Below are 56,682 nucleotides of genomic sequence, written 5' to 3'. Positions count from 1 at the left end.
GTGGCAACGTCTTTGTGACCCACCTCGTGCGGGCCTAAAAAAATCGGGCGCAAATGCGCCAAAGGCGCATTTGATTACAAGGGGTGCTAAAATAAAGCTAAGACTCTAGGTTTATTAAGATTTTTATATGCTAAAGGCGCATTTGACGATGGGGGGATTAGGAGTGATCTTATTTTATATTCCATTTGCTATATTTATTTTGTTTTACATTAACCAAATGACTTTCCGGCTTTGTGAGCAAAAAGAAATTCCTGATGACCGCCAGCCAAAAGTATATCGAACAATTAATATTTTAATTACCATTTTACTTATTTCCTCTTATGTGGAGGTCTTGTTTACGTAAAAATGGAAAAAAGGATGACCGGAGTTTGGTCATCCTTTTTCATTTGTGTAAATTTAATGGTTTACACTTTGTTCTTTTCTTAGAACCAAGCAGCACCAACGATGATTAATAGGATGAATAACACTACGATTAGCGCAAATCCACCTGCGTATCCGTGACTCATAATAACACCTCCATTTTTCTTAATACGCTATTTTATGCGAAATCATTTGTGAACGAATAGGCATTTGTCTTGCCTTTAGGAATTCTTTTTCACATTTACCTAAAGTTCTGAACCTTTGAAGGCAAAAGCCTTTTATTCAGTTCACTATATCCTATTCCCAAAAAGCCTAGCTGACTGTGCGAATGTCCTATATTTTTGGATAACTTTAAAGAAATGTTTTCTTTCTCTTTTAAAAGTATGTTATAGTAATTTTTGTAGCCTTGGACAAACCGCATATAAAAATGGATATAGTAGGAGTGTGTATAATGAAAAAATCAATAATTGCTCTAACGGCGGCAGTAGGTATTTTTGGCTTAAGTGCATGTAACAACGCCGACGATTCAGCAGTGCTTGTCGAAACAAAAGCCGGAAACGTCACAAAAGAAGACTTATATGATGCAATGAAGGATCAAGCGGGTGCTGTTATCCTTAAAGATTTAGTTTATACAAAAGTGTTATCTGAGAAATATGAAGTAACTGATAAAGAATTAGACGCAAAATATGAGGAAATGCAAGCTGCTTTAGGAGCTCAATTTGATGCAATCGTTCAGCAAAATGGTGAGGAGTTTGTGCGTGAACTTTTAAAATCTGACATGCTAAAAGAAAAAGCTGCTATAGATGCCGTTGAAGTGAAAGAAGGCGAAGTGGTTAAAGCAAGCCACATCTTAGCAAAATTTCCTGTTAATCCAGGTGAAGAAGTAACTGAAGAACAAAAGGCAGAAGCAAAAAAGAAAATCGAAGAAGCAAAGGCAAAGCTTGATAGTGGTGAAAAGTTTGAAGATGTAGCGAAGGAATATTCTGATGATGCTACTGCTCAAAATGGTGGGGACCTAGGCTGGTTCGGAAAAGGACGTATGGTTCCTGAATTCGAAGAAACTGCATTTGCTCTTAAAGAAGGCGAAACAAGCGATATTATCGAATCACAATATGGTTATCATATTATTAAAGTAACTGGAACAGTTGCAGACTTCGATAAGAAGGATCAAGAGCAGAAAGATGAAATCCGTAAAGCTTTACTTCAAGCAGACCAAACAGGAACTACTCTTCAAAAAGCTTTAGACAAAGCAGTTAAGGATGCAGATGTAAAAGTGAAGGATAAAGAATTTAAAGATTTATTTAATACTACAAGTGCAGAATAAGAGAAGGGACCGTTTATTGATGAACGGTCCTTTTTACGTACCTTTTTTTACATGGCTTCTGGTTTATTCATTCGTTTTGAGCGTCTTTCTTTTTCGTCGTGCATTCGTTCGATGTAAACATTACCTTCCTGCTCAATAAACGAGTCATCAATCTTCTTTTCCTCTTTCGTTGTTCGAATCACCATATATGCACTAAAAAGAACTCCAAATAACGCCACATATACAAACCACGGTACTGATAACATCTCAATCCACTCCTTGTCCCACTTTTTACTTCTACTATATGATGAAATTTGAATAGATATCACTAGAATTAAAAAAAGGGTGCGCGACTAATGTGTCGAACACCCAGTAAAAAATTTGATTATGCACTTACTGTAAAATTTGTACGTTTTATGATTTGTTGTGCAATTGGATAAATAATAGCCATTGCTATTATACCCATTACCGTTGTTGGAAGGACTACACCTAGGAACAATCCGATAAATGTTCCAGGAAGACCAGCAACGATAAGTGCAACACTCAAGAAAACAATGCCAGAAACTAGAATTCCTACAGCAGTGACTGCACATATCATGACTAATGACTTGGTATACTTTCTAGCAGCAATGAAAATACCATAGAATACGAATGCTGAAATTACCTTATCGAATGGGCTCGCAATTTGGCCACCTGGGAAACCAGTTGTCAATGCTGAAATTACACCAGCGACAAGTGCAACAAGCAATACATATTTCTTTTCTGGAAATAGGATAATTCCTAAAAACATCATGACCAATAATAAGTCAGGCTTCATTCCAAGGTATATCGGTGGCATTACCGCATGTAGAACAGCACCCATTCCAATTAATAATGATAATAGTACTAAAACCTTTGTATTCATTTCTCATCTCTCCTCAGCTTTACTAAGCTATATTTTTTGGATTTTCCAATAGTGCACTCATTGCCTATCGCGAAAATCTTATCTTTCATTATATCAGACTATTAACCTATTTCAAAGTTTTAATTTTCTGATTTAAAGGCCTTCATAAATGAAGCAAGTGCTTCAACAGATTCGTATGGTATCGCATTGTAGATGGATGCACGGCAGCCACCGATTGAGCGATGTCCACTTAAACCAACAAAACCTTTTTCCTTCGCTTGGGCTAAAAACTTTTTCGTAATCTCATCACTCGGAAGTGTGTAGGATACGTTCATAATGGAACGACTGCCTTTTTTGGCATGAGCTTTATAGAAACCATCTGATTCGTCAATTGTTTGGTATAAAAGTGCTGCTTTTTCATTGTTTTTTGCTTCAATTGCAGGCACTCCACCTTGTTCTTTTACCCATTCAAGTACAAGTGATAGCATGTAAATTGAAAAAGTTGGTGGCGTATTATAAAGAGAATCTGATTTAACATGAGTATTGTAATCCAACATGGTTGGTAGATTGCTATTGCCTTGATTTAATAAGGAATCCTTAATGATTGCAACAGTTACTCCAGAAGGACCTAGATTTTTTTGTGCACCTGCATAGATCATCCCAAACTGTTCTACATTGATTTCTCTGCATAAAATGTCACTAGACATATCTGCAATTAATGGAACATTCGTAAAGGCCGGATACTTTTCCCATTGCGTTCCATAAATTGTATTGTTAGATGTAATGTGAACATAAGCAGAGTTGGTAGAATGGTTGTTTATGTCTATTTCAGGGATGTAGTTGTATTTTTCTTCTTTACTAGATGCAATTATATTTGTTTCGCCTAATTTGTTTGCCTCATCAAGTGCTTTTTGAGACCAAGAACCAGTTAATATGTAGTCAGCTGTTTTACCCGGTGTTAAAAAATTCATTGGAATCATTGAAAATTGTAGGCTAGCGCCTCCTTGTAAAAACAACACCTGGTAATCATCTGGAATACGTAATAGGGAACGTAAATCAGAAATGGCTTGTTGATGAACATGGTCATATTCCTTACTGCGATGGCTTAATTCCATAACAGACATGCCGGTTCCTTTGAAATTGAGCAGTTCAGCTTGTGCCCGCTTTAAGACTTCTAGTGGCAAAGCAGAAGGACCAGCATTAAAATTGTAAGCTCGTTGCATTGTTGATTCCTCCAATTTTTTTGTGTCTAGCTACAGGCGCCATCGGCTCTATGGTCTAGCCAATCGCTTCTGAAGGTAGAAGTCACCTTCTGTCAGCGCTCGTCTTATGCTTGACTTGCACAGGACAAGAAAGGCTTCGGGAGCATAATCATCGCACGAAGAAAATGCATAGCATTTTCGAGGAAGTGCTGACATCGACGTTCGCCACAGGACGTGGCGGTAGTTAGTCGATGTTCCCCAATCCGGGCGCCTTGCGCTTTTCTTTTTGCTTTAGTTGAATAAAGCTATCTTATCACGTTTTCGGGAAAAAAAGAGTGGATTTTTTCGAAAAATATCGAAATTACGCAAAAAAAGACAAGACGTGAAGTCTTGCCCGTAACGGTTAATTTTGGATTGCTTTTGATATCGATGAAGCGATATTTTGTAAATCATCACCTGTATATTGATTTTCATGTGACTTCCATACGATGCCAAATCCATCGCCTTTTCCATAACGTGGAATGAGGTGAAGATGGAAGTGGAAGACAGATTGTCCAGCCTGTTCACCATTATTTTGTAAAAGGTTCATCCCGATTGGATTGAATTCTTTTTTGATTGCATTTGCAATGGATGGAACAACTTCAAAGATTTGTTGGGCGGTTTCAGGTGTTAATTCGAATACGTTTTCTTTATGTACTTTTGGGATGACAAGTGTATGGCCTTTTGAAACCTGACTGAGGTCTAAGAAGGCATATACATGTTCATTTTCGAATACTTTAGCACTTGGGATATCTCCTTTGATAATTTTGCAAAAAATACAATCACTCATTTATGTCCATTCCTTTCAAAATTCACTTAATAAATAATATTTTATCATAGGCTTCAAAGATGTAAAAATTTTCATGTCCACAATAATTCGAACGAAGAAACAGGATGCGATCGCAAAGGATGCATCCTGTTCTCGAAGAAGGCTTAAGTTAAAAGGTTTACGGTATCTGCGATAAACACCTCATTTTTTTAGGAATGAAAGTCTTTATCTAATGGAGTGAGTCAAATCCGTGGTTCAAGCGGACCATCCCCTTGTCTTTTATATATAAGTTTTTTTACGACTTATATTTCGACTAGGTAGCCTTTAACAAACACCTCATTTACAAAATAATGTTATTTTGCTATTTGGTCATTTGTTTCGAACTCACTTTTCCCTCACATTTCCCAAAGTAACCATCCCCTTATAACAGGTGTAAAAAGCTGTCGTCTAAAACAAGGATATTGTCTTTAACAAACACCTCATTCCAGGTAGATGATTAACATCAAGGCTTTTTTCTTGCCCTCTTCAAAAATTAGTATGGCTCATTCTCAAACGTTTATACAAACTTTTTAACTATGTAAAATTAGCAAATTTTGATATGATATAAAGAAATATAAATGGTAAGAAGGGAGCTTTACATGGCACTATTAGAGATAAAAAATCTAACAGGTGGATATACACAAAATCCAGTTCTAAAAGATGTTTCCTTCCAAGTCAAACAAAGTGAAATTGTAGGATTAATCGGTTTAAACGGTGCAGGGAAAAGTACGACAATTAAGCATACCATTGGTCTAATGGAGCCGAAAAAAGGGTCCATTCGAATCAATGGAAAAACGATTCAAGAGGATATGGAAGCTTACCGATCTATGTTTAGTTTTATTCCTGAAACACCGATTCTTTATGATGAATTGACCCTCTATGAGCATCTAGAATTAACCGCAATGGCTTATGGGTTAGATAAAAAAGTTTTTGAAGAAAGAGTACAACCCTTATTAAAAGAATTTCGAATGGAAAAAAAGGTGAAGTTCTTTCCTTCCCATTTTTCAAAGGGAATGAAGCAAAAGGTGATGATTATGTGTGCCTTTCTTGTTGAGCCCGACCTTTACATTATTGATGAGCCATTTGTTGGATTAGATCCCCTTGGTATTCAATCCTTATTAGAATTAATGAACAAAATGAAGAATCAAGGAGCAGGTATTTTAATGTCGACCCATATTTTAGCGACAGCTGAAAGATATTGTGATTCCTTTATCATTTTACATAACGGGAAAGTAAAAGCTTCTGGAACATTAGAAGATCTCAGGCAGCAATTTAAAATGAAGAACGCTACACTTGATGATATATATATCAGCCTAACAAAGGAAGAAGAAAATGATTGATATCAAAGAATTATGGAGTAAGCGTCAAATCCAGCATTTTAAGGAAATCAGCCGTTATTTACGTTATATGTTAAATGACCATTTATTGATTGCTCTCCTCTTTTTAGGAGGAGGAGGAGCATACTATTATAATTTTTGGCTGCAGGATGTTCCAAAGGATTTTCCGTATGCCATTATCATTGCGCTTGTTTTAGGACTCATTTTAACAAGTAGTCGTATTCAAACCTTGGTGAAAGAGCCTGACCTTGTTTTCTTATTGCCGGTTGAAAAGAAGCTAAGTCCCTATTTTCAAAAGGCATTTTGGTACAGTCTGTTTTCTCAAATTTATTTATTGTTGATTGTATTTGCGGTGTCAGCACCATTGTATCTTGCAGTTACAGATAAAACCTTTTCGTCTTTAGCAGCGATTTTTATCATTGTATTATTGGCTAAAGCATGGAACCTCCTTATGACATGGTTTACGCAACATTACACGGAAAGCTCGACTTATTACACAGACATCGTGATCAGGCTGTTCTTAAATATCGTTTTGATGTATTTATTATTTTCCGGCGCATCGATTCTTTTTATCGGTAGTATTGCAGTCATCATGATTGGCTTACTCCTTTATTTTCAAAAGGCAGTTGAAAAAAAGGGGCTAAAATGGAATACATTAATCGAGTTAGAATCAAAACGAATGCTGACCTTTTACCGGATCGCGAATTTGTTTACGGATGTTCCGAAACTAAAGGAACGAGTAAAAAAGAGGGCATGGCTTAACTGGGTTACAGGATTTATCTCATACTCTAAGAAGAACACATTCCGCTATCTTTACACACGTACATTTTTACGGACAAGTGACTATTTGGGTATGTATGTAAGGCTAACGATTATTGGAGGATTAATCATTTACTTCGTCCCATTTGAATATGGAAAAGCCTTTGTCATGATATTATTTCTTTACTTAACAGGTTACCAACTCATTACATTATGGAGACACCATAGCTTAAAAATCTGGGTTCGATTATACCCAATAAGCGAGGAAATCAAGTTAGCTTCTTATTTACAGTTTTTATTTCAACTACTTGTCGTTCAATCTGTTATATTTACCGTAATTTTGCTAATAACCGCAAAAACTACGACAACGTTCATATTATTGATAGCAGGACTTGTGTTTGTCTATCTATTTGTATTTATTTATACAAAAAGGAAGGTACGTAAGCTTGACCGAAAGTATGGCTAATAAATGAAACCTTTTCTTTGTTTACACGTAGAAATACTAAACGAAAAGAAGGGTAGAGATGCATGAACGATTCGTATTTGTTGACGGTGGAAGAGGAATTATTTCAATGGCGTAAAAAGCTGATTAAAAAGTCAAATATGCTTCAACGTGTATCGAAAAAAGCACAAACAAAAGTAAATCAACTGATACCTGATAAAGCCCATACAGTCATTACGGAAAGTATTAAAAAAATGGTTCAGGCTACTTTAGTTGGTTCGGAATATACAACTAAGGGAAACTATCCTGAAGGAATGGCATTGCAGGTTAAAGAAAAATTGATTGAAGATAAGTTAACCGTATATAGACGTACTGCCGCGGCAGAAGGAGCTGGAACTGGAGCAGGAGGATTTTTATTATCCTTGGCTGATTTCCCACTGCTTCTCTCAATAAAAATGAAGTTCTTATTTGAAGTGGCCGCCATTCATGGGTTTGATACAAAAAACTATGAGGAACGCCTTTTCGTATTGCAGGTCTTCCAGCTTGCCTTCTCAAGTGATGCGCATAAAAAGAGAACATTAGCAATTATTGAGAATTGGGAGGAAGAAAAGCATAAATTAGTGGAATTGGACTGGCGAGTGTTCCAGCAGGAGTATCGAGATTATATTGATTTCGTGAAAATGCTTCAATTACTTCCAGGCATAGGTGCTGTCGTTGGTGCCTATGCAAATTATAATCTTCTTGATCATTTAGGTGAAACCGCGAAAAATTGTTATCGATTACGAATATTAAAATAAAGAAAACGCAAGGATGATGCTGTGAAGACAGTACAGTATTCCTTGCGTTTTTTGATGATTGATTAGGTTGTGTCTTTGCGGTACATGCTTGAGTCGAAAATATGTAAGTATGTACCGCAAGAAGAGTTTAGCGGTACATGATTGAGTCGAAAATATGTAAGTATGTACCGCAAGAAGAGTTTAGCGGTACATGCTTGAGTCGAAAATCTGTAAGTATGTACCGCAAGAAGGGTTTAGAGGTACATAACTCGAGCCGAAAATCTGTAAGTATGTACCGCAAGAAAGGTTTAGAGGTACATAACTCGAGCCGAAAATCTGTAAGTATGTACCGCAAGAAAGGTTTAGCGGTACATAACTCGAGCCGAAAACAAAAAAGTATGTACCGCAATAGTTGTTAAGCGGTACATACTTAAGCCGGAAGGCATCAGCATTTGTTCTACAATCCCTATTTATACTGTAGCTTCTTCTGATTTTTCAATCGATAAAGTGAAACTTCAATCAGTGGGGGTTCTTCATTCCCCACGGATTGTTAGTTGAACCAATCGGGCTTTTACGGACAGTTTCCCTAACCTTAAAGGTGGGGGATTACTGTCCGTTAATGCGGGATAAATATTTTAAGGTTGCAGTGCCTAATGTTTTTGCCGCAATAAGCATCGCTTTTTCATCAATATCAAATTTAGGATGATGGTGTGGATAAGCATTTGTTTCGTCAACTGGCATCGCTCCTGTAAAGAAAAAGGTTCCAGGCACATGCTGTAAATAATAAGCGAAATCCTCGCCACCCATTTGAGGTGCTGTTTCGTTTACTTTCACAACACCTGGGACATTCTCGGCTGCCTCCACAAGAAAATCAGTTTGTTCTTTATGATTGACAACAGCAGGGTAGCCACGGTGGAATGCATATGTATATGAGGAATCAGATGCGATACAAGTTCCTTTTACAATTCGCTCAATTTCTAGCTCGATTTGAGTTCGAACATCTTCACTAAATGTCCTTACGGTTCCCTCAAGTTTAGCTGAGTCTGCTATCACATTAAATGGATTTTCTGCAACGAATGAGCCAAGTGTTACGACTGCGGATTCAATCGGATCAACTCGTCTGCTCACAATTTGCTGTAAATTCATTACAAGCTGGGATCCGATAACAATTGCATCCTTCGTTGTATGTGGATGTGCCCCGTGCCCGCCAGATCCTTGAACCTTAATCTCAAATCGGTCAGCAGCAGCCATGATTGGACCAACACGGTATTCGATACTTCCTGTTGGTGTTGTTGCCCATAAATGTGTTCCGAAAATGACGTCTACCCCTTCAAGACAGCCATCCTCAATCATGGCAATGGCACCACCCGGTGCGAATTCTTCTGCATGTTGGTGGATAAGGACAACAGTTCCTGCAAGTTGCTCCCTCATTTCATGAAGAGTTTTCGCAAGTACAAGCAATGTGGCAGTATGTCCATCATGGCCACAAGCATGCATAACACCAGGGACTGTTGATTTATAAGGAACATCCTTCTCATCCTGAATCGGAAGTGCATCAAAATCGGCTCTTAGTGCAACAGTGGGTCCTTTCTTGTTACCGTGAATTTTGGCAACAATTCCATTGCCGCCAACATTTGTGCGAACCTCTACACCCATATTTTTATAATAATTTGTGATATATTCTGCTGTTTTATATTCTTTAAATGAAACTTCTGGGTGTTGATGTAAATAACGGCGAATATCAACCATTTCAGAGTACTTATTTTCTAAAGCATCATATAGATTATGTAACATATCCCCAATCTCCCCTCTTTGTACTACACTAAATTATATCATGATTAATTGGTTTTTTATTGTTATTTCCATCAAAAAAAGAGGCCCATTGGCCCCTTAATAGATGGTTTCAAGCAATGCATTTCCGTTTTTCGATATCTTTACCTTAGCGAACTTGGCATCACGCTGTAAATCTAAACCAGTTCCTTCTTTTACAAAATAGCTTTCAATCCCGAGGATAACTTCATTATAGCCATTGTACTTACCGGCAATCAGCACTTCATCTTCGGCGAGTTGATATTTTTTAGGGTCAATAGAGGTGAGGATCTCCTCACGTTGATAAATCCCATCCTTATCTTCTTTTGCGAGGATGTAAACCCGATTTCCAGAATGGACATTTTTAAGTTCATTCACTTCTGCAATTTCATAACGTAAAATAACATAGTCTCCCTGCATGACTGAACGTGGGTCCACAGGTGCCAATTCGAGTGTAATTTCTTTTCCATTTTTCAAAAGTGATTCGTTGCTTCCGATTTGGTAACCCAAAAAGCCTATTTGGAGAAGGAGTATAAGTCCAATCAGACTCCACTGCTTCTTTGTAAAAAACTTCTCATTATTTATTTCTTTAACACCGGACCTTCGATCAAAGAATTGGGTGACCATAAAGAAGACAAGCCCGATAATTAGAAGTGATAGAGATTTGTGTACCAGTGACCAAACAAGATCATAATAAGTTGATATAAATAATGCAATCCAGAAAACAAGTGTCATTCGAAACATAAAAATATCATCATTTCGTGAGAAGAAAAGGACTAATGATGTGGTAATGATAAAAAACACGAGACTATATAAAATTTCTTGCCATAACAAATTATCTAAAAAAGTGAGTGCGTAGAAAAAGAGCAGAGCATAGAAAGAACTAATTCTTTTTAATTTAGCTTCGAATCGAACAAAATAATAGATAATTGCGTTTAGCAGAGCAAAACCTATTATGACAACCTCAGAGTGTGCCCATAGTCCCAATTCATCCAAGATAAGATTCAAGGAACAGCCAATCATTGTTGAGTAGCTAAGGAATCGAATCATTCCATCCTTCATGATAAATGTAACCATGACCGATACGATTAAGAAGAAAATCGTGACCTGCGTCGAAAGGAAAAATGCTTCTAGTAGACCTGAGAAGAAACCGATAAACAGCAACGTATTTCTTACATAGGGTCCAAGCTTTTTCACAAATAAACCTACACTTATAAATAAGATACTCAAAATGACAGTAGGATAATAACTAGAGAAAAGCAGGAAGAGTACTCCTCCGAAGCTAATCGAAAACATGAAAGACCCTATAAGTGTGACAATAACAATTAAGATGCCTTTCATAGCCTGACTAATTGGAGTTTCTGCATGCTTAGACGATAGATGTCTTGCCAGCAGAACTCCACCAATAATAAGGGCAACCGAGACAATTGAGCCTATTATTTGCAATCCAAGATATCCAATTGCATCCCCAAATAAAAACGGGATTTCAACGATTTTTGTACATACGTAAAGGCTAACCATCGTGAATAAGATAATCGAAATATATTTATCAATTTTCTTTGTTACAAGATAGAAATAGGAAATAACAGCAAAAGCAATGTACAGTACATTTGTCCAACCACTATATGGTTCATACAATTCGAAAATACTCATTCCGATTAACATAATATGTGTCATGGTATAGGACATGTAATGAATGACCTTATTCCCGAAATATCGTGTAAATGTAACAATAAAAAGGATTAAATTAACAACAGCAACAACTAAAAATATGAGCCACTCCTGAAAATCTGTGCGAACGATAAAATATGATGAGGGATTCATATAGAACCAATAGGCTAGATGAAAAAGAACAAAGCTTAAAATAGACAAAGGTGCATACCTTGTTGTTATTGCAAGCAGAAACGCAGGTATTAACCAAACAACAAAGAGTACATAACTATCTGCATGAGAGTTGTAAATTTGACCAACTAATGCAACGCATAGCCCGAAGGAAACCGCACCTGCAACCAAGAGCCATTTCCCTAAAAATACTTGATGTGATAGTAGTTTTGTGGAAAGGACCGATAATAAATAAAATAAAAGCATTGCAGCAACAGCAAGAGTAACTTTTTCAAATCGTGTAAAATCTGGCCAATTCGCTGCAAAAAAGTAAAGTACGCCAGATAAAATTAATACAATTGATGCAAAGTAACCAAATGGAATTAGCTTCTTCATTAATATACTCCCCATTTCCTCAAGGAAAAAATATTCTACTAGTACTATATGTTGAGTGGATGAATCATTGTATCGATTATAATATATTTTTCCAACAATGATACCAATAATTAATGAACATTTAGATAAAAGATAAATGTAATTTAGGGAAACCTATTTTTGAGGTGAATTACTTATGGAATTGTTTTCAGCAGAGTTTTTTTCAGCTCTACTTGCAATTGTAGTAATTGATCTCGTCTTAGCGGGCGACAATGCGATTGTAATCGGTTTAGCCGCAAGAAATTTACCAAAGGAACTGCAAAAAAAGGCAATTATCTGGGGAACTGTTGGAGCAATTGTAATTCGTGCGGCGGCAACATTAGCTGTAGTATGGCTCCTTGAGCTTCCGGGATTACACCTTATTGGCGGAATCCTTCTAATATGGATTGCTTTCAAGCTCCTTACAGATGAACAAGATGACCATGAAATAGAAGCCAAAGGCTCCTTTGCGGCAGCTATAAGAACAATTATTGTAGCTGATGCGTTAATGGGACTTGATAACGTTCTAGGAGTCGCGGGTGCTGCCCATGGTAGTTTTGCATTAGTTATCACTGGGTTAGTTATTTCCGTTCCGATCATGGTTTGGGGAAGCACGCTGTTTATCAAATTAATTGATCGTTTTCCAATCATTGTTACAATCGGGGCAGCCATTCTTTCCTGGACAGCAGCAAAAATGATTGTAGGAGAACCGTTCCTACAGGATTTCTTTGATAATCCATGGCTCAAATATACGTTCGAAGCAATAGTGATCATCGCTGTTGTGCTAATTGGAACAAAGATGAAGAAAACAAAAGCACAGTCAATAAAGGAAAAAGAAAAAGCTTCTTAGAAAAGGTGGCCATCAAGGCCGCCTTTTGCAATTAAAATGAAATGCATAAAACTTGGATAATAATGGATACTAAAAATGAATTTTGTACATAACGAGGAAAGGAAGTATTTATATGAAAAGAATGGCAGGAATTGTTTTACTGGTAAGCTTCTTTCTATTAGGAGGAGTCCAAGTAAATGCCGAAATGGAAAAAGATGCAGAGAAGCCAAAAGTAGAGCTTACTGACAAGCAGAAACAAGAGCTTGATGAGCTCTATCTTGAGTTACTTGAAACCAAAAAAGAGATTATTAACAAGTACGTTGAATTTGGTGTTCTTCCAAAAGAGAAAGCCGATAAAAAGCTTAACTTTTTAGATGAACATTATCAGAAAACTAAAGAGCATGGATACATACCGATGCATCATCATAAAAAGCACAAAGAAGATGAAGATAAAAATGACCAAGACTAAGTTGAAAAGCTAGGTAAAACAGTTATTCCTGTTTTGCCTAGCTTTTTCTTTAGGTAAAATAATCAATATCTTATGAGGCGTCATTTTGGTTGGGGCATCTATTTTTAATAATTCAAATAGGAATAGTATAATATTAATATTGAATTATTAAAGGTATTCGAAAAGGAGAGGTGAAAATGCCCATTTCATTTATAAAAACAGAGAAGCAAGAACATTTATATAAGATGGCAAGAGAATTAGCAGACAGATTTAACGAGAGAGCTGAGAAGTATGATGAATCAGGTGAATTTCCTACATTAAATATTGAGGAATTAAAAAAGTCAGGCTATACGAGTCTTTCTTTACCAAAGGAATATGGTGGGGAAGAGGGTCTTTCCTTGTATGATTTTGTATTGCTGCAGGAAACACTGGCTGTAGGGGATGGCTCAACTGCTTTGTCAATTGGATGGCATCTTGGCGCAACGATGGATTTATTCGAGAAAAAGCGTTGGAGCGAAGAAAAACTTTCATTTTATGCACAACAGGTTCTACAAGGAGCATTATACAATCGTGCTGCAACAGAACCTCAAACGGGCAGCCCCACTAGAGGCGGGCAGCCTCAAACTACTGCAAAAAAGGAAGGGAATAAATGGATTCTTTCAGGTAGAAAGTCTTTTACAACCATGGTTCCTATCCTTGATTATATTGGTGTGATTGCTTCTATAGAAGGAACAGATCAGGTTGGTGAGTTTTTGGTCGAACGATCAAAAGCTGGAGTTGAAATAGAAGAAACCTGGAACACCATATCTATGCGGGGGACAGGAAGTCATGATTTAGTTTTATCCAATGTAGAACTTGAAGAAAATGATTTCGTTGAATTATTAACCCCTGATTTAAAAGCAATCCCGAGTGGTTGGATGCTACACATCCCGGCATGTTACTTAGGAATTGCAATTGCAGCTAGAAATTATGCAGTGAAATTTGCAAATGAATACTCGCCAAATAGTATAAAAGGTCCGATAAGAACTATACCAAGTGTCGGGCGTATTGTAGGGGAAATGGAAGCAGAGCTACTACAGGCTCGTCATGTTTTGTACTCGATTGCTGACAAATGGGACCGGACAATTGACCGTAGTCAACTTGGACCAGAATTAGGTCTTGCTAAATATATTGCTACAAACAGTGCCATTTCTGTAGTCGATAAAGCTATGCGAATCGTCGGTGCGAAAAGTCTCCACAAATCAAATCCACTGCAACGATACTATCGTGATGTAAGAGCGGGGCTTCACAATCCTCCAATGGATGATATGACAATTACTAAGCTAGCAGATTTAGCCTTTAAAGAAATGGAATAAGAAGTGGAAGGTAGTCTCAATGTTTTGATTGTGGCTACTTTTTTATTATTTGTATATAAAATATTTAGACTAGAATAATATTTTTATCCTATAAATGGGTAATCAGTTTCTTATAATCCAATCTCGTAAACGTTGACAAACCCTTGTATAATAAGAGTATCTAAGATTTTGATTATTTACGGAACTATGAAAGTGAACTAGATTAGGAGGTAATAAAGAATACGATTAGGAGGTATTTAGTTTTGAAGAATAGTAAAAGGAAACTTTTAGGGATATCCCTTGCATTCATGCTTGGAGCTGGTGGACTTGTTGGTTGTGCAAGCTCTGATGCATCTAAACAAACAGATCCAGATGGGAAAACGAGTTTTACAATAATGGCAAATCTTTATACTCCAGAGGTACCATCTGAAAAAATTGAAAAGCTACTTGAAGAAAAAACAGGTGTTGAATTAACGATTCAATGGACACCAGATACGAGCTACGAAGAAAAGTTAAACACAGCTTTTGCAACAGAAACCTTGGCAGAAGCAGTATTCCTAAAGAACCAAACAACATTTATTCAATTTAAAGAGGCAATTCGCGATGACCAGTTCTGGGAAATCGGACCATATTTAGAAGAATTCCCGAACCTGGGTAAGCTAAATGAACAAATTTTAGAAAACACAGCTGTTGATGGTAAGATTTATGCGTTATACCAAGGCAGACCATTATCCCGACAAGGGCTAATTTATCGTAAAGATTGGGCCGATCATTTAGGCTTAGAAGCGCCAAAATCAATTGACGATGTGTATGAAATGGCAAGAGCGTTTACAGAGGATGACCCAGATGGAAACGGCAAGGTTGACACATTTGGAATTACTGACCGTGCAGATCTTTCTTATGGTGCATTCAAAACAGTAGCATCTTGGTTAGGAACTCCAAACGGCTGGGGTGAAAAAGACGGACAACTTCTTCCGGAATTTATGTTTGATACGTATATCGAAACAATGGATTATATTAAAAAGCTACGTGATAAAGGTTATATCAACCAGGACTTCCCTGTTACAAGCAAAGAAGATCAGCAAGCATTCTTTAAAAATGGAACCGCTGGTATGTACATCGGATCAATGGCCGATGTAGTAAGTATTCATAAGGATGCAGTAACACTGAATCCAGATATCGAGTTTGATGTTCAGAATAAAATCGTCGGGCCAAATGGTGAATATGGGATATGGGCAATCCCAGGCTACGGAAATGTCGTCTTATTCCCTAAAACGGCTGTTAAATCAGAAGAACAATTAAAAGAAATTCTAGGTTTCTTTGACAAACTTGCAACTCCAGAAATTGCGAACTTAATATTCTGGGGAATTGAAGGAGAACATTACACAGTTCAAGAGGAAAGAGCACTTGCCTCAGAAGATACTGATTTAACAACTAGAGAGGTAAAACCTTATCAGTCCCTTGAAATCGGAGAACCTCAGACAAATGGCAGATATGAAGGTGTATTCACATTGCCAGCTAAGGAAAAGGCTGAAGAATTAATTTTAGACAATGAAAATTACTTAATTCATGACCCAACAGTTCCGCTGGATTCTGCAACATTTGCAGAAAGAGGCGAACTCTTGAACCAGAAAATTCATGATGCAACCTATCAATATATTCTCGGTGATCTCGACAAAGCTGGATTCGAAAAAGCAATTTCAGATTGGAAGAAATCAGGTGGCGATGACGTAATTAAAGAATTTAATGAGGCGTATCAAAAACTAAACTAGGTATGATTCTTCTAATAGGGTGAAGGCATATATTTTGTCTTCACCCTTTAAGAAATCCCCTTAGCTAAAGAGTCAAAACGTTTTGTAAATATGATAATCATTTTCTTACAACCATCTTTGAAAGTGCTTTCAAACTCTGTGTTGGAGGGATATGTGAGAATTTGATTATTCACATCATCATACCATGGAGATAAATTTAAGGTGCACCACAAAAAAATAAATAGGGGGAATTACTTTGAAGAAAAGTAAGAAGAAATTTTTAGGCTTATCCCTTGCTTTGATGCTAGGGGTAGGAGGCCTTGCTGCTTGTTCAAATGAAAGCGCTTCAGGCGATAAAAATTCTGACAAGCCGAAAGAACAAAAGGAGGAGAAAGTTAGCTTTACGATTATGGCTAACCTTCATACACCTGAAGTGCCATCTGACAAAATTGAAGTGCTGTTAGAGGAAAAAACAGGTGTTGATCTAAAGATTCAGTGGACTCCGGATACAAGCTATGAGGAAAAACTGAACACGGCATTTGCAACAGAAACTTTACCAGAAGCGGTATTCTTGAAAAACCAAACAACTTTCATTCAATTTAAAGAAGCAATTCGCGACGGACAGTTTTGGGAAATCGGACCATTTTTAGATGAGTTTCCTAACTTAAGCAAATTGAATGAGCAAATTTTAGCAAACACAGCAGTTGACGGAAAAATTTATTCCTTATATCAAGGAAGACCATTATCACGTCAAGGTCTAATTTATAGAAAAGATTGGGCTGATAAATTAGGTCTAGGTACTCCTGAAACGACGGAAGATATTTACGCAATGGCTAAAGCATTTACAGAACAAGATCCAGATGGAAACGGCAAAAATGATACATTTGGACTTACTGATCGCGCTGATTTAGCATATGGTGCTTTTGATACAGTAGCATCTTGGTTTGGAACTCCGAATCAATGGGGTGAAAAAGATGGGGAATTACAACCAAGATTTATGTTTGACGAGTTTTACGACACAATGGATTACTTTAAAGACCTACGAGATAACGGATATATTAACCAAGACTTCCCAGTAACAAGTAAAGAAGATCAACAAGCATTCTTTAAAAATGGTACTGCTGGTATGTATATCGGTTCAATGGCTGACGTGGTGAGCCTTCATAAGGATGCGGTTCAATTAAACCCTGACATTGAATATGATGTGCACAATAACATTCATGGACCGAATAATGATTTTGGCGTATGGGCAATCCCTGGTTATGGAAACGTTGTGTTATTCCCTAAATCAGCTGTAAAAACTGAAGAACAGTTAAAAGGTATTCTTGGTTTCTTTGATAAATTAATGACTCCGGAACTGTCTAACCTCATTTTCTGGGGAATTGAAGGCGAGCACTATGAAGTACAAGATGGCAGAGCGTTAGCATCTGAGGATCAAGATTTGACAAACCGTGATGTGAAGCCATATCAGGCACTTGAAATTGGCGAAATTAAAACAAACGGTAGATATGATGGAGTATTTACATTACCTGCTAAGGAAAAAGCAGAAAACCTCATTATCGATAATGAAAATTACTTGATTCATGACCCAACAGTTGCACTTGACTCATCAACTTTTGCTGAAAAAGGTGAGCTTCTTAACCAAAAAATCACTGATGCAACTTATCAGTATATTTTAGGAGATCTGGATAAAGCAGGCTTTGAAAAAGTCGTTAACGATTGGAAGAAGTCTGGTGGAGACGATGTAATTAAGGAATTTAACGAGTCTTATAAAAAGTCTAAATAATCATCGTGCTCTGAACGTAGAATAAAAGGCTGTCCAATACAGCCTTTTATTTTATTTCATATGATTACCATTTTTTATATTAGGGATGTGTCCTTATGTTCCAAATTGACAAGGCGAGAAGATTAAATCAGCAGGCTGTCATTTCCCTTGTAAACCATGCCATTTACCAATTCGGAAATTCTATGTCTTTAATCTTTCTCAATATCTATTTATGGAGATTAACAAACAGCTTATTTATAAATGCTGTCTTCAATTTAGTGGCGCTACTTGCCCAGGCTTTTACAACATTCTCGATTGGTAAATTCGCAAAACGGAAAGGAAAGCTGCTCTCATATCGATTAGGTATCTTTATTACAGCTTTCTTTTATCTTTTTATTTTAATAGCCCAAGAAGAAATTGTGACATTTTATCTTATTTTTGCAATTATGAAAGGTATTTCCCAGGCCTTATATTGGTTAGGGTATTTCACAATTGTCCATGAAGTTTCAACAGATCAAAACCGTCTTCGGGTTTTAGGATTAAATACGATTGTCATGAATGGTACAAATCTTTCGGGACCAGCTATTGCGGGGTTTATCATCGGTTTATACTCAGGATTCCAAGGTTATATGATTGTCTTCGGTGCAGCTTTCGTCATGTTTGCGATTGCAGCAATTGGAAGCATGAAGCTAAAAAAAGAGGAGAACCATCATACATCCTATTACATGAAGTACCTCCCATTAATTTTAAAAAGGGAACCATTGTTTAAGAAATCTATGGTTGGATGGTTTATTTTAGGGTTCCCGCACGGAATTTTATCGTTTATTCCATCTATTTTATTATATGAAATCTTTCTTAAAGAACAGACAGTGGCTAATTTAAATATCGTTTTCTTGTCATTATCGATTATTTCAAGTTATTTTATTTCAAGGTTTGCGCAGTCTGAAGGGACTGTAAAGTATTTGCTGCTCTCAGCTGCAGGCTTTACTTTATCCACTGTTTTTTTACTTGCAGATTTATCAGCTTTAACGGTCATTTTGTTTATGTCCATTTATTCTATTTTTAAGCCTCTGCAAGGGAATTCATATGAAGCTTTTTACTATAACATGATTGGACAGCTTCCATTAAAATCAAATTTTAGAACAGAAGCAGTTGTTTTGCGAGAAACGATTATTAATTTAGGTAGAGGTTTTGGGATAATCATTTTCTTAACTTTTGTAAATGGCATTGAAGCAGATAGTATTCCATTTGTACTCTTTGGATTAGCGGTAGTACAATGGTTCATTCCATATTTGGTTACAAATAATCAATCATTTTTTACGAAAAATAGAAGTGGACGATATAATCATAATCTAAGATAAGCGGACAAAGTCTCCTAAACTACCACATTCTAGCCGGTATATGAAACTTTGATTATTTACGATATGTAAAAGAATTTAGAAAATACATGTATAAGGTTTTATTCATATCGGTAACATGAACAACTCCTATTGTATTTGCTTTTGAAAAACCTTTAAAAGCGAAAACATAAGCGATTGCAAATAAGAGATGAAAGGGATGATGAAAGTGAAATCAGAAACAGTTATTGAACAAAATAGCCAAACAGATCTAACGACACAAAAGACAGTTGTTAATCATGATTTGCAACGGAGCTTTAAAGCCGAAATAAAAAGGCGGATATTTAAAAATAAACTATTATATTTGATGATCCTTCCAGGCTTACTGTTTTTACTTATTTACAAATATGTTCCAATGCTTGGTCTAGTGATCTCATTTCAAAATTACAAACCATATCAAGGGATTTTAGGAAGTGAATGGGTAGGGTTTGAACACTTTATTCGCTTGTTCTCGGATTCAGATTTTTGGATGATATTACGAAATACACTTGTCCTTTTTGGATTGCATATTTTTATAGCGTTTCCAATCCCGATCGTTCTGGCATTAATGCTAAATGAAGTTAAAAATCTTTTCTTTAAAAGAACAATACAGTCACTGATCTATATTCCACACTTCATGAGCTGGGTAATTATTGTTTCGATCAGCTTTGTTCTATTAACAATGGACGGTGGATTAATCAATGAACTACTAGTAAGTTTGGGCTTAAGTAAAGTTAACTTCCTCATGAACTCCGATTGGTTTAGACCTATTTATATCACACAAGTTGTGTGGCAAAGTGCTGGTTGGGGAACCATCATTTACTTAGCGGCTATTTCTGGGGTAGACCCTGGGTTATATGAAGCAGCGAAAATGGATGGAGCAAGTAAATTACGTCAAATTTGGCATATTACAATACCTGCAATCCGTCCAGTTATCATTGTCTTACTTATCCTAAAAATTGGTGATGTGTTAGAGCTTGGTTTCGAGCATGTATATCTATTACTAAATGCATCCAACCGTAGTGTTGCAGAAATTTTTGATACGTATGTATATGTAACTGGATTATTACAAGGTCAATACAGCTATAGTACAGCAGTTGGCTTATTTAAAGGGCTTGTTGGTTTAATCCTTGTGGTCTTTGCTAACAGAATGGCTAAGAAATTTGGAGAAGAAGGTATCTATTAAGATAAGAAGGGGAGTGAAAGTATGGTTGGAGAAAAACAGATTGGAAGTCGCATCTTTCGTTATGGGAATTACTTATTGCTTATTTTGATAGCACTTACAATGGTGCTGCCATTCATCCATGTTATCGCAGCCTCGTTCACTACGAGTGCAGAGTTAGCGGATAAACGTTTTGTCTTATTTCCAACTGTATTTAGTTTAGATGCCTATAAATATATTTTCTCAACAAATACAATTTTTAGGGCATTATTCGTTTCAATTGGTGTAACACTTATCGGTACATTATGGAGTATGTTCATTACACTACTAACAGCGTATGGGTTATCACGTAAAGACTTAATCGGTAGAAGACAAATCTTGTTCTTATTCGTATTCACCATGTTATTTAGCGGTGGAATGATTCCTACCTTCTTAATTGTTAAAAACACGGGTTTACTTGATAGCTATGCGGCATTAATCGTGCCAGTTACAATCAATGTCTTTAATATGATTATTTTACGAAGTTTCATTATGGGATTACCAGAAGGACTAATCGAGTCAGCGAAAATTGATGGCTGTAACGACTTTGGGGTTTTATTTAGAATTGTTATGCCAATTTCAAAGCCAGCCTTAGCAACTGTATCGTTATTCTATGCAGTAGCCTACTGGAACACATATATGCATGCAATTCTATATATCAATGATGCAGCAAAATGGCCAATCCAAGTTTTATTAAGACAAATTGTTGTACTTGCGAGTGGTCTTAGCTACGATAGCTCTGAATTTACAAATATTCCACCGCCAGATATTACTATTAAGATGGCAGTCATTGTTGTCGCAACAATCCCTGTATTAATGGTATATCCGTTCCTACAAAAATACTTCACAAAGGGAGCTATGCTTGGCTCAATGAAGGAGTAGTTTAATAGGATTATATAAAAAATACAATATGAAGGTGAGCTGCAGATGGATTTAACCAATTCTTTTGAGAAATTAGATTCTCTATTTGATGGTTTTTTTGAATGGCTGGCAGGTCAATATGATCCGACTACAGGCGGTTTCTATTATGCAAGAAGCTCTGTATCTGATAGCTCCTTTACACCTGACATCGAATCAACTGCCCAAGCCTTAAACATTTTATCGCGAAATGAATTACTTACTAAAATGCCCGTAGAATTACGGGCAAAATTTATTTCTTTTTTCAAAGATAAGCAAGACTCAGATACAGGATTTTTCCTAGATGAAAATCCACACATGAAAGATGACGAAGTAATGGTCAGCAGAGCCTTCAATTATTCAGTAAACTCATTATCCCGTTTAGGTGGTTCACCTTTATATCCATCACCTGTTGAACTTAATCAAGCACCACATTACGTAAATACAGAAGAAGAATACGTAAAGAAATGGAAAAGGATTAGTTTAGTGAATAGTTGGCGTGGTTGTGACTTATTAGCATCTTCTTGTATGTATATCGGACAGATGGACCAAGAGAAACAGGAAAAAATGATTCAAATTGCTGCAAAGTACTTAGAAAGCATTCAAGATCCACAAACAGGTCTTTGGGGTGAAGGCAGCATGTATGTCCGAATCTCAGGGACCTTTAAGCTTCATACGTTCTACCATAAGTTCGGGTTACCAATGCCGCGAGTGGAAAAGATGTATCAAAGCATTCTTCACTGTTTACGAACCGAAATAGCCAAGGATATGTGCTACATCAGGAATCCGATTGATTTATTATCCTATATCAATCTAGAAATTCCCAAACACGAACTTGAAGAGATTATACAAATTACGGTTGATAATATCGAAAAACTAAAACGACCAGATGGCGGTTTTTCAAGAGAAATTGGCCATTCACCGACTGCACCAAATGTTGCACAGGTTAAATCTGATGAGTTTTATCCAGATATGCCGGTTGCCGTTCATTTAGGCAAAGGTTTATACGAAGGGGATATGAATGCCGGCACGCAAGCTACCTTGATCAGATTGCAATTGCACAAATTAGCTGGGAAATCAGCAAGCCCGATAAAAGGCTCTGATCAGTTTTATGAACTCGTTGAAAATAGATTACAAGAGAAATAGCAAATAACATTATTCAGCCAAACTGCGACTGAATAATGTTATAGCCTTCGGCGGATGCCACAGATTTTAAAAGGAAACTTTTCGAGCAGTAAGATCAAAGACTAAAAACGCCACATCCTGTGGCAACGTCTTTATGACCCACTTCCTGTGGGCCCAAAGTCTGGGCGCAAATACGCTGAGGCGCATTTGATTTTTTGGAGGGATTAGAATGGCTTTTTTAGACATCACACAATTAGGAGCAATTGGAGACAACAGTACGGATCATACGGAGATTTTTGCTCAGGCAATAAAACAAGCTGCTGAAAATGGAGGGGGAACTGTCTTTGTTCCAGCTGGAACGTATTTAACAGGACCAATCGTATTAAAAAGCAATATCACTCTTTACTTAGAAGCAGGTGCAACAATCAGGTTTTTTGATGAATTTGATCGCTACCAACCCGTTAAAACACGTTGGTCTGGATATGAGTGCTATGGGTATTCTCCACTAATTTTTGGAGAAAATCTTCACAATGTTGCAATTAAAGGAGAGGGGTCCTTTGATGGGCAAGGGAAAGCATGGTGGTTGATTAATAGAGAGCTTCGTAAAAATAGTACTGCCTACTCTTCAAAAACGACCGAACGAATTGCCAAACTAAATCAAGATTTCATGGAGCCCATTGAAACCAATCTAGTTGAATGGGATTCACAATTTTTACGTCCACCATTATTACAATTGCTCAATTGTAAGCATGTCACAATAGACGGTGTCACTTTAAAGAATTCACCATTTTGGAATACACATCTCGTTTATTGCGACCATGTTACCGTTCATAATGTCACCTTTGAAAATCCAGCAGACACTCCAAATGGTGACGGATTTGATGTTGATTCTTGTTCGAATGTGCGCGTTTCAGATTGCCACTTTGCTGTTGGAGATGACTGTCTCGTTTTAAAATCAGGGATTAATGAAGACGGAAGAAGAGTAGGGAAGCCAACAGAAAATGTGGTTGTCACAAACTGTACCATGCACCATGGACATGGTGGAATCGTTCTCGGAAGTGAGATGTCCGGTGGAATTAAAAATGTAACGATTTCGAACTGCACATTTATTGGAACAGACCGTGGGGTACGTATAAAAACAAACCGTGAACGTGGCGGCTATGTGAAAAATATCCTGGTGAACAATATTTATATGGAAGATGTATTATGTCCAATTGCAATTAATTCATTTTATCGCCATGGCGTGAATGAAAAAGACCCGGCAGTGAATAGTCTTGATGCACAGCCAATCACTGAAAAAACACCAGAAATTGAACATATCCAAATTAGTAATATTACAGCGAAAAATTGTAGAGCAGCTGCAGGTTTTATTTACGGTCTGCCTGAAAAGCCAATTAACGATATTTCCATCCATCATTGTACTATTGAAATGACCCCTGACCCAAGTGAAAAGGGAGGAGAACCAGATATGGTTCAGGAAGAATTAGTAATGGCGGGAGCGGGAATTTTCGGAAAGTATATTTCAAATTTAGATATCCACCATGTACGTGTAGAAACTCGTCAAGGAGCGGGACTGCAAATTGAGGATAGTGAGTATGTAAATATTGATCATTTTTCAATGAGAAACCAACATGATACCACACCCGTTGTTGTTTTAAACCAAGTCGAAAATAGAAATATTGATGGCAATGCAACACAAATGGCAAGTCCACATTATTTGCGAATAGACGAGCCTAGCAATGTTTAAAACCGTATTTATTAATGTGGGGGGATTAACATGTGGGTGACCCATCCATTTTTAGATGAATTATATCAGGAGACAGTAAAAAGCAACCCGAAAACCTATGATGATAAATGGCAAACGTCATTAACTTCAAAATTTCAAGAGTTAATTGGGACTTTTAAAAGTGATGTACCACTTCAACCTACAATAAATAAGCAAATGGTGTTTGACCAATATACTAGGTATAGTATCGAGATTACGACACTACCAAGTTTGAAGTTACAGATGTATGTCTTAATTCCTAATAATCTAGAGGGAAAAAAAGCTCCAGCGATTCTAGCCTTGCATGGTCATGGCTATGGAAACAAAGATATTGTGGGTCTTGATCCGTCTGGCAATGGCCGAAAAGGCGATCCAGGCTTACATAAAGACTTTGCAATCGAGCTTGTGAAACGTGGATTTATCGTGATAGCTCCAGAATTAATTGGGTTTGGAGAACGATCCTACTCAAACGATAAGCGCCAATCTCCATCTGATAATTCTTGTTATTCGTTGGCAAGTCTATTGCTCCTTTATGGAAAGACGCTTGCAGGGCTTCGTGTTTTTGAGTGTCAAAGAGTATTAGATTTTATGGAAGAATATGAGCAAATTGATTCTTCTCGAATCGGGTGTATGGGAATTTCGGGAGGCGGACTTGTTGCCGCCTTTACATCCATTCTTGATAAACGTATTCAGGCAACCGTCATATCTGGCTATACCAACACATTCAAAGAAAGCATTATGAACAGAAGACATTGTTTAGACAATTATGTACCGGGGATATTGCAGTACGCGGAGATGCCTGAATTAATCGCCTTATTGGTGCCACGACCATTATTTATTGAGTCAGGAAAAATGGACCATCTCTTTCCTGTAAAAGAGACAGAAAAAGCTATTGAACATATTAACGGCATCTATTCTAAGCGTAATGTTGAACACCTTGTAAATTGGCACTTATTTGAAGGTGGCCATGAAATATGTGGTGACCAATCCTTCGAGTGGTTATCTTCTATTTTTAATCATGGAAAAATGTAAAACAACAATCAAATAACTCGTTTGGAGTTGAACAAATATATGATGGAAGCTAAGAGAAGTCTCGCTGTTGGTAATGTTTGGCAAGCTGATTTAGAAAATGGGATGTTTCAAAATCCAATTTTACATGCAGATTACTCGGACCCTGACGTTATTCGTGTTGGCAAGGACTATTATATGGTTTCATCAAGCTTTCATATGTCACCTTGTTTGCCAGTGTTACATTCTACTGATCTTGTGAACTGGAAAATTATCAATCATGTTGCGGATACATTACCATTTGAGAGCTACGATAACCCACGTCATGGCGATGGAGTTTGGGCACCAAGTCTTCGCTATCATGAGGGAAGGTTTTGGGTGTTTTTTGGTGCACCGGACGAAGGGATTTTTATGAGTACAGCTGAAGACCCAGCAGGAGAATGGACACCCCTTCATTTAGTGAAGAAAGTAAAAGGCTGGATTGATACGTGTCCATTTTGGGATGATGATGGTCAGGCCTATCTTGTAAGTGCTTTTGCAAAAAGCAGAATTGGATTTAAAAGCATATTACATATTAGTCGTATGAAGCAGGATGGAACAGAGCTGTTAGACGAAGGAATTCATGTGTTTGACGGTAACGAGGCTCATCCAACAATTGAAGGACCAAAATTATACAAACGTAACGGGTATTATTATATTTTTGCACCTGCCGGAGGGGTTGCAACAGGGTGGCAAACCATTCTTCGTTCAAAAAATATATTTGGCCCTTATGAAGATAAAATCGTTTTACATCAAGGAAATACGTATATAAATGGCCCGCATCAAGGCGGATGGGTCGAGACAGAAACCGGAGAATCATGGTTTCTTCATTTTCAAGATAAGGGGGCTTATGGACGAATTGTTCATCTTCAGCCCATGGAGTGGGAAAATGATTGGCCAGTAATGGGTCATAATCAAAATAAACAAGGAATCGGTGAACCAGTACTCAAATGGGAAAAGCCAAAATCAAAAGTGGTTTCAGAGATTATTGTTCCTGATATGAGTGATGATTTTAGTTCAGGTCAATTAGGGCTTCAATGGCAATGGCAAGCAAATCGTAAACCCCATTGGTATGAATTAAAGGAGCAAATGCTTCGATTACACGCAATTGGACATCCCGGTGAAACAAATCTTTACCATATCCCAAATATATTGACACAAAAATTTCCCGCCGAAACCTTTAAAGTGACAACAAAACTTAGATTTACTTCTGAAACGAAGTATGACCAAACTGGACTAATCGTATTAGGAAGACAATACGCCTCTATTGCGGTAAGGAAAGTTGAAGAGCAGCTTAGTTTGTTTTATATCACTGGGGATGAGGAAACGTTACAAAATGAAGTGTGTGTTGGGAAATTGGATGGACGTGAGCTAACATTACGGGTTGAGGTAGAGGAAGGAGCGAATTGCAGCTTTAGTTATAGTGAAGATGGAGTCACCTTTCAAAAGGTAGACGAGGTATTTGAAGCTACCCCAGGTAAATGGGTTGGGGCTCAAATCGGAATCTATTGTTATAACAGCGAGTATGAAAATAGTAAAGGATATGCAGAATTCGACTATTTTTCGGTTCATAACTAAAAGGGGAGAAGCGAATGTCTACTTTTAAAAATCCTATTATTCCGGGATTTTATCCGGATCCATCGATTTGTCGGGTCGCAGATGATTATTATTTAGTTACTTCCACCTTTGTATACTTTCCAGGGATTCCGATTTTTCAGAGCAAGGACTTAGTAAACTGGCGACAAATCGGACATGTGCTCACGAGACCAAGCCAATTAAACCTAGACGGGACACCAAATTCAAAAGGGATCTATGCGGCAACCATTCGATATCATAAGGGAATCTTTTATGTCATTACAACCTTTGTGGAAAGTCAGACGGGTGCGAGAAGAAATTTCTTTGTAACAGCAGAGAACCCTGAAGGTCCATGGTCTGACCCATATTGGTTAGACGACTGCCCCGGTATTGATACATCCTTATTTTTCGATGATGACGGGAGAGTATATGTTACGGCAAATCGCCGGCCGCCGGGTGGTCAGATGTACCCAAAACATATGGAAATTTGGCTGCAGGAATTAGACTTAGAGACAAAGCAATTGACTGGTGAAAAATATAGTCTTTGGGACGGGGCATTAAAGTATGTTCATGCTCAAGAAGCACCTCACATCTATAAAGTGGACGGCATGTATTATTTGTTAATTGCAGAAGGTGGCACAGGTTTTACCCATTCAATCACTGTTGCTCGCAGTGAATCGATAACGGGTCCTTATGAAGGTGCCAAAACAAATCCAATTCTAACGCATCGACATTTAGGAAGGGATTATCCGATAACGAATGTGGGGCATGGGGATCTTGTTGAAACGAGCAATGGCGAATGGTGGATGGTTTGTTTAGGCTCACGTCCATACGGTGGTGAGTATCGCAATCTAGGCAGGGAATCATTTCTTGTTCCGCTTAAATGGGAAGAGGGGTGGCCAGTTGTCAATCCAGGTAAAGGTATTGTTGAACTCGAAGGGTCCAAACCTAATTTAGACGAGAAAAGATGGCCATCCGAGCCTGCCTGTGATCATTTTGATAATCCAGAATTAGAGATGCAATGGAATTTTATTCGTACACCAAGAGGTGATTTTTGGTCATTAAAGGAACGGCCAGGTTATTTACGCTTACGATTAAAGCCTGAAACCATAACAGAAGCTGTTAATCCTGCTTTTATTGGACGTAGACAATGTCATATCAATTTTGCAGCACGAACAAAAATGGAATTTTCGCCAAATAATAGACATGAGGTTGCAGGCTTAGTCCTACTGCAAAATACTGAATTTCACTATCGTGTAGAATACACACAGTCTGAGATGCGATTAGTAAAAAGAGAAGCAGGCATTGAAGAAATCCTCGCTGTGACACCATATCAACATCAAATTGTCTTTCTTAAAGTGGAGGCATATGGCCAGTCCTATCATTTTTACTTTGCAGAAGAACCGGAAAAGTGGAAAATCCTTAAGGAAAATGTGGATGGCAGACTTTTAAGTACGGATGTTGCTGGTGGATTTACCGGAGTTTATATGGGAATGTACGCGAGTTCTAATGGTGTTGAGTCAGTAAACTTTGCTGACTTTGATTACTTTGAGTACTCCGGTTTAGATTGAAGGATGATGTACCGCAAGAGGTGTTTAGCGTTACATACTCTGGCTAAAAATCAGCAAGCATGTACCGCAAGACGTGTTTAGCGTTACATGCTCTGGCCAAAAAGCAGCAAGCATGTACCGCAAGACTTGTTTAGCGGTACATGCCCTGGCTAAAAAGCAGCAATCATGTACCGCAAGACGTGTTTAGCGTTACATGCCCTGGTCAAAAAGCAGCAAGCATGTACCGCAAGACGTGTTTAGCGGAACATGCCCTGGCCAAAAAGCAGCAAGCATGTACCGCAAGACGTGTTTAGCGTTACATGCTCTGGCCAAAAAGCAGCAAGCGTGTACCGCAAGACGTGTTTAGCGTTACATGCTCTGGCTAAAAAGCAGCAAGTATGTACTGCAAGAAGTGCTTAGCGGAACATGCCCTGACTAAAAAGCAGTAAGCATGTACCGCAAATAAAAAAGGAGCTTATTTTGGTAACCATTTATCTTTCGCATGGAAGATATTTTCTAATGTGTATTTGGCAGCTTGCTCTTTGGTTAATGGTTTTGCCCAGTTAACCCTCCCAGTGGTTTCACTTCCAGGTCCAGTACTACCAAATTCAAAATACCGAGCTGTTTTTTCATTTTCTTCATTTCTCCAATTATCCCAACCTTGTGGATGGATATGCTTACCCATCCACGTACTGATAAATATTGTTTGAGCGTATGGACGCCATGGGCGACCTAAATAAACTTCTGTAGCTTCTTCTGCTCCAGTCAATTTACAGTTTTTGAAACAAAAGCCAAACTCGTTTTCCTCCGGAGTAGAGGCTGCAGTTATATAGCCTTTACGCAAGCTATGAATCGTACAAACTTCGAATACTGCAATACCCGAACCAAAGATGAAATCAACATGTCCTTCTATAAAACAGTGAGAAAAATAATGTCTGCCCTTAGAAGTGTATAAGGTATCTTGATTTCCTAGTAGACTTACATGCTTAAATATACATTTGTCACCTGCTACATACAGTGCAAGTGCCTGGCCAATCTCAGCACCATAGCCAGCAGCATTTTGAATTGTAAGATGTTCCAATTGAAAGTGGTCAGCAAATGCATGAAAAACAGCCGTTTCAAATGTTCCGATTTCAGTGCCGTTCTTATTTTTCATCCGAGCGTATTTACTTCCCACAATAATTGTTTTGTTTTCACCAGCACCTGTGATGGTAAGATTGGGTTTGTTTTCAGGGACTGTAATGATTTCATCATATATACCTTCTTTAACAACAATTTTCACAGGCTCCAATGGAAAGACCCGAACCGCATCAATCGCGGCTTGGATGGTTGTAAAATCTCCATCTCCATTTTGAGAGACTATTAGTCTTTGCATGAGTATATCTCCTTTTTAATATCGGCGTTCTTCGCTAAACTAATTAGCTCTCACAGATTCACGGTATTTACCAGGTGTCGTTCCTTCGATTTTCTTAAAGGAGCGAATAAAGTTCTGGGAGTTATTAAAGTTCAGTTTATCTGAGATATCTTTTACTGAGATATCCGTTTCAATAAGCCATTTTTTCGCCATATTGATACGATACATGGATAAATATTCACTAAATGAAATATTCATTTCTTTTCTAAAAATACTGCTAAGATAGTTCGGATTATAATGAAGGCGATTCGCAATCATATCTAGGGTAATGTTCGATTCAAATTCCTCATGGATAATATGAACAATGTTTTCAGAAATGGACTTATATTGTGACTCAGCACGATCCTCAATTTTTTGAAGAAGAGGATCAATCACGACTGTTATAAACCATTCCTTTACATTTTCTCTTGATTTCTGTTGATAAATGGCTTCAAAAATCGAACGGTTATCCTCTAAGTCCAGAACGTTAATCGCTAATGTATGCATTAACTCAATTAAATCACTTAAAAATCGGACTAATGAAATTTGATATTGAACATGGTTTAAATCCTCAGAGAAGATTTCATCAATTAATTCGTCAAGCAAGTTATATACTTTCTCTTTATCATTAACCTTGATTGAATCGAATAGTTCATTTTCGATTCGTTTAGGGAAATAGGTGTGTAACCCTTTTCCAATTTCAAGATTTTCAAAGAAGATAATCGATTCAGTACCAAATTTAAGGGTGTATTTAAGGGCCTCAAGACTTTCTTTATAGCCTGTTCTTGTCTCTAAAACATCTTTAAATGGTTCACTTACCCCAATACTTACAGGAACACTGTATTCTTCATTAATCTTTTTCTGGACTTTTTCAGCAATTTTATTTACATACTGATTAAATTCAATTTTTGATTCAATATTGCTCAATAATAAGGTAACTTGAGTTTGTTTATTAACGATTGGCGTCATTCTTTCATTACTTGGGATTAGTTCTTCAACGAGACCATTGATAACAAATAATAGAACATCTTCTTCTTTTGCTTTGTACGAAGTTCCCTCAAAACTGTCGATTTGAATTGTTAGAACACTTATCCATTTATAGTCTAAATTATAGCCATAATATTGCATTCTACCTTCGAGCTCTTCTTCAGTTACCTTACCCGTTAAGAGCCGGTGCATGAAAAATTGTTTCAGCTGATTAATTTGGTTTTGCAATGATTTTTCCAAAATATCATTTTGCTTCATCATGTCTTTAACATGGTGTTCTATAAAGTCGAATTCGTTCTTATCTTTTCGCTCTTCTTTATTGGTAATGGAATGTAAAATAACATTCTGTAATTGTTTAATAGGTTGATAGATAATTCTACTTCCAAATAGCGCCACTAACAAAGAAATTCCTGCAATTAACAAAGTGATAGCAAGAGTCAGCCATCCAATCGACATTGATTGTGCAGTTAACTCGCTTAGCTCCACAATTGAAACATAAATCCAACCATTGTAAAACGATTTCCGATAGGTAAATAGATAATCCGTATTGTCAGATGTAATGGTAAACTGACCTGTATCGTTTTCAAGAGAAGTGTTTTCAGTTAAGACGTCAACATATTCAAAGGCTTGTCCAATTTTTTCGGTATCATTGTGAAGGACAACGTTTTCATTTTTGTCTAGAATGTAAAATGTTTCTAACGAATTGTCCTTCGTTAAAATATCGCGAAAACTACAGGTTGGTATATTTGCGATAATCATCCCTGTTGTGTTAGACGAGATGATTGGGATTTTCTTAATTAAATTTAAATTATAGCCGCATGCACGGGAAGCAACCTTTTTGTACAATGGTTCTTTTGTATTTTCCTCTAATAGCCAAACAGAGCTTGTCTTAAGGGAAAGGTAGCGATCTGACATTACCTGAAGCTGAGGTTCAGAAAGTCGTTGCAACCCATAATTATTAACAAGCCAGTTGTTCTCGAGACTAATAAGTGCAACATCTGTTAGACGAGTATCAAATGTTTGCTGGTGACTAAGGTCGTCTCTTAACTGGTTATAAAGCTGGAATTGCCTCGTTGTCAGTGGTTCCCTTAATGATTCAATTATTTTAGATGAGGATGCTAATTGAGTTAAGGACTGATCAACTGACTTAATAACCTGCTCGACGTTTGTTTGGATTTGGTACACGCTATGCTCTTTTTCTTTGGCGACATAATTTTCTACAACAGAGGTAGAACGAATGAACGAAAATATACCTACAATGATGACCGGTATAATGGCTAATATACTTACAAATAAAATCATTCTATGAAAGAAACTTCCTGGTAGCCTGAATTTCATGAGATCACTCCAAATCTAATCAAATGTGAGGGGATGATTATAACTTTGTAATATCCCTGTAATATTTGAATGCCTTTTCATTATAGATGTAGTTTCATATAAATTGAATAATCATTATGTCACATTGTGTTCATATTATTAGAATACTTCTTATAAACCCAAGGGATTAAGGTCCTATTTGAAAGTAAATTAAATGATTATAGTTATTATTATATAATTATACTATCATGAAGTCAGGAGAATTGTTACCGTTTTCAATTTCCATAAAATATGACTTTAGGAAAGGGTGTTTATTCTTGAATAACACAAAAATTGAAAAATCACCTTTATATTTTGCAAAAAAAACATGCGATACGCTCATGGAAAAATTTACTCCTGAAGAGCTCCCACCAGGTGGACGCTGGCATTATCACCAAGGCGTCTTTTTATGTGGAATGGATTTAGTTTATAACAAAACAGGAGAAGAAAAGTATTTTGATTATTTAAAGGCATATGTTGATCATAATATCGATGAAAACGGGAATTTATTATTTGCTAGAGATGAACTAGACTCGATTCAAGCAGGATTATTATTATTCCCGCTATATAAAGCTACTGGTCTTAAAAAATATGAAACAGCGGCTCGTCGCTTACGCAATATTTTTACAACATTAAACCTTACAAGTGAAGGTGGATTTTGGCATAAGGATAAGTATCCATATCAAATGTGGCTAGATGGTTTATATATGGGTGGACCATTTGCGCTACATTACGCAGAAGCTTTCAATGAGCCTGGATTAATCGATATGGTTATCCATCAGGAAAAATTAATGCGTAAGTACACAAAGAGTGAGGCAACTGGCTTATATTATCATGGCTGGGATGAAAAGAGTGTTCAGCCATGGGCTCGACCAGATGGAAAAGCTCCAGAAATTTGGGGGCGTGCTCTTGGTTGGTATGGATTAGCTGTTATTGACATGATTGATATTTTACCAGAGAATCATCCGCACAAGGAAGACTGGATCACATTTATTCAAGATTATGTTCGCGATATTGTGAATTATCAGGATGAAAAGACTGGTTTATGGTACCAAATCATTGATAAAGGTGACCTTGAAGACAATTGGCTTGAAACTTCTGCTTCTAGTTTATTTGTATATACAATAGCAAAAGCTGTTTCAAAAAAATATGTGAGTGAAGAATTTACTGCAAATGCTATTAAGGCGTATGAAGGATTACTCGAACATAAAATTCAAGAAACTGAAGAGGGTAACCTTATTATTGATGACATTGTAATCGGTACTTCTATTGGAGTTTATGATTATTATATAAATCGTGAGCGAAGCCATAATGACTTACATGGTGCAGGCGCATTTATCATGGCTAGTATGGAAATGGAGAAATTAACTGCTGTACATTCGGGGGTTAAGTAATACATGAAGAGATATGCTGTTTGTGGATTAAGTAACAGAGCACTTAAAATGTTTATTCCACCGTTAGTAGAAAAATTCGCAAAGCAAAGTAAGATTGTTGGTTTATTAGATAGCGATGAATATCGTATTGAACTATGTAAGGAAAAATTTCCAAACCTGGCAGAAACCCCTTCATATCAACCTGATCAAATTGATCAAATGATTAAGGAAACGAAGCCGGATTGTATCATCATTGCCAGCCGTGACAATACACATATTGATTATATTTTAAAGGCACTCGAACATGATGTGGATGTTATCACAGAAAAGCCGATGGTTACAACTGCTATCGATGCTGTAAGAGTGATTGAGGCAGAAAAAGTGAGTAAAGGTAAAGTGACTGTAGCGTTTAATTATCGCTACAGTCCATACCATCGAAAAATTAAAGAGCTTGTTTTAGAAGGCAAAATTGGCAGAGTGACTTCAGTAGATTTGAATTGGTACATCGATACCTATCATGGTTCAAGTTACTTCAAGCGTTGGAATCGAAAACGAGAATTTTCAGGTGGGCTTTCCATCCACAAATCAACACATCATTTTGATTTGGTGAATTGGTGGATTGATCAATATCCAGAAGAGGTTTTTGCTCATGGAGCCCTGCATTATTATGGACCCAATGGGGAGCTTAACCCTGATCCATCAACAGATAACAGATACTGTGGTACCTGTCATGTGAGAGACAATTGTGATTATTATGTTAGATGGAACCCTCGTGAATTTACTGAGACTGTCGAAGATGATCACTTAAACATGGGTGAACATAAGGAAAATAACTATACCAATTACCGTCCTGATGCTTGTATTTTTGATTCCGAGATTAACATTGAGGATACGTATACAGCGACAGTAAAATATAACAAAGGTGCTCTCTTAAGCTATTCAATAAATTTCTCAACTCCATTTGAAGGGTATCGCTTAGCCATCAATGGAACGAAGGGAAGGATTGAAACACAAGAATTCCATGCACCAAATAGGGTTCCTTTTGAAGTGCCTGAACAAACAATCGATTTCTATCCGTTGTTTGGCTCTAAGGAAATCATTCATGTTGTAAAAACAGCTGGTGGTCATGGTGGCGGGGATCCCGTATTAATTCACGATTTATATCAGGGAATTGATCCACGACGCCATTATGAAATATTAGCAGGTGCAGAAGCAGGAGCGTATTCGATTGCACTAGGAGAAGCGGTTTGGAAGTCCGCCCGTGAACACAAACCAATCTCGATTGAACAATTATTAACAAACTATCAAGGTCAAATATAAGAATTCAGAAAGGGGACAAAACATATGCTAGGAGGATTGGATAGTCCATTTTATCGTTGGTGCGGCGCTATATCACGTTTAGTTTATTTGAACTTGCTATGGCTTCTATTTACAGCACTGGGCCTTGTTATTGCAGGATTTGTACCTGCAACAGTCGCTCTATTTGCAGTAACAAGAAAGTGGATTATGGGGGATGGGGATATTCCTGTTTTCTCAACATTTTGGAGTGTATATAAAAAGGAATTTCTAAAATCCAACCTCCTAGGGCTGTCCCTTTTCATAGTTGGATATATTTTATATGTTGATCTTGTGTTTCTTCCGACCACAAGCACGGTATACATGGTGGTCAGGTACGCATTAATTGCGGTTTGTTCGGTATATATTGTGATTTTACTATATATTTTTCCAATTTATGTACACTTTAACGGGAGTATAAAAACCTATTTGAAACATGCTGTCATGTATGGCTTATCATACCCTCTTGTTACGTTTGCAATGGTCTTAGGAATGATCATCCTTTATGTTGGATTTACCTATGTTCCATCACTTATACCATTTTTAAGTGCAAGTATGCTGGCCTATCTTATCATGTGGCTATCTTTAAAGGTTTTTGCAAGAATTGAAGAAAAAGTGAACGGAACAACTGAAGTAAAATCAGACGAGAGCGAGCCAAGCTTTCGATAGATTGAAGGTATCATAATGAAAAATATTCATATTTATATAGCCGGAGATTCAACAGTATCCGATTGTCCTCCGAATGAAGAGCCAAGAGCTGGATGGGGGCAGGTGCTTCATCACTATTTTCTTGACAATGTTATCATTCACAATCTCGCGGTTGGCGGCAGGAGCTCAAAAAGCTTCATTGATGAAAAAAGACTGGAAACAATCCTGAATGAAATCCAACCGAATGATTACCTCTTCATACAATTCGGACATAACGACCAAAAACAGGATCACCGAAGAACGGAACGAAACTCATCCTACCCATTTTATTTAAATCAATATATTGATGGAGCAAGGCAGAAAAACGCTATCCCTGTTTTAGTAACCTCTATGCATCGAAGGACCTTTAATGACAATGGAAGGATCGTTAACAGTTTAGGAGAGTACCCAGAATCGATGATAGATCTAGCAAATGAACAACAAGTAACACTCATTGATTTATGGAATAAATCCAAACAATTATATGAATCTCTAGGACCAGAAATGAGTAAAGACTTATTTCTTTGGTTTGAACCTGGTGAACATCCCAATTATCCTGATGGAATCTGTGATGACACACATTTTCGGGAGGATGGAGCACATAAGTTTGCCAGTATTATTGCCAAAGAAATAAAAGAAAATATTTCAGATTTAGCCGTGTACGTAAAAGAAGCGAGGTGCTCTTATGATTAATCTAGGAATTCGAGCTCATGATGTAAAAGCGAGCTCCTTGGATGAATTAGTTCAAATGATTGCGGATAAAGGATTAACATCTGTTCAATTAGCATTGGCAAAATCATTTCCAGATCTTAATACGAGTTTGGGAAGCCTTTCTCCTGGCTTAGGTAAATTTATCGGCAAGGCTTTTCAACAAAAAAACATCGAAATAGCCGTACTTGGCTGTTATATAAACATGATTCACCCTGATCTTGAGGAAAGACGAAAGGTATTAGACCGTTTTAAGGAACATATCCGTTTTGCTAGGGATTTTGGTTGTACTGTGATAGGAACTGAAACAGGAAATATCCATGCAAAAATGGGATTTACGGTAGATAATTTTCAAGAAAAACCTTTTTTAGATGTAGTCGAAAGTGTGAAAGAGCTTGTTCAGGAAGCGGAAAGATTCGGTGTGATTGTGGGGATAGAAGCGGGAGTCAATCACCCTGTATATAACCCAAAACTTTTAAAACAATTATTGGATGAAGTAAATTCAAATAATCTACAAATCATCTTCGACCCGGTCAATTTATTAACAGTGGATAATTACAATCAACAGGATGATATTATCAAGGAAGCAATCGACCTTTTTGGAGATCGAATCATCATTGTTCATTGCAAAGATTTTGTGATTGAGGAAGGAAAGCTGAAATTTGCTCCTCCAGGTAAAGGGCTATTAAACTATGATTTGGTCATGGAATTAATTAAGCCGAAAAAACCGTACATTCAATTTCTTTTAGAAAGCACGACAGAACCTTTTATAGATGATAGTATTGCATTTTTAAAAGAAAAATATGAAAATGCTTAATATAGGGTAATTTTCCCTAAAATACACATCTTGGTGAAGGGACGTATAGCTTTGAGGGAAAAAGGAAGGGTCAAAGAACTAGTTGCTGAAATGAGTACAAAAGAAAAAGTACAGTATCTTTGGGAGTATTATAAGTATTATTTATTTGCGTTTCTACTCGTAATCATTGTTACTGTCTTTTTAGTAAATGACCATTCAGAAAAAAAAGAGTCTGCACTATCCATTTTCGTATTAGGGGATTTAGTAGATTCGAATGAGTTAAATAAAATCGCTCAAAAACTTAATGAAGAAATTCTTTCGGACGAGGAAAGAAAAACACATGAAGTGTCGATTCAGGTCATCCCATATGCTCCAGATGCCGCAGATTTTAGTATGGTTATGGCTGCTTTGCAAAAGGTCACTGGGGAAATCTCAACTGGAGCACTGGATGTTTTGTTTATTGATAAAAAACAGTTTGAGATGATGAATCACGATCAATATTTTTACAGTCAAAATGAATTGGTAGATGGGAATCTTCCGATTGATGAAAAATTATTATTTTTTGATTCCAAGCATCAAACTACAGGAATCGATGTATCAGCAATACCGTTATTTAGTGAAGCAATTGATGATTCTGATATGGTAATGGGTGTGCTTGTCAATTCTCAAAACATAGAAAAAACAAAAAAACTTTTCAAAGTTTTATTTATGAAATAATTAATTTTTCTATTAACAAGTCTACTATATTAAGATATTATTTTAATAGAATGGCAATAATTTTAGGAGGCTATATCCATGGAACATTTAAAACAGCTGGTTGAAGAATTTAATAAAGGTAGCGTAGCGGTTAAATTTGATCAGGTCAAAGTATATGAAAAGTCTATCACTAGTCACGAAAATGTAAGCCTTGTCATGGTAAGGGATAACGAACAAAAATGGATTATTGCAAAAGGAGTGGGAGCACTTTTTGATGATTTAGAGGGGACACTTATTGGGGAAAATGGAAAAGCTTGTCCGTTAACACATAAAAACCGACTCGTGTTAAATCATTATTTTGAATATACTGTACCTAGAGCTTTTGGTACGAAAGTTGCAACTATGGGTCTTGGTGACCGTCTAGGTCTTGCTTCTCCGGGACATATTGAAACCGTTCGCAATCATAATGTGAAGCCAATTCTTGCTCAACAAAGTATTCGTGAATTAACATTAACAAATCGTACAATGAATGATATTATTGATGCCGCTAGCTTTGCTGTTTTCCAGGAAGGTTATAAAGATGGCTTTGGTGCGGATGGCGACCACTTAAAAGAAGAGGAAGATATTAAAATGGCATTGTCACTTGGTATGTCAATGCTAACACTAGATTGCTCAGACCATATTCAAAACCGTGTAGAAGGCCTGACAGCAGATGAAATCAGTGCTGAATTTGACAGCCTCCCAGAAGAAACCAAGAATCACTATAATGGTCTATATTTAAATCAAACCTTCAACGTAAATGGTTTAGACATTGTATTTGAAGAAAAAATAGTAAAGAAATTTGCCTTGCTATACGGAAAGGCTTTAGATTATATGGTTCATATTCATGACTCATATATTGAAAAGTGTGATCGTGATATTGATTTTGAAATTTCAATTGATGAAACGGAAACAGTTACATCACCAGCAGCGCATTTCTTTGTAGCAAATGAACTTCAAAAACGTGGTGTGGCTGTAACAAGCCTTGCTCCGAGATTCTGTGGTGAATTCCAAAAAGGAATCGACTATATTGGGGATATTGAACAATTTGAAAAAGAATTACGCGAACATGCGTTAATTGCAGAATACTTTGGTTATAAACTAAGTATCCACTCAGGTAGTGATAAATTTACAGCGTTTCCAATTATCGCGAAATATACAAACGGTGTCCTTCATGTAAAAACAGCTGGAACAAACTGGCTTGAAGCTGTTCGCGTAATTGCGAAGGTAAAACCTGACCTATACAGAAGAATGCATGCATATGCACTAGAACATCTAGATGAAGCACTAAAGTATTATCATATTACACCAGATATGAGTACGATTGTTCCACTTGATACGGTTACGGATGCTGATCTTCATGAATATATGAATAATGATGCAGCAAGACAAGTTATTCACGTAACTTACGGTTTATTATTAACAGCAAAGGATGAAGACGGAAGCTTTATTTTTAAGGATGAATTCTTCCATACATTGAACGAAAGAGAAGATGAGTACCGTCAAGGTCTTGTTAGCCACATCGGCAAGCACGTTGAATTATTGAATCTTTAATTATTTAAAAACACCTTCCATTTAGTTATACTAGCTAAGGGAAGGTGTTTTATGTATAGGTTTATTTTTTTACTTATTTCAGTTTTAGTTTTAAACGGATGTGGTTCTCTTAAAGAAAATGAAAATAATAAAAACGTTGAATTAACAGTATCTGCTGCAGCAAGCATGCAGAATGTTCTCCAGGAATTAAAGAAAAGCTTTGAAGAAGAATATTCTACAATTGATATTTCCTTTAATTTTGGAGCATCAGGTGCACTTGCCCAGCAAATTTCACAAGGAGCACCGGTAGATTTATTTTTATCAGCTTCAATTGAAAAATTCGATGCATTAGTCGATGATGGACAAATTGGTCTTACCCTCCATCAGCATCTAATCGGAAATGAGATTGTCTTGGTTGCACCAATAGAAAATGAAAAAGACATATCGTCTGTGGAAGATTTATCAACGAAAGCTGAGCGGATATCAATTGGTATACCTGAGTCAGTACCTGCAGGAAAATATGCAAGAGAAGCACTGGATAGTATGGGATTGTGGAATAGTCTTGAAAGTAATACTGAGATCGTTTTTGCTAAGGATGTTCGGCAAGTACTTACATATGTGGAAACAGGGAGTGTTGATGCCGGATTTGTTTATAAAACCGATACGCAAGTTTCGGATCAAATTAAAGTTATAACGAGTGTGGATTCTACATACCATTCAGCGATTATTTATCCAATGGGGGTCGTAAAATCGTCAAAGCATTTAAATGAAGCAACATTATTTTATGAGTTTTTATCAAGTGAGAAAGCCATAAGCTTATTCGAGGAATATGGATTTACAAGAATTCAATAAAAAAGCAATTGGAGCACATGTCCAATTGCTTTTTCTTTTCCTATTCACATATAAGGATGTACGCCTTTTGCTACTTCTTGAACGATGGATGCAAGGGATGATATTTGTTGATCATCTAAGTTAAAAGACTCTTTGATTTTCGTTTCAAGGTTGCTCGTAATTCTGCGTTTGCCAACTTCAACAAGGGCAATTAGCGCAAAGCTGCAATTTACAGCTTTAGCAAAATCACGTTGGGTCATGTTGTTTCTTTTGCGTAAAAATTTAATGATATCTTTGTTAATCCTAGGCATTTTTACACACTCCTTACCTATGGCTTTTTACAAGTTAATATCTATTATTCTATGATAAACACAATATTACCATCATATATAAAATCCGTCTAGGCAGGTTTTTGGAATGTCTAGCTACAGGCGCCATGGGCTCTATGGTCTAGCCAATCGCTTCGGAAGGTAAAGGCACCTTCTGTCAGCGCTCGTCTTATGCTTGTCGCCGATAGACGGAAGCATTAAGCTTTTCCGGTTGCCTAAGATGAAAAAAGCTGTAGAAATACCTACAGCTTAATTATCACCGTATATTCTGCTTGCAGCATGATTAGTTGGGCCAACATATTCATTCAGTTGGAAGGAATGACGAATGGCAGCTGTGATGAATTTCTTCGCTTCATATATCGCTTCCTTAACATCTAATCCTTTTGCAAGTCCAGCAGCAATTGCAGCTGAAGATGTGCAGCCGGCACCATGCGTAAATGTTGTTTCAAAACGGTCTCCTTCAAGGAGCTCAAGATCTTTTCCGTCATATAAAACGTCTACAGCTTTATCATGTTTTAGCTTTCCGCCACCTTTAACGAGTACATATTTTGCACCAAGGTCATGAATTTTCACAGCAGCTTCTTTCATTTGATCAACTGTTGTAATAGAACCGATTCCACTTAATTGACCTGCTTCAAATAAATTTGGCGTAATGACTGTTGCAAGTGGAGTAAGTAGTTCTCTGAGTGCAACGGCATGGTCTGGGAACAGCACTTCATCTTCTCCCTTACAAACCATTACAGGGTCTACAACAAATTTTTGTAGATTATGTTTTTTTGCCGCATCAGCAGCAATTTCAATAATATCGACAGTTGGAAGCATTCCAGTTTTCGCAGCAACCACACCAATGCCATCAAGGATTGTCGCTAATTGTGCCTTAATGATATTGACGTCAACCGGAAATACTTGGTGATTCCAACGATTATTCGGGTCCATTGCAACAATTACAGTTAAGGCAGACATGCCATAAACTCCATATTCTTGGAAAGTTTTTATATCGGCTTGGAGACCAGCTCCACCACTACTATCAGAACCTGCAATCGTTAATGCTTTAGGTAAACTCATGTTTGAAACCCCCATTTAAAAAGTTTAACAAGTTTATTATATATCAATTGACAAAAATTGATAGATTATTGTAGAAAAAAATCGACTTTACAATATAAGGAAGGTATAAATAGTTGATTTAGTATTAAATGATTTGATAAAATACACTGATGTAAGAGAAAAGTGTAATTCGATCCTAAACACATTCATATCTTGCAAATATCAATGATAGGTGGTCGAAAAATAATGAAAGAAACAAAACCTTATCGAGTATTACTTTACTATCAGTATGTAACAATTGAAAATCCAACTGAATTTGCTGCAGAGCATCTTGCTTTCTGTAAAGAGATCGGTTTAAAAGGTCGTATTTTAGTAGCAACTGAAGGAATTAACGGAACGGTTTCTGGTACAATTGAACAAACTGACAAGTATATGGAAGAAATGAGAAGAGATCCTCGCTTTGAAACCATTGTTTTTAAAATTGATGAAGCAGATGGACATGCATTTAAGAAAATGCATGTTAGACCTCGTCCAGAGCTTGTGAACTTAAGCCTTGAGGACGATATTAATCCACTTGAATTAACAGGTAATTACTTAAGTCCAAAAGAATTTTTTGAAAAAATGCAGGATCAAAATACTGTTATTCTAGATGCTAGAAATACCTATGAATTTGATTTAGGACATTTCAGGGGTGCAATTAGACCTGACGTTGAAACTTTCCGCGATCTACCTCAGTGGGTACGAGAAAACAAAGACATGCTTGAAGGTAAAAAGATTTTAACATACTGTACTGGTGGAATTCGTTGTGAAAAATTCTCTGGATGGTTAGTGAGAGAAGGCTTCGACGATGTTGGCCAGCTTCATGGCGGAATTGCAACATACGGAAAAGATCCTGAGGTACAGGGTGACCTTTGGGATGGTCAATTGTATGTATTCGATGAAAGAATTGCTGTTCCAGTAAATCATAAGGAGCATGTAATTGTGGGGAAAGATCATTTTACTGGTGAACCATGTGAACGCTATGTAAACTGTGCAAACCCTGAATGTAATAAGCAAATTCTCTGCACAGAAGAAAATGAGCATAAATATTTAAGAAGCTGTACACACGAATGTCGTGTTCATCCACGCAATCGTTATATTGAAGAAAATGGCTTATCTGAGGAAGAAGTAGCAGAACGTTTACAAGCCTTAGAAAAGGAATTAGTACAACAATAAGAATGACAACCACAGTGTTTACAAATCACTGTGGTTTTTTCATATCATATTATTGGGAATACTTTGATGGTTATTTTCTGGTACAATATAGTAATAGAAAGGAGAGAATCTGTGAAGTTTATTGCATCCCATCCATATATTATTATTCAAAGAAAAATTGAGTGGAATGAACAAAAATATATCGAAACACAGCATCAGCTGCGATTGTTCGAAGACAGAATCCTTTCTTCCGCAAATGAATTTCAACTAGACCATGTGTATGATGTTTCCTACCGAACAAGCTTTTTATATCTCCACACAAATCAAGGAGTTTTCTCCTATAATATAAAAGAAGATCCGATTGAATTTATTTCTGCTTTTAAAGGTTTAAAGCAATAACAATAATATGAGGTGAACTATGGAAATCGATAAACTTGTCAATGTCGTCAAAAATCGAACTCCCTCCATATTAGGTCTTGGTGAATTTAAACGCTTTTCCATTCTTCTTCCTATAATTAAAAAAGATAATGAAGCTCATATCCTTTTTGAGGTTCGTTCAAGCCAACTAAGAAGGCAACCAGGTGAAATTTGCTTCCCCGGTGGAAAAATGGATCCTACTGATAAAGATGAAAAGCATACTGCAATAAGAGAAACAATGGAGGAATTAGGATTAAAAGAGAATGATATTACAGAGGTAAGCCCACTGGATTATTTTGTCTCACCCTTTGGAACGATTATTTATCCATTTGTAGGTGTGATTAACAACCCTGATGAGATTCGTCCGAATCCCGATGAAGTTGGAGAAGTATTTACTGTGCCTTTGTCATTTTTTCTGTCAAATCCACCGCAAATTTTTAAATTAAAATTTCGTGTAGAGCCTGAAGAAAACTTTCCATTCAACGATATTATTGGTGGCGAAAACTACCAATGGCAGATAAGGGGAATGGATGAATGCTTCTATTATTATGAAGATCGAGTTATTTGGGGCTTAACTGCTGGAATTCTTAAACATTTTATAGAAGTTATTGAAAAAAGCCCTCAATAGTGGGGCTTTTTTCAATGACTATTTTCAAATAAACCGCGTAGTTTATCTGAGATCTTTTCACTAACATCCTTAATGTCCTTTTTTGCCTCTTCCAAAACTAGCTTCCATTTTGTACTTTCTTCTTTTAATACTTCTTCAACTTTTTCAGCCTTTTCTTTAATTTCTTCTTTCGTGATTGTTTTTCGATCCTCTTGTCCGGAAAGCTTTGCATTAACGGAAACGACATCAAATGGTTCTACTTCCGTTGAAGGTAGCATTTCCTCCATCATTGCTTTAAAGATAGGAACGATATAGTCTGAACTGCTTCCTTGAATATAATGTGTTTTGTCTGTTTTATCATAACCTAACCAAACGGCACCAACAAAATTTGGAGTATACCCTACAAACCATTGATCCTTTGTACCATTAATATCTTTATAAGGAAGCTGTGTGGATCCAGTTTTTCCGGCTAACTCAACCCCAGCGATTTTTGTTCCCTTACCTGAACCAGTTTCAACAACATTTAGAAGCATGGATGTCATGTCATCGGCTACTTTTTTAGAAGTAACTCGAGTTGTTTTGTGCTTATGTTCGGCAATCACATTGCCGGTTGGCCCGACGATTTTTGAGATAAGATGCCCATCTGGTCGTTTTCCTCCATTTGCAAAAACAGAATATGCCTCAGCTAGTTGTAAAGGTGAAGTCCCTTTATGCATCCCACCAAGTCCAATTCCGAGGTATTTATCTTCTTCTGAAAAAGGAATACCAAACCTTCTTAAAGAATCAAGTCCCTTATCAAGTCCTATCTGGTCTAATAGCCAAACGGTAGGTGCATTAAGGGAATCCTCAACCGCTTCATACATTTTAACCTCACCCTGGTAGGTCTTTGAGAAATTCTCTGGAGTATAGTCACCATAGGTTTTCAACTCATCTACTAGTACCGAGGTTACTTCATAGCCTTCTTCAAGTGCGGGAGTATATACGGCTAATGGTTTGATCGTTGACCCTGGTTGGGCCTGTAAATGAGTCGCACGATTAAAGCCACGGAACACATGGTCACCACGGCCTCCGACTAAACCAAGTACTCCTCCGGTTTCGGGATGTAACATTGCAGCGCCACTTTGCACGAGTACATCTCTGCCTTTTGGGAAAAGATAGTCCTTTTTATAGACAGCTTCAAGCGAGGCTTGAATATGTTGATCCATTTCAGTATAGATTCGGTAGCCGCGTGTAAGGATTTCTTCTTGTGTTAAACCATATTTTTTAATGGCTTCATCAAGGACTGCATCTACATAATAAGGATAGCTTCTTTCAATATAACTTCCGCCACCGTCTTCAAGTTGGATTTCTTCTTTTTTTGCCTGAGTATATTCAACTTCAGAAATCATCTTTAATTCATGCATTTTTAGTAGAACTGTATTTCTCCGCTTAATAGCTCCGTCATAATTTTTATAAGGATTTAAGGCTGAAGGGGATTGAAGTAGTCCAGCCAGCATTGCTGCCTCACTAATTGAAACATTTTCAATTTCCTTATTAAAATATTTTTTAGAAGCCTGGCTAATTCCCCATGAGCCACTACCAAAGAATACTTGGTTCAAATACATTTGCAAAATTTCGTCTTTGGAATAATGCTTCTCAATTTCCAGCGCTAAAAAGAGTTCTTCAATTTTTCGTTTATAGGTCTGTTCAGGAGAGAGAAGTGCATTTTTTGTCAGTTGCTGAGTAATTGTACTTCCTCCACCAGTGATTCTTCCTGAAAATAGATTGTTAAAAAAGGCACGCATGATTCCTTTAATATCAAAGCCGTTATGGCTATAAAAGCGTTCATCCTCAATTGCAATTACTGCATTTTTTACATGGGCAGGTAACTCTTCAACCAAGACACCTTCCGTTCGATTTGTCACAATATTGGTTGCAACGGTACCGTCTTTATCAAAAATAACAGTTGCTTGTCGCAAACCATCCTTCAATGACTGGACGTTTGCCTGACTTGCCATGAAGGCAAAGAAGAGCATAGAAACTAAAATAAACACTAGCATAATCAGTAATAAAATTTTCGTAAGATGCTTTTCACGCCAAAATCGTTTAATAGATTCCCAGACACGTTGTATATATGGCATTATTTTTTCAAATAAACCTCTCATCTTAATTCTCCAATCGTTAGGATGCTGAACCTTTATTTTATAACAGTTATTCGGATATGAGAAATATAATATAATTTATGTATACTTAAAAGCCATATAAATAAGTAGTATGATTAATTTTAGTGAGTTTATTATCGGACATTGGGAGGAAGGCAGTGAGTCCTTCAGAGTAAATAATATGTCATAAGGCGGTGGAAAAAATAGTGGTGTTGGAAAAGAAGGTATTAAATATTCCACAGAAGAAATGACTGAATTGAAATTTGTTTCATTTAAATTTTAAACAAAAAAAAAAGCCTACAGCAAACCGAAATGCTGTAGGCTTTTACTATTCTATGAAGCTAGTTTCCTTTTCTTTTCAGGCTTAATGGCAAATAGGCCTCCAAGTAAAAAGGTACCACTAATAAAAAATACAGAAAAAATTCCAGCCCAAGAACCAACGACTCCAAAAAAGACAGGTGCAATTAATTGAGATAACCGATTAGAGGCAAGTCTTAGTCCAAGAACCTCACCTGTTCTTGATTTTGGTGAGGCATTATAGGTTGTTGTCATTGAAAGTGGTTGACCACATCCTAGACCAAGTCCCATAAGGGCACTTAAGGCACCTAATAAAATTACATTTCCAGTAAATGGAATTAGTAAAAATGATATTCCAGCCATAAAGACGGATGCGATTAATACGTTGTCTCTTCCATGCCTCTCTGTTAATGCAGGTAATAAGAATCGCACAAGAATAATTGCTAACCCTTGTATCGAGATAATCCATCCAATTGTTGATGTAGAAATCCCATACTGCTTAGCGAACAGAGGAAAATAAGCGATGAAAATATCCTTTGAATAAAGGACAAGTGCACTTGAAATTAGGGCTTTTCTTAACAAAGGCATTTTTAATAGGCCGACAGAAGCACCTATGCTCGTTTTTTGCTTTCCCATTTTTTTACGAAAAACTGGAATGAAAAAAGAAATCAAAATGGGAATGATATTTATGAAAATTGAAGCAAGGAATACGGAAGAAAAAGAAATATGCTCCCCTAAATAACCTCCGATGATTGGACCAATCATAGCCCCCATCGCCGTAGCAATTCCGAATAAACTGTAATATTGATCTCTTTTTTCTTCTGTCGCAATATTTCCAAGTATGTTTTGCAAGGAAACCGTAATAAATACGGCCGCTGTTCCTACAATTAATTGAGAAATAAACAGGCTAAGCATAGATGGAAAATAATAAGGAATGACCATTCCTAGTGAAATCCCGATTAAACCAAAAAATACAGGCAATCGGTCACCAATCTTATCGGCAATTCTCCCAGCATGAATAGCGAAAATTAAAGGAAAGAAGGCATAGGCAGCTGTTAAGATTCCGATATCAAATGTATTCGCTCCCATTTCAGATGCATAGAGCGTGATGATGGGTCTAGTTGTGTTCAATATGGTTTGAAAACCAGTACAGATGATGATGACTATCCAAAGAATCATGTTTTTCCCTCATCCTATAAACTTCTTTATTATGTAAGAATAAATATAGTATATTGATAGATATAAGTAAAATATTGTATTTGAATTAACTGCCATAACATTTCTGAATATCTAAAAAGGGGGACGTGCAATGAGAAGTCAGGATTGGGAGATTCTTAAGGTCCTTTATGAAAATAAAAATATAACAAAAACAGGTAAGCAATTATTCATCTCACAACCAGCCTTAACGAATCGGATTAAACAAATCGAAAAAGAATTTGGGATCAAAATTATAAATAGGGATAGACGTGGTGTCCAGTTCACACCACAGGGAGAATACTTAGCAAAAAGTGCTGAAGAAATGATTTTAAAAATGAGACAAATAAAAGATAATTTAACCAATATGGAGAGTAAGGTTGTTGGAACCATTAATTTGGGTGTCTCAAGTTTTTTCACTAAATATAAGCTCCCGCAATTATTAAGTGCATTTAAAGACAAATATCCGAATGTTGAGTTCAAAGTAACGACAGGATGGAGTCGAGATCTTTTTCATTCATTATATAAAAAGGATATTCATATTGCCTTTGTTCGCGGTGAATATACATGGATGGAGCAAAAACATTTATTGTTCGAAGACCAGTTATGTGTAGCTTCGAAAACAGAAATTGATTTAAGAAACTTACCTAATCTGCCTCGAATTGATTATAAAGCTGACAATCTATTAAAATCTATTGTCGATCAATGGTGGATGGAGAATTTTACAAAACCCCCAATGATCACGATGGAGGTAGACCAAGTTGATACATGTAAAGAAATGGTTGTAAATGGTCTTGGATATGCAATATTACCTAGTATGATTTTAAAAGGAAATGAAGGCATCCATAAAGTGTTTATTACAGATAAAGAAAATAATCCATTAATACGTAATACATGGATGCTGTACCATAATGAATCATTAGAGGTAAACGTAATTAATGCATTTGTAAATTTTATTTCATCATTAGATTTGCAGAACTTATAATGTTCGTGAACTTAATGAACAAAATAGTGTTTTTGTTGTTAAATTCTTTTAAATTGAAAACGATTACATGAGAGGATTTTAAAAGTAATATAAGGTTGTGAAAATTAAGAAAGATAAAAGGGGTGGAACAATGAAAAAGTTATTTTCATTAGTAGCAATTTTGGCCTTAGTATTTGTAGCAACAGCATGTTCATCAGGTGCATCAGGTAAAAAGGATTCATTTCCAACAGGAAATATCGAGCTAGTAGCACCTGCAACTCCAGGGGGAGGTTGGGATGCAACAGCTAGAGCAATCCAAAAGATTTTCAAAGATGAAGGCATTGTAGACCAAAACATCAATGTTGTAAATAAACCAGGTGGAAGCGGAGAAGTAGGCTGGCAATATCTTTCTACAAAAGATGCACACCATCTTGCTATTAACTCAAGTCTTGTGATTACAAACAACTTATTGGGTCAAAGTGAATTAACGTATAAAGACTTTACTCCACTTGCAATCTTAACAACTGAGTGGATTTCAATTGCAGTAGGAAATGATTCAGAATTCAAAACAGCAAAAGATGTTATGGAACAATTGAAAAAGGATCCTGCATCTTTAACGCTTGCAGTAGCACCGGGATTAGGTAACAACGATCACCTCTCATTTGTACAAGCAGCAAAAACATACGGTGTTGACGTTTCAAAATTAAACTTCATGATTTATGAGAGTGGTGGGGATGTAGTAACAGCGCTCTTAGGTGGACACGTAGATGTAGCAACAATGGCGGTTTCCGAGTCTAAAGACCAACATATCGCAGGTAACTTCAAAGTAATTAGTGTTTCTTCTGATGAGAGATTAGAAGGTCTAGAGGATGTTCCTACTTGGAAGGAACAAGGTGTAGATATGGTATTCCCACACTGGAGAGGTATCATGGGACCACCTGATATGACTGAAGAAGAAATTGCTTACTGGGATAAAGTAATCGGTGAAATGGTTGAAACTGATGCATGGAAAGACCTTGTGAAAAATAATGACTGGTCTTCATTCTATAAAAATAGTAGTGAAGCAACTAAATTCTTAGAGGAACAAACAAAGATGTATGAAGAATTAATTAGTGAATCTGGATTAGTTGACTAATGAAAAGAAGGGACCCTATTTCCATAGGGTCCTTCGTTACTTTAATTCATCGAAGAAAAGAGGGAATATCATGACATGGCTTGTTGAACAACAAAAAAGTCAAAAGGAATTAGCAGAAGAATTTAAAAATTATATAGCGGCAGGACCAATCTTAAAAATTATGGGTACCCATGATGGAATGGCTGCTTTAATGGCAAAGAAAGTTGGATTTAAAGCATTGTATTTATCTGGTGGGGCTTACACCGCTAGTAGAGGTCTACCGGATTTAGGTGTTTTACACTCCCAAGAAGTTGCAGAGAGGGCACGTGATATTATTCGTGCATCCAATCTGCCACTATTAGCTGACATTGACACAGGTTTCGGTGGAATTTTAAATGTTGCTCGAACAGCAAAGGAAATGGTTGAAGCAGGGGTTGCTGCTGTACAAATTGAAGATCAAGATTTACCGAAAAAATGTGGGCATTTAAATGGAAAAAAATTAGTCTCAGCGGATGAAATGGCGCAAAAAATTAAGATCATTAAAGAAGTTGCTCCTTCATTAGTTGTAGTTGCTAGAACTGATGCTCTTGCTGTAGAAGGTAGGGAAGCGGCAGCCCAGAGATTAAAAAAATATGTGGAAGCTGGAGCTGACGCTTTATTCCCGGAAGCCTTAATTACTGAAGAAGACTTTAGAGCTTTCAGCAAAGAATTTGATGTTCCCTTATTAGCGAACATGACTGAATTCGGTAAAACACCATATTTTACTGCAGATGAATTTGAGTCCTTTGGTTACTCTATGGTTATCTATCCAGTATCATCACTTCGAGCAGCAGCAAAAGCATATGAAATTGTATTCTCGGAAATTTTCGAGAAAGGAACTCAGCGTGATGTATTAGACCGGATGCAAACACGTAAAGAACTTTATGAAACGATTAAACTTCATGACTATGAGGATTTAGACAAAGAAATCGCGAAGACAATTGTTCCTGAAATGAAGTAAGGAGGTAGAAAAATGTCACAATTCTCCGTTCGCTGTGTGGTTTATAGAGGTGGCACAAGTAGGGGGCTCTTTTTTCATGAAAAGGATCTACCAACAAACAAAGAATTACAGCACAGAATTTTTTTAGAAGGAATTGACGCATATAATCCCTCACAAATAAATGGCTTAGGAAGCGGTACATCGCATACAAGTAAGGTTATGGTGATTTCAGAGCCTTCTGTGGAGGGGGCAGACCTTGATTACACATTCTATCAGATTGGAATCGGAGAGGCAGTAGTCGATGATGAAGGAACATGTGGCAATCTAATGGGTGCAATTGGAGCATTTGCAGTTGATGAAGGGCTTGTTCAAACAAATTCAAATGCTGATGACATTACAGTTTCTGCTTTTAATAAAAATATAAATAAAATGATTAAAATGCGAGTACCCGTATCAAACGGTAAAGCAAAGGTATCCGGTGATTATTTGATGCCAGGAATCGTAACTCCGGGAGCAAAAATAATTGTGAACATTCTCTCGCCAGGTGGCGGAAAGACTGGGAAAACAATCCCGATTGCTCCCAAAACAACTGTTGTTACTCAAAAAAGAAGCTATGAAGCATCATTTATTGATATTGTTAATCCTTTTGTATATGTGGCTGCAAGTGATTTTGGATTATCAGGCTCTGAGTTTAATAGTGTAGTTGGAGCTGACAAGGAATTATTGTCTGAACTTGAAGAAATTAGGTTACAGATGGCAGTTGTAAGTGGGATGGCTAAAAATGAGGAGGAAGCAAAGAATATTCCTTCCATTCCCAAAATCGCGCTAGTCGCTAGCCCCCATGATTATGTGACTTCAACAGGAAAGCAAATAAAATCCGAAGATATTGATATTGTTGCGAAAATGATTTCAATGAAAAAGTTTCATCGAACATTTGCTGGGAGCGGACTTTATAATCTGGCTGCAACCTCTTTACTTAAAGGCACAGTTCCAAATCAATTTTCTGCGAAAAAAGATGGAAGCATCGAACAAATCATTCGAATTGGACACCCAGAAGGAATCGCAGAGGTTCGTGTTGCTTTAACAGAGGACCAAGGAGATGTGGCCTCTGTTGGTTTAGACAGAACAGCCCGAAGAATTTTAAAAGGTGATTTGTATATTCCTGAAAGATAGAGCGGTATTAATAGTCTAGTTTTCATTAACTAGACTATTTTTTTCAATTCTTTGCAACAATAAGGGAGGCATAGGTATGAGTGTATCAGAAGTTTTATTAACATTAAAAAGAACTTTATATGTTGATGGAAAAGAATATCGATATTATCGAATCAATGACCTGGAAACGAATGGATATCAGGTCTCATCACTTCCATTTTCTATTAAAATGCTACTAGAAGCAGCGATTCGGCATTTGGATGGAAAGCATATCACCACTACCCATATCGAACAACTAGCAAATTGGGAAAATATGCAATGGGAGAAGAAAGAGGTTCCGTTCAAGCCAGCAAGAATTGTCTTTCAGGACTTTACAGGAATCCCAGCAATTGTTGATTTAGCTGCAATGAGAGATGCAATGAAAAGAAAAGGCGGAGATGTCTCCCGTATAAATCCACAAATTCCTGTGGATTTGGTGATTGACCATTCCATGATTGTAGATCACTTTGGAAATAAAGATTCCTTGTCTGATAATCTTAAGCTTGAGTATGAGCGAAATATGGAAAGATACCGATTCGTTAGATGGGCACAAAATAGCTTTGCAAATTTTAGGGCAGTACCACCTTCGAACGGAATTGTACACCAAGTCAATTTAGAGTATTTAGCTTCATCGATTGTCACAAAAAAGGAGAACGGTGAAACCATTGTCTATCCAGACTCTCTAGTAGGGACAGATTCCCATACACCAATGATTAATGGACTTGGAACAATTGGATGGGGAGTGGGTGGAATTGAAGCAGAAGCAGCGATGCTTGGACAACCTTTATATTTTGTGATTCCTGAGGTAGTTGGAATTAAGCTCTTTGGTAGGTTGCAGGAAGGCGTTACCGCCACAGACCTTGCTTTAACGATAACAAGCCTCCTACGCAAAAAGGGAGTAGTTGGGAAGTTCGTCGAATTCTTTGGTAAAGGATTAACAAGTATATCCCTTACAGATAGAGCAACGATTGCGAATATGGCACCAGAATATGGAGCAACAATGGGATATTTCCCAGTTGATGACGTGACGTTAGATTATCTTGAGCTTACAGGGAGAGGAGATAACAGATCCTTAATTAAGGCGTATTATGAAGCGCAAGGACTATTTAGAACGGATGACAGCCCTGATCCGAAGTTTACTGAAACAATTGAGTTGGATTTAGCCTCAATCAAACCAACCGTTGCTGGACCAAAAAGACCACAAGACAGTATTGAATTACGTTCAATGAAGGATGAGTTTACTAGAATCGTAACGAAGCCGGTTTCAAGTGGCGGATATGGATTAGATGAATCAGAATTAAATAAGCAAGTGGCGTTAAAAGACGGTGAGATGATCAGCACGGGATCGCTTGTCCTAGCCGCTATTACAAGCTGTACAAATACATCAAATCCAAATGTGATGATAGCTGCGGGTCTAGTTGCCAAAAAGGCATTGGAACTAGGACTACAAAAACCAGCCTATGTTAAAACAAGCTTAACTCCAGGCTCACGTGTAGTTACAAAATACCTTGAAACGTCTGGCCTTCTTCAGTATTTAGAAGAGATTGGATTTTATATTGATGGTTATGGATGTGCAACCTGCTGTGGAAACAGTGGAGGCCTTGTTGATTCTGTCGAAGAGGCAATTAAAGATAACAATCTTCTTGTCGCTTCTGTTTTAAGTGGAAATCGGAATTTTGAAGGTCGTGTACACCCACTTATAAAAGCAAATTACTTGAGTTCACCACCATTGGTTGTTGCGTATGCTTTAGCTGGGTCAGTGAATATTGATTTGTATTCTGAATCGATTGGTAGGGGAAGCGACGGCAACCCGGTATATCTAAAAGATATTTGGCCATCAACAGAAGAGATAAATGAGGTGATTACATCTACCATTAATAAGGAACTCTTCAAGGAAGAATACGATCGGATATTTGAAAATGAAGTTTGGTCTTCGATTGAATCATCAAATGGTCAACTATACGGTTGGGACGATCATTCCACTTACATCCAGGAAGCACCATATTTCATTGAGGAGAATGCAAATATCAGGTTAGACTCAGATTTTAAAAATATGAAGACTTTATTGATGCTGGGCGATTCGATTACAACTGACCATATTTCTCCGGTAGGACAAATCCCAGTAAACAGTCCAGCGGGTACATTTTTAACTGAAAAAGGCATTCCGGTAAGCCAATTTAATGCGTATGGATCAAGACGTGGAAACCATCATGTCATGGTTCGAGGTACATTTGCGAATATCCGAATACGAAATAAACTAGCTAAAGGAAAAGAAGGGGGCTACACAAAGTACTTACCTACAGGTGAAATCATGCCAGTATATGACGCTGCCATGAAATATAAAGATGACAATCAGAGTCTTCTTATCATTGCAGGGAAGGAGTATGGAACGGGAAGTTCCCGCGATTGGGCTGCTAAAGGAACGGCTTTATTAGGTGTTAAAGCGGTCCTTGCTGAAAGTTTTGAGCGAATTCATCGTAGCAATCTAGTAGGGATGGGAGTATTACCGCTTCAATTTTGTAATGGAGAGAATGCGGAAAACTTGCATTTAGACGGAACTGAAACATTTGAATTAAGAGGTTTAAGCGAAGGAATTACACCAGGTCAAAAAATCAAAGTAATCGCAACGAAACATAACGAATTAGAGTCAATCGAATTCACTGTAACTGTAAGGTTAGATAGTATTGTTGAAGTTGAATACTACCAAAAAGGTGGTATTTTACAAACTGTTCTTGAAAATCTACTATAAAGTATGAAAAACCCTTAGCGTAATAGCTAAGGGTTTTCACATGTAACTTAAGCACTTGTTCTTCTAAAGAGAACTATTTTCGTTTAAATCTGCCTGTTTCTTTCTTCTTCTGTTCATGAACAGCGGGTAGGTTAGTGATAATAACGTTAAGATTAAAAGTGTAATCGCGATAGGGGAACCAACAAAGATATCAAGGCTACCCTTTCCTGCTACAATACTCTTTCTAAAGTTTTGTTCCATATCGGTTCCAACAATTAAAGCTAGAATCATTGGAGCAATAGGGAAGTCATACAGTTTCAAGAATAGACCAATGATTCCGAAAATAATTAAGATATAGAAGTCTATTATTGTATAGTTCATTGTGTATGCACCGATAAATGCAAGGACTAAAATAATTGGATAAAGAACCTTTGCAGGTACATCTAAGATTTTAATAAACACACCAACCATAAATATGTTGATTAGGAATAAGAAAATATTACCTAAAAACATACTATCGATTAAGCTCCATACCATATTAGGGTCACTTTCGAATAGTAGCGGACCCGGTTTAACACCTAACATAACAAGAGCACCTAGCATAACTGCCGTTGTTCCAGAACCTGGGATACCCATTGTTAAAAGTGGGACGAAAGCACCAACCGCTGCAGCGTTGTTTGCTGTTTCAGGAGCAGCCAAGCCTTCAATTGCCCCTTTACCGAATTCCTCCGGGCGCTTAGAAAGTTGTTTTTCTGTACTGTATGCCATTAATGAAGCAATCGCACCACCGGCACCAGGTAGAATACCAACTATGAATCCAAGTGGAGAACTACGGAACATTGGCCACTTTGAACGTTTCCAGTCATCCTTTGTAATCCAAACACGGTCTAATTTATGTTTCTTTCCAAGTGGATTATCAATTGTTAAGTAGTTATAGAGAATTTCTCCAACTGCATAGATCCCAATAATAATAACTAAGAAGTTAATCCCATCACTTAAATGAACATTTCCAAATGTAAAGCGGTGTACTCCTGTCTGAAGGTCGATACCAACAGTAGCTAAAACTAAACCAATTCCCATTGAAATAAACCCTTTAGTCATATTTCCGATGGATAAGGAAACGACAGCGGATAGAGTGAATAGCATTAATAAGAAGTATTCTGCTGGACCAAACTGTAAAGCAAAGTTTGATAAAGGCTTTGCTAAAAACATAAAGCCGATAACAGCGACAAATCCACCGATGAGTGATCCAATTGCTGTAATCGCAATTGCTGGGCCTGCACGCCCTGCTTTTGCCATCTGGTAACCATCAAAGGTTGCAGCAACAGCAGATCCGTCACCAGGAGTGTTGATTAAGATAGAGCTAAGAGAACCACCATACATGGCACCATAATAAATAGTTGCCATTAAAATCAATGCACTCGTCGGATCCATTCCAAATGTAACCGGGATTAAAACCGCAATCGCAGTTGCTGGTCCTAAGCCCGGAAGCATACCAACAATGGTTCCTAAAAATCCACCAAATACAACGAATAGTATATTTTCTGGTTGAAGGACTGTTGCGAAGCCTTCAAGAATTGCTTGAAAATCCATGTTATCCCCCCTTGATCTATGGTAAGCTGACGTCTAAAAGTTGAGAAAAGGCGTACCATGATCCCAAACTAAATAAAACAGCTACACTAATGTTAACCTTCCATTTTTCTTTTCCATTTACGATAAATAAAATAGCGACCATAAAGAGCATTGTAGAAATTAAGAATCCTACTCTTTCAAAAATAAGAGTATAAATCAATGATATTACTAATGTTGAAATGATTAGAAAAGGAACTCTGCCCTTAAACAATAACTTCACTTCATCATTTTTTGGATAGTGATTTCTTAATTCTTTTATGAAATAAATTACACTCACAATAAAAAGAAAAATACTAACCATTAGTGGAAAATAGAGAGGACCATTTGGGTCTCCTAATTTGGCTTTGGGTAGATTAATAGTTGTTATAAAGTAGATAACGCTAATTAGAATTGAAATAATCGGTAGGATTAATCTAGTTGTCCCCATTTTTATAACCTTCCTTTCTATAAAACCTTTTTATTTTTGATACATTTTCTATACTCTTTTATGAACCCCTTAAT

At 37.0% G+C, this 56,682-nt stretch carries 49 protein-coding genes; 34 read left to right on the top strand and 15 right to left on the bottom strand.

The features are described from left to right. The first annotated feature begins 148 nt into the window (after nucleotides 1-148). Nucleotides 149-343: a hypothetical protein gene (locus V7112_RS02605; protein ID WP_438823853.1), complete on the top strand. Its 195-nt coding sequence runs from the start codon at nucleotides 149-151 to the stop codon at nucleotides 341-343. A 79-nt stretch (nucleotides 344-422) separates the two neighbouring features. On the opposite strand, the gene V7112_RS02600 is transcribed toward V7112_RS02605, so the two are convergent. Next, nucleotides 423-506, bottom strand: a complete 84-nt coding sequence (locus V7112_RS02600; RefSeq protein WP_121447089.1) for a YjcZ family sporulation protein — start codon at nucleotides 504-506, stop codon at nucleotides 423-425. Between the two features lie 305 nt (nucleotides 507-811). On the opposite strand from V7112_RS02600, the gene V7112_RS02595 reads away from it, so the two are divergent. Beyond that, nucleotides 812-1,684 (top strand): peptidylprolyl isomerase, encoded by an 873-nt coding sequence (locus V7112_RS02595; protein ID WP_335414990.1) that lies wholly within the window; start codon nucleotides 812-814, stop codon nucleotides 1,682-1,684. A gap of 47 nt (nucleotides 1,685-1,731) precedes the next feature. On the opposite strand, the gene V7112_RS02590 is transcribed toward V7112_RS02595, so the two are convergent. The 4 genes from V7112_RS02590 to V7112_RS02575 form a co-directional block, all read right to left on the bottom strand. After that, complete coding sequence (locus V7112_RS02590) at nucleotides 1,732-1,929, bottom strand: sporulation YhaL family protein (RefSeq protein WP_335414987.1); 198 nt, start codon at nucleotides 1,927-1,929, stop codon at nucleotides 1,732-1,734. 119 nt (nucleotides 1,930-2,048) lie between these two features. Next, nucleotides 2,049-2,567 (bottom strand): tryptophan transporter, encoded by a 519-nt coding sequence (locus V7112_RS02585; RefSeq protein WP_335414984.1) that lies wholly within the window; start codon nucleotides 2,565-2,567, stop codon nucleotides 2,049-2,051. Between the two features lie 119 nt (nucleotides 2,568-2,686). Further along, nucleotides 2,687-3,769 (bottom strand): 3-phosphoserine/phosphohydroxythreonine transaminase, encoded by a 1,083-nt coding sequence (gene serC, locus V7112_RS02580; RefSeq protein WP_335414981.1) that lies wholly within the window; start codon nucleotides 3,767-3,769, stop codon nucleotides 2,687-2,689. Between the two features lie 382 nt (nucleotides 3,770-4,151). Continuing rightward, entirely contained in the window at nucleotides 4,152-4,577 is a 426-nt protein-coding gene (locus V7112_RS02575; RefSeq protein ID WP_335414977.1) for an HIT family protein, read from the bottom strand. Nucleotides 4,578-5,194: 617 nt separating this feature from the next. Here V7112_RS02575 and V7112_RS02570 point away from each other — a divergent pair. From V7112_RS02570 to V7112_RS02560, 3 genes are all read left to right on the top strand, one after another. Continuing rightward, a complete protein-coding gene (locus V7112_RS02570) occupies nucleotides 5,195-5,935 on the top strand; it encodes an ABC transporter ATP-binding protein (protein WP_335414974.1) in 741 nt (246 codons plus the stop codon). After that, nucleotides 5,928-7,157 (top strand): ABC transporter permease, encoded by a 1,230-nt coding sequence (locus tag V7112_RS02565; protein ID WP_335414972.1) that lies wholly within the window; start codon nucleotides 5,928-5,930, stop codon nucleotides 7,155-7,157. The genes V7112_RS02570 and V7112_RS02565 overlap by 8 nt, the downstream gene beginning before the upstream one ends. 62 nt (nucleotides 7,158-7,219) lie before the next feature. Further along, a complete protein-coding gene (locus tag V7112_RS02560; protein ID WP_335414969.1) occupies nucleotides 7,220-7,930 on the top strand; it encodes an EcsC family protein in 711 nt (236 codons plus the stop codon). A gap of 585 nt (nucleotides 7,931-8,515) precedes the next feature. Here the strand turns inward: V7112_RS02560 and V7112_RS02555 are convergent. Both V7112_RS02555 and V7112_RS02550 read right to left on the bottom strand, forming a co-directional pair. Beyond that, on the bottom strand, nucleotides 8,516-9,703 hold the full coding sequence (locus tag V7112_RS02555; RefSeq protein ID WP_335414966.1) for a M20 family metallopeptidase: 1,188 nt from the start codon (nucleotides 9,701-9,703) through the stop codon (nucleotides 8,516-8,518). A gap of 96 nt (nucleotides 9,704-9,799) precedes the next feature. After that, the gene (locus V7112_RS02550; protein WP_335414963.1) at nucleotides 9,800-11,935 is read right to left on the bottom strand and encodes a GDYXXLXY domain-containing protein; all 2,136 of its coding nucleotides are present in this window, start codon (nucleotides 11,933-11,935) and stop codon (nucleotides 9,800-9,802) included. Between the two features lie 175 nt (nucleotides 11,936-12,110). Here V7112_RS02550 and V7112_RS02545 point away from each other — a divergent pair, with 175 nt between their 5' ends. From V7112_RS02545 to V7112_RS02485, 13 genes are all read left to right on the top strand, one after another. Continuing rightward, on the top strand, nucleotides 12,111-12,803 hold the full coding sequence (locus V7112_RS02545; RefSeq protein WP_335414961.1) for a TerC family protein: 693 nt from the start codon (nucleotides 12,111-12,113) through the stop codon (nucleotides 12,801-12,803). A 112-nt stretch (nucleotides 12,804-12,915) separates the two neighbouring features. Beyond that, nucleotides 12,916-13,251 (top strand): DUF2680 domain-containing protein, encoded by a 336-nt coding sequence (locus tag V7112_RS02540; protein WP_335414957.1) that lies wholly within the window; start codon nucleotides 12,916-12,918, stop codon nucleotides 13,249-13,251. Nucleotides 13,252-13,427: 176 nt separating this feature from the next. Beyond that, on the top strand, nucleotides 13,428-14,585 hold the full coding sequence (locus tag V7112_RS02535; RefSeq protein WP_335414954.1) for an acyl-CoA dehydrogenase family protein: 1,158 nt from the start codon (nucleotides 13,428-13,430) through the stop codon (nucleotides 14,583-14,585). Nucleotides 14,586-14,872: 287 nt separating this feature from the next. Continuing rightward, nucleotides 14,873-16,336 carry an extracellular solute-binding protein gene (locus V7112_RS02530; RefSeq protein WP_335415361.1) on the top strand — a complete coding sequence of 488 codons (1,464 nt, stop codon included), beginning with the start codon at nucleotides 14,873-14,875 and terminating at the stop codon, nucleotides 16,334-16,336. Nucleotides 16,337-16,616: 280 nt separating this feature from the next. After that, the gene (locus V7112_RS02525; protein ID WP_335415359.1) at nucleotides 16,617-18,101 is read left to right on the top strand and encodes an extracellular solute-binding protein; all 1,485 of its coding nucleotides are present in this window, start codon (nucleotides 16,617-16,619) and stop codon (nucleotides 18,099-18,101) included. Between the two features lie 95 nt (nucleotides 18,102-18,196). Next, on the top strand, nucleotides 18,197-19,441 hold the full coding sequence (locus V7112_RS02520; RefSeq protein ID WP_335414953.1) for an MFS transporter: 1,245 nt from the start codon (nucleotides 18,197-18,199) through the stop codon (nucleotides 19,439-19,441). Between the two features lie 187 nt (nucleotides 19,442-19,628). After that, the gene (locus tag V7112_RS02515) at nucleotides 19,629-20,642 is read left to right on the top strand and encodes an ABC transporter permease (protein WP_335414950.1); all 1,014 of its coding nucleotides are present in this window, start codon (nucleotides 19,629-19,631) and stop codon (nucleotides 20,640-20,642) included. A 21-nt stretch (nucleotides 20,643-20,663) separates the two neighbouring features. Then, nucleotides 20,664-21,539: a carbohydrate ABC transporter permease gene (locus V7112_RS02510; protein ID WP_335414947.1), complete on the top strand. Its 876-nt coding sequence runs from the start codon at nucleotides 20,664-20,666 to the stop codon at nucleotides 21,537-21,539. Between the two features lie 45 nt (nucleotides 21,540-21,584). Beyond that, the gene (locus tag V7112_RS02505; protein WP_335414942.1) at nucleotides 21,585-22,700 is read left to right on the top strand and encodes a hypothetical protein; all 1,116 of its coding nucleotides are present in this window, start codon (nucleotides 21,585-21,587) and stop codon (nucleotides 22,698-22,700) included. 208 nt (nucleotides 22,701-22,908) lie between these two features. Then, nucleotides 22,909-24,426 carry a glycoside hydrolase family 28 protein gene (locus V7112_RS02500; protein WP_335414940.1) on the top strand — a complete coding sequence of 506 codons (1,518 nt, stop codon included), beginning with the start codon at nucleotides 22,909-22,911 and terminating at the stop codon, nucleotides 24,424-24,426. A gap of 30 nt (nucleotides 24,427-24,456) precedes the next feature. After that, nucleotides 24,457-25,476: an alpha/beta hydrolase family protein gene (locus V7112_RS02495; protein ID WP_335414935.1), complete on the top strand. Its 1,020-nt coding sequence runs from the start codon at nucleotides 24,457-24,459 to the stop codon at nucleotides 25,474-25,476. Between the two features lie 39 nt (nucleotides 25,477-25,515). Beyond that, a complete protein-coding gene (locus tag V7112_RS02490) occupies nucleotides 25,516-27,069 on the top strand; it encodes a glycoside hydrolase family 43 protein (protein WP_335414931.1) in 1,554 nt (517 codons plus the stop codon). A 14-nt stretch (nucleotides 27,070-27,083) separates the two neighbouring features. Beyond that, a complete protein-coding gene (locus V7112_RS02485) occupies nucleotides 27,084-28,637 on the top strand; it encodes a glycoside hydrolase family 43 protein (protein ID WP_335414929.1) in 1,554 nt (517 codons plus the stop codon). Nucleotides 28,638-29,091: 454 nt separating this feature from the next. On the opposite strand, the gene V7112_RS02480 is transcribed toward V7112_RS02485, so the two are convergent. Together V7112_RS02480 and V7112_RS02475 are read right to left on the bottom strand one after the other, a co-directional pair. Next, nucleotides 29,092-29,991 (bottom strand): pectinesterase family protein, encoded by a 900-nt coding sequence (locus tag V7112_RS02480; protein ID WP_335414924.1) that lies wholly within the window; start codon nucleotides 29,989-29,991, stop codon nucleotides 29,092-29,094. A 39-nt stretch (nucleotides 29,992-30,030) separates the two neighbouring features. Beyond that, nucleotides 30,031-32,334 carry a helix-turn-helix domain-containing protein gene (locus V7112_RS02475; RefSeq protein WP_335414923.1) on the bottom strand — a complete coding sequence of 768 codons (2,304 nt, stop codon included), beginning with the start codon at nucleotides 32,332-32,334 and terminating at the stop codon, nucleotides 30,031-30,033. A 296-nt stretch (nucleotides 32,335-32,630) separates the two neighbouring features. Between V7112_RS02475 and V7112_RS02470 the strand changes: the two genes are divergently transcribed. The 8 genes from V7112_RS02470 (at nucleotide 32,631) to modA (ending at nucleotide 40,371) form a co-directional block, all read left to right on the top strand. Continuing rightward, a complete protein-coding gene (locus V7112_RS02470; protein WP_335414920.1) occupies nucleotides 32,631-33,746 on the top strand; it encodes a glycoside hydrolase family 88/105 protein in 1,116 nt (371 codons plus the stop codon). Nucleotides 33,747-33,749: 3 nt separating this feature from the next. Beyond that, nucleotides 33,750-35,045: a Gfo/Idh/MocA family protein gene (locus tag V7112_RS02465; RefSeq protein ID WP_335414917.1), complete on the top strand. Its 1,296-nt coding sequence runs from the start codon at nucleotides 33,750-33,752 to the stop codon at nucleotides 35,043-35,045. A gap of 24 nt (nucleotides 35,046-35,069) precedes the next feature. Continuing rightward, complete coding sequence (locus V7112_RS02460) at nucleotides 35,070-35,729, top strand: YesL family protein (RefSeq protein WP_335414914.1); 660 nt, start codon at nucleotides 35,070-35,072, stop codon at nucleotides 35,727-35,729. Between the two features lie 12 nt (nucleotides 35,730-35,741). Beyond that, complete coding sequence (locus V7112_RS02455; protein WP_335415355.1) at nucleotides 35,742-36,440, top strand: rhamnogalacturonan acetylesterase; 699 nt, start codon at nucleotides 35,742-35,744, stop codon at nucleotides 36,438-36,440. Further along, on the top strand, nucleotides 36,433-37,272 hold the full coding sequence (locus V7112_RS02450) for a sugar phosphate isomerase/epimerase family protein (protein WP_335414911.1): 840 nt from the start codon (nucleotides 36,433-36,435) through the stop codon (nucleotides 37,270-37,272). Before V7112_RS02455 ends, V7112_RS02450 begins: the two co-directional genes overlap by 8 nt. Before the next feature lie 51 nt (nucleotides 37,273-37,323). Then, nucleotides 37,324-37,968 carry a hypothetical protein gene (locus tag V7112_RS02445; protein WP_335414908.1) on the top strand — a complete coding sequence of 215 codons (645 nt, stop codon included), beginning with the start codon at nucleotides 37,324-37,326 and terminating at the stop codon, nucleotides 37,966-37,968. Between the two features lie 78 nt (nucleotides 37,969-38,046). Beyond that, the gene (locus V7112_RS02440; RefSeq protein WP_335414905.1) at nucleotides 38,047-39,540 is read left to right on the top strand and encodes a tagaturonate epimerase family protein; all 1,494 of its coding nucleotides are present in this window, start codon (nucleotides 38,047-38,049) and stop codon (nucleotides 39,538-39,540) included. A 51-nt stretch (nucleotides 39,541-39,591) separates the two neighbouring features. Next, the gene (gene modA / locus V7112_RS02435) at nucleotides 39,592-40,371 is read left to right on the top strand and encodes a molybdate ABC transporter substrate-binding protein (RefSeq protein WP_335414902.1); all 780 of its coding nucleotides are present in this window, start codon (nucleotides 39,592-39,594) and stop codon (nucleotides 40,369-40,371) included. 44 nt (nucleotides 40,372-40,415) lie between these two features. Here modA and V7112_RS02430 read toward each other — a convergent pair whose 3' ends face one another. Both V7112_RS02430 and V7112_RS02425 read right to left on the bottom strand, forming a co-directional pair. After that, complete coding sequence (locus V7112_RS02430) at nucleotides 40,416-40,661, bottom strand: helix-turn-helix domain-containing protein (protein ID WP_335414899.1); 246 nt, start codon at nucleotides 40,659-40,661, stop codon at nucleotides 40,416-40,418. 267 nt (nucleotides 40,662-40,928) lie between these two features. Beyond that, nucleotides 40,929-41,744 (bottom strand): bifunctional hydroxymethylpyrimidine kinase/phosphomethylpyrimidine kinase, encoded by an 816-nt coding sequence (locus V7112_RS02425; RefSeq protein ID WP_335414897.1) that lies wholly within the window; start codon nucleotides 41,742-41,744, stop codon nucleotides 40,929-40,931. A 225-nt stretch (nucleotides 41,745-41,969) separates the two neighbouring features. On the opposite strand from V7112_RS02425, the gene trhO reads away from it, so the two are divergent. From trhO to V7112_RS02410, 3 genes are all read left to right on the top strand, one after another. Further along, nucleotides 41,970-42,938 (top strand): oxygen-dependent tRNA uridine(34) hydroxylase TrhO, encoded by a 969-nt coding sequence (gene trhO, locus V7112_RS02420; protein WP_335414893.1) that lies wholly within the window; start codon nucleotides 41,970-41,972, stop codon nucleotides 42,936-42,938. A gap of 111 nt (nucleotides 42,939-43,049) precedes the next feature. Next, nucleotides 43,050-43,316 carry a hypothetical protein gene (locus V7112_RS02415; protein ID WP_335414890.1) on the top strand — a complete coding sequence of 89 codons (267 nt, stop codon included), beginning with the start codon at nucleotides 43,050-43,052 and terminating at the stop codon, nucleotides 43,314-43,316. A 19-nt stretch (nucleotides 43,317-43,335) separates the two neighbouring features. After that, nucleotides 43,336-43,962, top strand: a complete 627-nt coding sequence (locus V7112_RS02410; protein ID WP_335414888.1) for an NUDIX hydrolase — start codon at nucleotides 43,336-43,338, stop codon at nucleotides 43,960-43,962. Nucleotides 43,963-43,973: 11 nt separating this feature from the next. Here the strand turns inward: V7112_RS02410 and V7112_RS02405 are convergent, their stop codons facing one another. Next, nucleotides 43,974-46,061, bottom strand: a complete 2,088-nt coding sequence (locus V7112_RS02405) for a transglycosylase domain-containing protein (protein WP_335415353.1) — start codon at nucleotides 46,059-46,061, stop codon at nucleotides 43,974-43,976. Between the two features lie 354 nt (nucleotides 46,062-46,415). Next, complete coding sequence (locus V7112_RS02400; RefSeq protein WP_335414885.1) at nucleotides 46,416-47,558, bottom strand: MFS transporter; 1,143 nt, start codon at nucleotides 47,556-47,558, stop codon at nucleotides 46,416-46,418. 130 nt (nucleotides 47,559-47,688) lie between these two features. On the opposite strand from V7112_RS02400, the gene V7112_RS02395 reads away from it, so the two are divergent. The 5 genes from V7112_RS02395 to acnA all read left to right on the top strand — a co-directional run bounded on the left by V7112_RS02395 (nucleotide 47,689) and on the right by acnA (nucleotide 54,570). Further along, entirely contained in the window at nucleotides 47,689-48,558 is an 870-nt protein-coding gene (locus V7112_RS02395; protein ID WP_335414882.1) for a LysR family transcriptional regulator, read from the top strand. Nucleotides 48,559-48,688: 130 nt separating this feature from the next. Continuing rightward, nucleotides 48,689-49,672, top strand: coding sequence for a tripartite tricarboxylate transporter substrate binding protein (locus tag V7112_RS02390; protein WP_335414881.1), 984 nt, complete (start codon nucleotides 48,689-48,691; stop codon nucleotides 49,670-49,672). 70 nt (nucleotides 49,673-49,742) lie between these two features. Further along, nucleotides 49,743-50,651 carry a methylisocitrate lyase gene (gene prpB, locus V7112_RS02385; protein ID WP_335414878.1) on the top strand — a complete coding sequence of 303 codons (909 nt, stop codon included), beginning with the start codon at nucleotides 49,743-49,745 and terminating at the stop codon, nucleotides 50,649-50,651. A 12-nt stretch (nucleotides 50,652-50,663) separates the two neighbouring features. Continuing rightward, nucleotides 50,664-51,803: a PrpF domain-containing protein gene (locus V7112_RS02380; RefSeq protein ID WP_335414875.1), complete on the top strand. Its 1,140-nt coding sequence runs from the start codon at nucleotides 50,664-50,666 to the stop codon at nucleotides 51,801-51,803. A 76-nt stretch (nucleotides 51,804-51,879) separates the two neighbouring features. Continuing rightward, nucleotides 51,880-54,570 carry an aconitate hydratase AcnA gene (acnA, locus tag V7112_RS02375; RefSeq protein WP_335414873.1) on the top strand — a complete coding sequence of 897 codons (2,691 nt, stop codon included), beginning with the start codon at nucleotides 51,880-51,882 and terminating at the stop codon, nucleotides 54,568-54,570. A gap of 63 nt (nucleotides 54,571-54,633) precedes the next feature. Here the strand turns inward: acnA and V7112_RS02370 are convergent, their stop codons facing one another. Next, nucleotides 54,634-56,142, bottom strand: coding sequence for a tripartite tricarboxylate transporter permease (locus V7112_RS02370; RefSeq protein ID WP_335414871.1), 1,509 nt, complete (start codon nucleotides 56,140-56,142; stop codon nucleotides 54,634-54,636). A 16-nt stretch (nucleotides 56,143-56,158) separates the two neighbouring features. Then, nucleotides 56,159-56,608: a tripartite tricarboxylate transporter TctB family protein gene (locus V7112_RS02365; RefSeq protein WP_335414868.1), complete on the bottom strand. Its 450-nt coding sequence runs from the start codon at nucleotides 56,606-56,608 to the stop codon at nucleotides 56,159-56,161. Nucleotides 56,609-56,682: the final 74 nt, after the last annotated feature.

The sequence above is a fragment of the Bacillus sp. JJ1566 genome, assembly GCF_036962685.1.
GTDB lineage: Bacteria > Bacillota > Bacilli > Bacillales > Bacillaceae_L > Ferdinandcohnia.
Note: the sequence above shows the minus strand (reverse complement) of the source record. Positions and strands in the feature narration are given on the sequence as shown.

Excerpts from the sequence above, each read along its gene's own strand:
- V7112_RS02605 (WP_438823853.1), top strand. The coding sequence starts at position 149 with ATGGGGGGATTAGGAGTGATCTTATTTTATATTCCATTTGCTATATTT.
- V7112_RS02600 (WP_121447089.1), bottom strand. The coding sequence starts at position 506 with ATGAGTCACGGATACGCAGGTGGATTTGCGCTAATCGTAGTGTTATTC.
- V7112_RS02595 (WP_335414990.1), top strand. The coding sequence starts at position 812 with ATGAAAAAATCAATAATTGCTCTAACGGCGGCAGTAGGTATTTTTGGC.
- V7112_RS02590 (WP_335414987.1), bottom strand. The coding sequence starts at position 1,929 with ATGTTATCAGTACCGTGGTTTGTATATGTGGCGTTATTTGGAGTTCTT.
- V7112_RS02585 (WP_335414984.1), bottom strand. The coding sequence starts at position 2,567 with ATGAATACAAAGGTTTTAGTACTATTATCATTATTAATTGGAATGGGT.
- serC (WP_335414981.1), bottom strand. The coding sequence starts at position 3,769 with ATGCAACGAGCTTACAATTTTAATGCTGGTCCTTCTGCTTTGCCACTA.
- V7112_RS02575 (WP_335414977.1), bottom strand. The coding sequence starts at position 4,577 with ATGAGTGATTGTATTTTTTGCAAAATTATCAAAGGAGATATCCCAAGT.
- V7112_RS02570 (WP_335414974.1), top strand. The coding sequence starts at position 5,195 with ATGGCACTATTAGAGATAAAAAATCTAACAGGTGGATATACACAAAAT.
- V7112_RS02565 (WP_335414972.1), top strand. The coding sequence starts at position 5,928 with ATGATTGATATCAAAGAATTATGGAGTAAGCGTCAAATCCAGCATTTT.
- V7112_RS02560 (WP_335414969.1), top strand. The coding sequence starts at position 7,220 with ATGAACGATTCGTATTTGTTGACGGTGGAAGAGGAATTATTTCAATGG.
- V7112_RS02555 (WP_335414966.1), bottom strand. The coding sequence starts at position 9,703 with ATGTTACATAATCTATATGATGCTTTAGAAAATAAGTACTCTGAAATG.
- V7112_RS02550 (WP_335414963.1), bottom strand. The coding sequence starts at position 11,935 with ATGAAGAAGCTAATTCCATTTGGTTACTTTGCATCAATTGTATTAATT.
- V7112_RS02545 (WP_335414961.1), top strand. The coding sequence starts at position 12,111 with ATGGAATTGTTTTCAGCAGAGTTTTTTTCAGCTCTACTTGCAATTGTA.
- V7112_RS02540 (WP_335414957.1), top strand. The coding sequence starts at position 12,916 with ATGAAAAGAATGGCAGGAATTGTTTTACTGGTAAGCTTCTTTCTATTA.
- V7112_RS02535 (WP_335414954.1), top strand. The coding sequence starts at position 13,428 with ATGCCCATTTCATTTATAAAAACAGAGAAGCAAGAACATTTATATAAG.
- V7112_RS02530 (WP_335415361.1), top strand. The coding sequence starts at position 14,873 with ATGCTTGGAGCTGGTGGACTTGTTGGTTGTGCAAGCTCTGATGCATCT.
- V7112_RS02525 (WP_335415359.1), top strand. The coding sequence starts at position 16,617 with ATGCTAGGGGTAGGAGGCCTTGCTGCTTGTTCAAATGAAAGCGCTTCA.
- V7112_RS02520 (WP_335414953.1), top strand. The coding sequence starts at position 18,197 with ATGTTCCAAATTGACAAGGCGAGAAGATTAAATCAGCAGGCTGTCATT.
- V7112_RS02515 (WP_335414950.1), top strand. The coding sequence starts at position 19,629 with ATGAAAGGGATGATGAAAGTGAAATCAGAAACAGTTATTGAACAAAAT.
- V7112_RS02510 (WP_335414947.1), top strand. The coding sequence starts at position 20,664 with ATGGTTGGAGAAAAACAGATTGGAAGTCGCATCTTTCGTTATGGGAAT.
- V7112_RS02505 (WP_335414942.1), top strand. The coding sequence starts at position 21,585 with ATGGATTTAACCAATTCTTTTGAGAAATTAGATTCTCTATTTGATGGT.
- V7112_RS02500 (WP_335414940.1), top strand. The coding sequence starts at position 22,909 with ATGGCTTTTTTAGACATCACACAATTAGGAGCAATTGGAGACAACAGT.
- V7112_RS02495 (WP_335414935.1), top strand. The coding sequence starts at position 24,457 with ATGTGGGTGACCCATCCATTTTTAGATGAATTATATCAGGAGACAGTA.
- V7112_RS02490 (WP_335414931.1), top strand. The coding sequence starts at position 25,516 with ATGATGGAAGCTAAGAGAAGTCTCGCTGTTGGTAATGTTTGGCAAGCT.
- V7112_RS02485 (WP_335414929.1), top strand. The coding sequence starts at position 27,084 with ATGTCTACTTTTAAAAATCCTATTATTCCGGGATTTTATCCGGATCCA.
- V7112_RS02480 (WP_335414924.1), bottom strand. The coding sequence starts at position 29,991 with ATGCAAAGACTAATAGTCTCTCAAAATGGAGATGGAGATTTTACAACC.
- V7112_RS02475 (WP_335414923.1), bottom strand. The coding sequence starts at position 32,334 with ATGAAATTCAGGCTACCAGGAAGTTTCTTTCATAGAATGATTTTATTT.
- V7112_RS02465 (WP_335414917.1), top strand. The coding sequence starts at position 33,750 with ATGAAGAGATATGCTGTTTGTGGATTAAGTAACAGAGCACTTAAAATG.
- V7112_RS02460 (WP_335414914.1), top strand. The coding sequence starts at position 35,070 with ATGCTAGGAGGATTGGATAGTCCATTTTATCGTTGGTGCGGCGCTATA.
- V7112_RS02450 (WP_335414911.1), top strand. The coding sequence starts at position 36,433 with ATGATTAATCTAGGAATTCGAGCTCATGATGTAAAAGCGAGCTCCTTG.
- V7112_RS02440 (WP_335414905.1), top strand. The coding sequence starts at position 38,047 with ATGGAACATTTAAAACAGCTGGTTGAAGAATTTAATAAAGGTAGCGTA.
- modA (WP_335414902.1), top strand. The coding sequence starts at position 39,592 with ATGTATAGGTTTATTTTTTTACTTATTTCAGTTTTAGTTTTAAACGGA.
- V7112_RS02430 (WP_335414899.1), bottom strand. The coding sequence starts at position 40,661 with ATGCCTAGGATTAACAAAGATATCATTAAATTTTTACGCAAAAGAAAC.
- V7112_RS02425 (WP_335414897.1), bottom strand. The coding sequence starts at position 41,744 with ATGAGTTTACCTAAAGCATTAACGATTGCAGGTTCTGATAGTAGTGGT.
- trhO (WP_335414893.1), top strand. The coding sequence starts at position 41,970 with ATGAAAGAAACAAAACCTTATCGAGTATTACTTTACTATCAGTATGTA.
- V7112_RS02410 (WP_335414888.1), top strand. The coding sequence starts at position 43,336 with ATGGAAATCGATAAACTTGTCAATGTCGTCAAAAATCGAACTCCCTCC.
- V7112_RS02405 (WP_335415353.1), bottom strand. The coding sequence starts at position 46,061 with ATGCCATATATACAACGTGTCTGGGAATCTATTAAACGATTTTGGCGT.
- V7112_RS02400 (WP_335414885.1), bottom strand. The coding sequence starts at position 47,558 with ATGATTCTTTGGATAGTCATCATCATCTGTACTGGTTTTCAAACCATA.
- V7112_RS02395 (WP_335414882.1), top strand. The coding sequence starts at position 47,689 with ATGAGAAGTCAGGATTGGGAGATTCTTAAGGTCCTTTATGAAAATAAA.
- V7112_RS02390 (WP_335414881.1), top strand. The coding sequence starts at position 48,689 with ATGAAAAAGTTATTTTCATTAGTAGCAATTTTGGCCTTAGTATTTGTA.
- prpB (WP_335414878.1), top strand. The coding sequence starts at position 49,743 with ATGACATGGCTTGTTGAACAACAAAAAAGTCAAAAGGAATTAGCAGAA.
- V7112_RS02380 (WP_335414875.1), top strand. The coding sequence starts at position 50,664 with ATGTCACAATTCTCCGTTCGCTGTGTGGTTTATAGAGGTGGCACAAGT.
- acnA (WP_335414873.1), top strand. The coding sequence starts at position 51,880 with ATGAGTGTATCAGAAGTTTTATTAACATTAAAAAGAACTTTATATGTT.
- V7112_RS02370 (WP_335414871.1), bottom strand. The coding sequence starts at position 56,142 with ATGGATTTTCAAGCAATTCTTGAAGGCTTCGCAACAGTCCTTCAACCA.
- V7112_RS02365 (WP_335414868.1), bottom strand. The coding sequence starts at position 56,608 with ATGGGGACAACTAGATTAATCCTACCGATTATTTCAATTCTAATTAGC.